Source organism: Pseudomonas sp. NFACC56-3 (assembly GCF_900100025.1).
Lineage (GTDB): Bacteria > Pseudomonadota > Gammaproteobacteria > Pseudomonadales > Pseudomonadaceae > Aquipseudomonas > Aquipseudomonas fluorescens_AA.
This window is the reverse complement of sequence record NZ_FMTK01000002.1, coordinates 285,094-341,338: the sequence shown is the minus strand read 5'-3', so window position 1 is coordinate 341,338 and position 56,245 is coordinate 285,094. Positions and strand designations below refer to the sequence as shown.

Annotated in this window: 55 protein-coding genes (2 of these 55 running past the window's edge); 41 read left to right on the top strand and 14 right to left on the bottom strand. The window is 62.6% G+C overall.

Going from position 1 to position 56,245, the window contains the following annotated elements:
* Positions 1-406, top strand: partial view of an alpha/beta fold hydrolase gene (locus BLO80_RS04580; protein ID WP_092327043.1) — the 3' portion only. 401 nt of this gene lie to the left of the window's left edge; only the last 406 of its 807 coding nucleotides appear in the window; the start codon falls outside the window, past its left edge; the stop codon is at positions 404-406.
* A gap of 169 nt (positions 407-575) precedes the next feature.
* On the opposite strand, the gene dsbG is transcribed toward BLO80_RS04580, so the two are convergent.
* Genes dsbG through dsbD form a run of 3 tightly spaced genes read right to left on the bottom strand, consistent with a single transcriptional unit; the run spans position 576 to position 3,915 of the window.
* Entirely contained in the window at positions 576-1,343 is a 768-nt protein-coding gene (dsbG, locus tag BLO80_RS04575) for a thiol:disulfide interchange protein DsbG (protein WP_092327041.1), read from the bottom strand.
* Entirely contained in the window at positions 1,319-2,188 is an 870-nt protein-coding gene (locus BLO80_RS04570; protein WP_092327040.1) for a TlpA family protein disulfide reductase, read from the bottom strand. The genes dsbG and BLO80_RS04570 overlap by 25 nt, the downstream gene beginning before the upstream one ends.
* A complete protein-coding gene (gene dsbD, locus BLO80_RS04565) occupies positions 2,188-3,915 on the bottom strand; it encodes a protein-disulfide reductase DsbD (protein WP_092327039.1) in 1,728 nt (575 codons plus the stop codon). The genes BLO80_RS04570 and dsbD overlap by 1 nt, the downstream gene beginning before the upstream one ends.
* Before the next feature lie 174 nt (positions 3,916-4,089).
* Between dsbD and BLO80_RS04560 the strand changes: the two genes are divergently transcribed.
* The 5 genes from BLO80_RS04560 to BLO80_RS04540 all read left to right on the top strand — a co-directional run bounded on the left by BLO80_RS04560 (position 4,090) and on the right by BLO80_RS04540 (position 8,724).
* Positions 4,090-4,770 (top strand): response regulator, encoded by a 681-nt coding sequence (locus BLO80_RS04560; protein WP_092327037.1) that lies wholly within the window; start codon positions 4,090-4,092, stop codon positions 4,768-4,770.
* On the top strand, positions 4,767-6,092 hold the full coding sequence (locus tag BLO80_RS04555) for an ATP-binding protein (protein WP_092327036.1): 1,326 nt from the start codon (positions 4,767-4,769) through the stop codon (positions 6,090-6,092). The genes BLO80_RS04560 and BLO80_RS04555 overlap by 4 nt, the downstream gene beginning before the upstream one ends.
* Positions 6,093-6,381: 289 nt before the next feature.
* A complete protein-coding gene (locus BLO80_RS04550) occupies positions 6,382-6,903 on the top strand; it encodes a GNAT family N-acetyltransferase (protein WP_092327034.1) in 522 nt (173 codons plus the stop codon).
* A 96-nt stretch (positions 6,904-6,999) separates the two neighbouring features.
* On the top strand, positions 7,000-8,412 hold the full coding sequence (locus BLO80_RS04545; RefSeq protein ID WP_092327193.1) for an aspartate aminotransferase family protein: 1,413 nt from the start codon (positions 7,000-7,002) through the stop codon (positions 8,410-8,412).
* Between the two features lie 84 nt (positions 8,413-8,496).
* Positions 8,497-8,724 carry an MbtH family protein gene (locus BLO80_RS04540; protein WP_072407945.1) on the top strand — a complete coding sequence of 76 codons (228 nt, stop codon included), beginning with the start codon at positions 8,497-8,499 and terminating at the stop codon, positions 8,722-8,724.
* 191 nt (positions 8,725-8,915) lie between these two features.
* On the opposite strand, the gene BLO80_RS04535 is transcribed toward BLO80_RS04540, so the two are convergent.
* The gene (locus BLO80_RS04535) at positions 8,916-9,812 is read right to left on the bottom strand and encodes a LysR family transcriptional regulator (protein ID WP_092327033.1); all 897 of its coding nucleotides are present in this window, start codon (positions 9,810-9,812) and stop codon (positions 8,916-8,918) included.
* Between the two features lie 103 nt (positions 9,813-9,915).
* Here BLO80_RS04535 and BLO80_RS04530 point away from each other — a divergent pair, with 103 nt between their 5' ends.
* On the top strand, positions 9,916-10,761 hold the full coding sequence (locus BLO80_RS04530; protein WP_092327031.1) for a type 1 glutamine amidotransferase domain-containing protein: 846 nt from the start codon (positions 9,916-9,918) through the stop codon (positions 10,759-10,761).
* 118 nt (positions 10,762-10,879) lie between these two features.
* Here BLO80_RS04530 and BLO80_RS04525 read toward each other — a convergent pair whose 3' ends face one another.
* Complete coding sequence (locus BLO80_RS04525) at positions 10,880-11,698, bottom strand: posphoenolpyruvate synthetase regulatory kinase/phosphorylase PpsR (RefSeq protein ID WP_072407939.1); 819 nt, start codon at positions 11,696-11,698, stop codon at positions 10,880-10,882.
* Positions 11,699-11,882: 184 nt separating this feature from the next.
* Here BLO80_RS04525 and ppsA point away from each other — a divergent pair, with 184 nt between their 5' ends.
* The 8 genes from ppsA to BLO80_RS04485 all read left to right on the top strand — a co-directional run bounded on the left by ppsA (position 11,883) and on the right by BLO80_RS04485 (position 20,102).
* The gene (gene ppsA / locus BLO80_RS04520) at positions 11,883-14,258 is read left to right on the top strand and encodes a phosphoenolpyruvate synthase (protein ID WP_092327030.1); all 2,376 of its coding nucleotides are present in this window, start codon (positions 11,883-11,885) and stop codon (positions 14,256-14,258) included.
* A 254-nt stretch (positions 14,259-14,512) separates the two neighbouring features.
* A complete protein-coding gene (locus BLO80_RS04515; protein WP_092327028.1) occupies positions 14,513-15,502 on the top strand; it encodes an alpha/beta fold hydrolase in 990 nt (329 codons plus the stop codon).
* Positions 15,503-15,628: 126 nt separating this feature from the next.
* Complete coding sequence (gene rraA, locus BLO80_RS04510; RefSeq protein ID WP_092166765.1) at positions 15,629-16,120, top strand: ribonuclease E activity regulator RraA; 492 nt, start codon at positions 15,629-15,631, stop codon at positions 16,118-16,120.
* 25 nt (positions 16,121-16,145) lie between these two features.
* On the top strand, positions 16,146-17,141 hold the full coding sequence (locus BLO80_RS04505; RefSeq protein WP_092327027.1) for a zinc transporter ZntB: 996 nt from the start codon (positions 16,146-16,148) through the stop codon (positions 17,139-17,141).
* A gap of 64 nt (positions 17,142-17,205) precedes the next feature.
* Entirely contained in the window at positions 17,206-17,451 is a 246-nt protein-coding gene (locus BLO80_RS04500; protein ID WP_014337331.1) for a hypothetical protein, read from the top strand.
* A gap of 2 nt (positions 17,452-17,453) precedes the next feature.
* Positions 17,454-18,278: a mechanosensitive ion channel family protein gene (locus BLO80_RS04495; protein WP_003199523.1), complete on the top strand. Its 825-nt coding sequence runs from the start codon at positions 17,454-17,456 to the stop codon at positions 18,276-18,278.
* Positions 18,279-18,369: 91 nt separating this feature from the next.
* Positions 18,370-18,960, top strand: coding sequence for an RNA polymerase sigma factor SigX (sigX, locus tag BLO80_RS04490; protein WP_003183614.1), 591 nt, complete (start codon positions 18,370-18,372; stop codon positions 18,958-18,960).
* A 107-nt stretch (positions 18,961-19,067) separates the two neighbouring features.
* The gene (locus BLO80_RS04485; RefSeq protein WP_092166763.1) at positions 19,068-20,102 is read left to right on the top strand and encodes an OmpA family protein; all 1,035 of its coding nucleotides are present in this window, start codon (positions 19,068-19,070) and stop codon (positions 20,100-20,102) included.
* A 216-nt stretch (positions 20,103-20,318) separates the two neighbouring features.
* Here the strand turns inward: BLO80_RS04485 and cobA are convergent, their stop codons facing one another.
* The 8 genes from cobA to BLO80_RS04440 all read right to left on the bottom strand — a co-directional run bounded on the left by cobA (position 20,319) and on the right by BLO80_RS04440 (position 32,139).
* Positions 20,319-21,074: a uroporphyrinogen-III C-methyltransferase gene (gene cobA / locus BLO80_RS04480; protein WP_092327025.1), complete on the bottom strand. Its 756-nt coding sequence runs from the start codon at positions 21,072-21,074 to the stop codon at positions 20,319-20,321.
* A gap of 10 nt (positions 21,075-21,084) precedes the next feature.
* A complete protein-coding gene (locus BLO80_RS04475) occupies positions 21,085-23,802 on the bottom strand; it encodes a nitrate reductase (RefSeq protein ID WP_092327024.1) in 2,718 nt (905 codons plus the stop codon).
* Positions 23,802-24,119: a nitrite reductase small subunit NirD gene (gene nirD / locus BLO80_RS04470; protein ID WP_018605256.1), complete on the bottom strand. Its 318-nt coding sequence runs from the start codon at positions 24,117-24,119 to the stop codon at positions 23,802-23,804. Before nirD ends, BLO80_RS04475 begins: the two co-directional genes overlap by 1 nt.
* The gene (gene nirB, locus BLO80_RS04465) at positions 24,116-26,569 is read right to left on the bottom strand and encodes a nitrite reductase large subunit NirB (protein WP_092327022.1); all 2,454 of its coding nucleotides are present in this window, start codon (positions 26,567-26,569) and stop codon (positions 24,116-24,118) included. Before nirB ends, nirD begins: the two co-directional genes overlap by 4 nt.
* A gap of 426 nt (positions 26,570-26,995) precedes the next feature.
* Positions 26,996-28,666 carry a bifunctional protein-serine/threonine kinase/phosphatase gene (locus tag BLO80_RS04460; protein WP_092327021.1) on the bottom strand — a complete coding sequence of 557 codons (1,671 nt, stop codon included), beginning with the start codon at positions 28,664-28,666 and terminating at the stop codon, positions 26,996-26,998.
* A 9-nt stretch (positions 28,667-28,675) separates the two neighbouring features.
* Positions 28,676-29,887 carry a nitrate/nitrite transporter gene (locus tag BLO80_RS04455; protein ID WP_092327020.1) on the bottom strand — a complete coding sequence of 404 codons (1,212 nt, stop codon included), beginning with the start codon at positions 29,885-29,887 and terminating at the stop codon, positions 28,676-28,678.
* Between the two features lie 450 nt (positions 29,888-30,337).
* A complete protein-coding gene (locus tag BLO80_RS04445; protein WP_060738484.1) occupies positions 30,338-30,913 on the bottom strand; it encodes an ANTAR domain-containing response regulator in 576 nt (191 codons plus the stop codon).
* A gap of 14 nt (positions 30,914-30,927) precedes the next feature.
* The gene (locus BLO80_RS04440) at positions 30,928-32,139 is read right to left on the bottom strand and encodes a CmpA/NrtA family ABC transporter substrate-binding protein (protein WP_092327018.1); all 1,212 of its coding nucleotides are present in this window, start codon (positions 32,137-32,139) and stop codon (positions 30,928-30,930) included.
* 244 nt (positions 32,140-32,383) lie between these two features.
* On the opposite strand from BLO80_RS04440, the gene BLO80_RS04435 reads away from it, so the two are divergent.
* The 26 genes from BLO80_RS04435 (at position 32,384) to BLO80_RS04310 (ending at position 55,657) form a co-directional block, all read left to right on the top strand.
* Positions 32,384-33,121 (top strand): helix-turn-helix domain-containing protein, encoded by a 738-nt coding sequence (locus BLO80_RS04435; RefSeq protein ID WP_092327016.1) that lies wholly within the window; start codon positions 32,384-32,386, stop codon positions 33,119-33,121.
* Between the two features lie 4 nt (positions 33,122-33,125).
* A complete protein-coding gene (sctC, locus tag BLO80_RS04430) occupies positions 33,126-34,781 on the top strand; it encodes a type III secretion system outer membrane ring subunit SctC (RefSeq protein WP_060738481.1) in 1,656 nt (551 codons plus the stop codon).
* Entirely contained in the window at positions 34,778-35,884 is a 1,107-nt protein-coding gene (sctW, locus tag BLO80_RS04425; protein ID WP_092327015.1) for a type III secretion system gatekeeper subunit SctW, read from the top strand. The genes sctC and sctW overlap by 4 nt, the downstream gene beginning before the upstream one ends.
* 23 nt (positions 35,885-35,907) lie before the next feature.
* A complete protein-coding gene (locus BLO80_RS04420; RefSeq protein WP_092327013.1) occupies positions 35,908-37,959 on the top strand; it encodes an EscV/YscV/HrcV family type III secretion system export apparatus protein in 2,052 nt (683 codons plus the stop codon).
* 66 nt (positions 37,960-38,025) lie between these two features.
* A complete protein-coding gene (gene sctN, locus BLO80_RS04415) occupies positions 38,026-39,312 on the top strand; it encodes a type III secretion system ATPase SctN (protein WP_092327012.1) in 1,287 nt (428 codons plus the stop codon).
* Positions 39,296-39,751 (top strand): type III secretion protein, encoded by a 456-nt coding sequence (locus BLO80_RS04410; RefSeq protein WP_092327010.1) that lies wholly within the window; start codon positions 39,296-39,298, stop codon positions 39,749-39,751. Before sctN ends, BLO80_RS04410 begins: the two co-directional genes overlap by 17 nt.
* A complete protein-coding gene (locus BLO80_RS04405) occupies positions 39,748-40,617 on the top strand; it encodes a SpaN/EivJ family type III secretion system needle length determinant (RefSeq protein WP_092327008.1) in 870 nt (289 codons plus the stop codon). Before BLO80_RS04410 ends, BLO80_RS04405 begins: the two co-directional genes overlap by 4 nt.
* Positions 40,614-41,534, top strand: coding sequence for a FliM/FliN family flagellar motor switch protein (locus BLO80_RS04400; protein WP_092327007.1), 921 nt, complete (start codon positions 40,614-40,616; stop codon positions 41,532-41,534). Before BLO80_RS04405 ends, BLO80_RS04400 begins: the two co-directional genes overlap by 4 nt.
* Positions 41,527-42,186, top strand: a complete 660-nt coding sequence (locus BLO80_RS04395; RefSeq protein WP_092327005.1) for an EscR/YscR/HrcR family type III secretion system export apparatus protein — start codon at positions 41,527-41,529, stop codon at positions 42,184-42,186. Before BLO80_RS04400 ends, BLO80_RS04395 begins: the two co-directional genes overlap by 8 nt.
* Before the next feature lie 8 nt (positions 42,187-42,194).
* Positions 42,195-42,449: an EscS/YscS/HrcS family type III secretion system export apparatus protein gene (locus tag BLO80_RS04390; protein WP_014337351.1), complete on the top strand. Its 255-nt coding sequence runs from the start codon at positions 42,195-42,197 to the stop codon at positions 42,447-42,449.
* A 3-nt stretch (positions 42,450-42,452) separates the two neighbouring features.
* Entirely contained in the window at positions 42,453-43,256 is an 804-nt protein-coding gene (gene sctT, locus BLO80_RS04385) for a type III secretion system export apparatus subunit SctT (protein ID WP_092327004.1), read from the top strand.
* A complete protein-coding gene (locus BLO80_RS04380) occupies positions 43,231-44,265 on the top strand; it encodes an EscU/YscU/HrcU family type III secretion system export apparatus switch protein (RefSeq protein ID WP_092327002.1) in 1,035 nt (344 codons plus the stop codon). Before sctT ends, BLO80_RS04380 begins: the two co-directional genes overlap by 26 nt.
* Positions 44,266-44,518: 253 nt before the next feature.
* On the top strand, positions 44,519-45,001 hold the full coding sequence (gene sicA / locus BLO80_RS04375; RefSeq protein ID WP_092327001.1) for a type III secretion system translocator chaperone SicA: 483 nt from the start codon (positions 44,519-44,521) through the stop codon (positions 44,999-45,001).
* A 2-nt stretch (positions 45,002-45,003) separates the two neighbouring features.
* Positions 45,004-46,773 carry a type III secretion system translocon subunit SseC family protein gene (gene sctE / locus BLO80_RS04370; RefSeq protein WP_092326999.1) on the top strand — a complete coding sequence of 590 codons (1,770 nt, stop codon included), beginning with the start codon at positions 45,004-45,006 and terminating at the stop codon, positions 46,771-46,773.
* A gap of 24 nt (positions 46,774-46,797) precedes the next feature.
* The gene (locus tag BLO80_RS04365; protein WP_092326997.1) at positions 46,798-47,895 is read left to right on the top strand and encodes an IpaC/SipC family type III secretion system effector; all 1,098 of its coding nucleotides are present in this window, start codon (positions 46,798-46,800) and stop codon (positions 47,893-47,895) included.
* Between the two features lie 13 nt (positions 47,896-47,908).
* Positions 47,909-49,015 carry an IpaD/SipD/SspD family type III secretion system needle tip protein gene (locus BLO80_RS04360; protein WP_092326996.1) on the top strand — a complete coding sequence of 369 codons (1,107 nt, stop codon included), beginning with the start codon at positions 47,909-47,911 and terminating at the stop codon, positions 49,013-49,015.
* Positions 49,016-49,095: 80 nt separating this feature from the next.
* On the top strand, positions 49,096-49,353 hold the full coding sequence (locus BLO80_RS04355) for an acyl carrier protein (RefSeq protein ID WP_092326994.1): 258 nt from the start codon (positions 49,096-49,098) through the stop codon (positions 49,351-49,353).
* Between the two features lie 263 nt (positions 49,354-49,616).
* Entirely contained in the window at positions 49,617-50,876 is a 1,260-nt protein-coding gene (locus BLO80_RS04350; RefSeq protein WP_092326993.1) for a winged helix-turn-helix domain-containing protein, read from the top strand.
* Positions 50,873-51,337 carry a transglycosylase SLT domain-containing protein gene (locus tag BLO80_RS04345; RefSeq protein WP_175459446.1) on the top strand — a complete coding sequence of 155 codons (465 nt, stop codon included), beginning with the start codon at positions 50,873-50,875 and terminating at the stop codon, positions 51,335-51,337. The genes BLO80_RS04350 and BLO80_RS04345 overlap by 4 nt, the downstream gene beginning before the upstream one ends.
* Positions 51,338-51,465: 128 nt before the next feature.
* Positions 51,466-52,644: a PrgH/EprH family type III secretion apparatus protein gene (locus BLO80_RS04340; RefSeq protein ID WP_092326991.1), complete on the top strand. Its 1,179-nt coding sequence runs from the start codon at positions 51,466-51,468 to the stop codon at positions 52,642-52,644.
* Between the two features lie 21 nt (positions 52,645-52,665).
* The gene (gene sctF / locus BLO80_RS04335) at positions 52,666-52,911 is read left to right on the top strand and encodes a type III secretion system needle filament subunit SctF (protein ID WP_371914564.1); all 246 of its coding nucleotides are present in this window, start codon (positions 52,666-52,668) and stop codon (positions 52,909-52,911) included.
* A gap of 59 nt (positions 52,912-52,970) precedes the next feature.
* Entirely contained in the window at positions 52,971-53,279 is a 309-nt protein-coding gene (gene sctI, locus BLO80_RS04330; RefSeq protein WP_060738462.1) for a type III secretion system inner rod subunit SctI, read from the top strand.
* Positions 53,276-53,998, top strand: a complete 723-nt coding sequence (locus tag BLO80_RS04325) for an EscJ/YscJ/HrcJ family type III secretion inner membrane ring protein (RefSeq protein WP_092326988.1) — start codon at positions 53,276-53,278, stop codon at positions 53,996-53,998. Before sctI ends, BLO80_RS04325 begins: the two co-directional genes overlap by 4 nt.
* Positions 53,985-54,551, top strand: coding sequence for a secretion system protein (locus tag BLO80_RS04320; RefSeq protein ID WP_092326986.1), 567 nt, complete (start codon positions 53,985-53,987; stop codon positions 54,549-54,551). The genes BLO80_RS04325 and BLO80_RS04320 overlap by 14 nt, the downstream gene beginning before the upstream one ends.
* Positions 54,523-55,230 (top strand): oxygen-regulated invasion protein OrgB, encoded by a 708-nt coding sequence (locus BLO80_RS04315; RefSeq protein ID WP_092326985.1) that lies wholly within the window; start codon positions 54,523-54,525, stop codon positions 55,228-55,230. Before BLO80_RS04320 ends, BLO80_RS04315 begins: the two co-directional genes overlap by 29 nt.
* Entirely contained in the window at positions 55,220-55,657 is a 438-nt protein-coding gene (locus BLO80_RS04310) for a hypothetical protein (RefSeq protein WP_256574110.1), read from the top strand. Before BLO80_RS04315 ends, BLO80_RS04310 begins: the two co-directional genes overlap by 11 nt.
* Positions 55,658-55,788: 131 nt before the next feature.
* Here the strand turns inward: BLO80_RS04310 and BLO80_RS04305 are convergent, their stop codons facing one another.
* A protein-coding gene (locus BLO80_RS04305) for a hypothetical protein (protein ID WP_256574109.1) crosses the window boundary here: on the bottom strand, positions 55,789-56,245 show its 3' end. It continues 1,058 nt past the right edge of the window; the window shows 457 of its 1,515 coding nt (coding positions 1,059-1,515); its start codon lies beyond the right edge, outside the window; the stop codon is at positions 55,789-55,791.

Genomic DNA, 56,245 nt, shown 5'->3' with positions numbered 1-56,245 from the left:
GCTGTTCGACAAGATCGAAGCCAGCGGCAGCGTTCCCGAGCCGTTGCTGGACATCGTCGTGCCGATCTTCTTCCGGCCGGGTATCGATCCGCAGTCGGCGCTGTACCAGCAGTTTCGCGCCACATTGGCCGCGCTGCCGACCGATCGCCTGCGCGCCAGCATCGTACCGCTGGGGCGGATCATTTTCGGTCGGGACGACATGCGGGGGCGTTTGCATGAGCTCAACGCTCAGCGCACCCTGGTGATGTGCGGCGACCAGGACAAACCAAGGCCACCGTCCGAGGCACTGGAAATGGCCGAACTGATTGGCTGCCTGCATGTGCTGGTCCCGGACGCGGGGCACATTTCCAATCTTGAGAATCCGCAGTTCGTGACCGAGGCGTTGCTGAAGGCCTTGCGCGGCTGATCCACCGCATCGCGAGCAGGCTCGCTCCCACTGGGATTTTGTAATCGATGCAAATCCACTGTGGGAGCGAGCCTGCTCGCGATTGCAATGTGCCTGTCACCTCAATGCTGACTGAGCTGCCGTCATCGCGAGCAAGCTCGCTCCCACAGGTGGCTGCAGTGGTTGTCGGTCACTTCGGCCCGAGAATCTTCACCAGCTTGTCCGGTGACGGCGCGCCTTGCTGCTGTTGCAGGTCGCCTTTTTCATCCAGATAGAAAATAGCCGGGGTGGCGGACAGTTCCAGTTCGTCCATCAACTGCTGGTTGGCGTCCAGTTTGGCCTGGATGGCGGGCGGTATGTCCTTGAGCGGCTTGAGCGGGCTGCCCTTGCCGGCCTTTTCATGCTCGGCCAGGGCTTTTTCCGGGTCCTTGGCGGCCAGCAAGGCGGCGGATTTACCCGGGCTGTCTTCGCGGATGATGCCCACCATGATGTGGCGCAACTGCACCTTGCCGGCCTTGACCCAAGGCCGGGCCTGTTCCCAGAACATGTTGCAGTACGGGCAGTTCGGGTCGCTGAACAGGTACACCGTGCGCGGTGCGTCCTTGTTGCCGTCGGCGATCCAGTTGCTCGCTTCCATCTTCGTCCAGATGGCCTTGGCCATCGGTGCATAGACCAGTTTTTGCAGCGGCTCGGCGCTCAGGTCCTTGCCCTCGGCGTCGTACAGGTTGCCCAGCAGGACGTGCTGCCCATCCGGGGTCAGGTACAGCGCCATGCCGCGGTTCTGGTATTGCGCCGCGTAACCGCGCAACCCGTCCGGGGCCTCGAAAGTGCCGACGATTTTCGCGCCCTTGGCTTCGATCTTCTTGATGGCCGCAGGCAACTCTTCGGCCTGCAGCAGCGGAGCCTGCGACAGTGCGGCGGCGACGGCCAGGGTCAGCAGGTGGCGGAGGCGGGGCATGGCGGTTTCCTTGTGGCGGAGTGGGGCGTCGTGGACGAATCCGGCGTTTCGAAGTTTTCCAGGGCGCGGGCCAGGCTCGCTTCCGACAATTCGCCCAGGTGGCTACCCAGCAGGCGGCCGTCGGCACTGTAGAATAGGGTGGTCGGCAGGGCCATGGAACCCACGGCCTGGCCGAGGCGGCCACTGCCATCGAATAACACGTTGGTCAGGCTCAAGCCCTGGGTGGCCAGGTAGGTGCTGACGCTTTGCATGCTTTCGGCCTGGTTGACGAACAGGAAGGTCAGGTCCGGACGCTGTTGCTGGGCTTCTTCGAGCACCGGCATTTCACGTCGGCAGGGTGGGCACCAGGTGGCCCAGAGGTTGATCACCAGCGGGCCGCCCTGGTAGTCGGTGAGCTTCACGGTCTGGCCGTCGGCGGTGCGCAGGGTGATGTCCGGCAGCCGAGTGCCTTGTTCATAAATCGTCAACGACAGGGTCGCCACCAGCCAGAACAGCAAGCCGCTGCCGACGCCGAAGCCCAATGGGCGGCGCAGGGCCGGGCGGCGCCGGGCCCACAGCAAGGCGCCCATCAGCAGCGCCACGATCCCCGGCCAGGCGAGGAAACCGCCGTCCCGCAGGTCGACGATCTGCCACGGGTCGTCCCGGTAATGTTGCCAATAGGCAACGACGAAGCCGATCCGTGCGGCCAAAAGCCCCAGCAGAAACAGCACGAACAGCACCGACTCAGGGTTCTCGCCACCGCGCCTGGCCACCCGCCAGCCGACGAAGGTCGCCAGGGCCAAGGCGCTGATCAGCAACAGATGGTTAAGGGCGATGGCGAAGGTGCCCAGAGTGAACGTCAGCATCAGCGTGCGTCCCGGGTGAGGTTCCAGCGCTCCAGGAACGCCTTGGCGTCGACTTCCCCGGTGATCCGCTGGCCGCGGCGCTCTTCACCGTCGGCGCCGATCCACAGCAGGCTCGGCGGCCCCGGTACCTGGTAACGGCTCAGCAACGCGCGGCTGGCGGGGCTGTCGGCGGTGACGTCGAGGCGCAGCAGGCGCACGCCTTGCAGGGCGTCCAGCACCTCGGCGCGGCCGAAGACCTGTTTCTCCATGATCTTGCAGGACACGCACCAGTCGGCGTAATAGTCCAGCAGCACCCACTGGCCCTGGGCCTTGGCGGCGTCCAGTTCCCGTTGCAGGGCGATAGGCTCGCTGACGGTGGTGAATGTATCGTGGGCGCTGACGGTCGCGCTACCCTCGCTGCCGGCGTAGACCTTCAGGGGGTGGAAGAAATCATCGCCATCGCCCGCCGCGCCAATCACCAGCAGGCTACCCCACAGGCCGAACAGCAGCGAGGCGCTGCCGCAGAGGTAGGCCATGCGGCCGAAGCCTTCGGTCTGGCGCCAGGCGCTGTAGGCGGCGATCAACAGCAGCACGCCCCACAGTCCGATCCACAGCGAGCCGTCGATGATCGGGCGAATCATCAGCAGCGCGGTGCCCAGGAACAGGAAGCCGAACACGCCCTTGAGCAGGTTCATCCAGGCGCCGGGCTTGGGCAGGAAGCGGTTGCCCACGGTCACCAGGAGCAACAGTGGCAGGCCCATGCCGATGCCCATGGTGAACAGGATCAACCCGCCGTGCAGCGCATTGCCGCTCTGGGCGATGTACAGCAGGGCGCCGGCCAGCGGGGCGGTCATGCACGGGCCCACCAACAGGCCGGACAGGGCGCCGAGCACGCCGGCACCCACCAGGCTGCCACCGCGTCTCTGGCGCCCGGCGTTTTCCAGGCGATCACGCAGCGCCGCCGGCAATTGCAACTCGAAGAAGCCGAACATCGGCAGCGCCAGCAACACGAATACGGCCGCGAAGCTGCCCAGCAGCCACGGTTGTTGCAGCAGTGCCTGGAGGTTGGCCCCCAGCAGGGCGGCGAGCACGCCCATGGCCGCATACACCAGGGCCATGCTGATCACGTAGCTGCCGGCCAAGGCCAGGCCGCGTCTCGGCCCGGCGCCGCTGCCCACCACCAGCCCGGCCAGGATCGGCAGCATCGGCAGCGAACAAGGGGTGAACGCCAGCAGCAGGCCCAGGCCGAAGAACACCAGCAGGCTCCAGCCCAAGGCCCGTTGCTGCAGGCCGCTGGCCAGGGCCTGGTCCGGCGCCTCGCCGGTCACCGCCGCCGGTGCGCTGCCGCCCAGGTCAATCACCTGGGTCTGGGGGGGGTAGCACAGGCCGGCATCGGCACAGCCCTGGAAACCCACCTTGATCTTGCCCGTGGCACCGGCGGGGATCTTCAGTTCCAGCGCCTGGCGATAGACTTGCTGGTCGCCGAAAAACTCGTCGCTGTGGGCCTCGCCCTCTGGCAACCTGGGTTTCTGCGCCTCGGCCAGGCCATCGAACTTGAGCCGCTGCTTATACAGGTAGTACCCATCGGTAATCTGCCAGAACAGCTGCGTTTCACCGGAATCCAGGCGTTCGGAGGTCAACACGAATGCCTTTTCCACCGGCAGGAAATCGGGTTTGGTCTCGAAGGGATTGGCGGCCTGGGCCAGGCCCGAGATCAGCAGCAGCCACAGCAAAAACAATCGACGCATGGATAAAGCCTTAGAACGAAGCGAGTGGAAAACACAATGGCGACTGGCGATTAACCGTCGATTAACCCGGCGGCGACCGGCAGGCCGCAATGATCGCCACGTTTGCCGTACTCGTCGCATAATGTCGGCTTAATCGGCCAGCGGCCTAATGTACCTTTTTCCACGGGGCTTACCATGCGCGTACTGGTCTGCGAAGACGATGAGTTGATTGCCAGCGGGATCGTCGCCGGCCTCACGGCGCAGGGCCTGACGGTCGAGCACGTGGCCACCGCATCGGCGGCGCGGGCGATGGTCGGCGTGGCGGAGTTCGATGTCATGGTGCTGGACCTGGGATTGCCCGATGAGGACGGTCTCAAGCTGCTCCGGCAATTGCGCCAGCAGGGGCTGGAGACGCCGGTGCTGATCCTCACCGCCCGTGACTCGGTGACCGACCGGGTCGATGGCTTGCAGGCCGGGGCTGACGACTATCTGCTCAAACCCTTCGACCTGCGCGAGCTTGCGGCGCGCCTGCACACATTGCTGCGGCGCGTGGCGGGGCGCAGCGTCAACCTGATCGAGCACGGTCGCCTGACCTACGACCCCACCAGCCGGGAAACCACCCTGGACGGCCAGCCGGTGGATCTGTCCCGGCGCGAGCAATCGCTGTTGCAGGCGCTCTTGCACAGTCGCGGCCGGGTGCTGTCCACCGAGCAACTCAAGGACAGCGTCTACGGATTCAACGACGAGCTGGAAAGCAATGCCCTCAACGTCCATATCCACCACCTGCGGCGCAAGCTGGGTAACGGCATTGTCGAGACCGTGCGCGGCCTGGGCTATCGCCTGGGGCCGGCCGACGGCGGAGAACCCTCCAAGTGATGAGCCTGCGACTGCGCCTGAGCCTGACCCTCGGCGCGGCCTTCGCCCTGATCTGGGCCCTGGCCGCGGCGTGGATGCTCAGTGACCTGCGCAATCAGATGATGTTCTCCCTCGACCAGCGCCTGGTGGCGTCGGCGCGGATGGTTGCCGGGTTGCTGGAACAGATGCCGCCGTTGCCCAGCAAGGGCGAGGGCACCCACTTGAGCTCCGAGCAATTGAGCATTCCCGGCGGCATGGCCTGTCAGGTCAGTTCCTTGCGTGGCGAGATTCTGGCCCGCAGCCACGGCACCCCGGAACAGGCCCTGGAAGCCGAGAAAATGGGCTTCCACGACCAGATGATTGACGGTGCGCCCTGGCGCAGCTTCACCCTGGCCCGAGGGGACTTGCGCATCACCACCGCCGACCGCCAGATCGAGCGCGAAGCCCTGAACATGTCGATACTGCTGGCCGCCTCGGTGCCGGTGGGCGTGGCGTTGCTCGGTTGCCTGTGCCTGTTGTGGCTGGGCATCGGCCAGGGCCTGGCGCCGCTCAATCGCATGCGCGATGCGCTGATGCGGCGCAATGCCGATTCCCTGGAGCCCTTGCAGATCCACCCGCTGCCCAGCGAGTTGCGACCATTGCTGGAGACCCAGAACCAGCTGTTCCTGCGCATCGGCAAGACCATCGAGCGCGAGCGACGGCTGACCGGCGACGCCGCCCACGAGCTGCGCAGCCCGCTGACCGCCATCAAGACGCACCTGCAAGTGGCGCGCATGACCGAGGGCGCCGCCCGCGACCAATCCCTGGCCCGGGCCGAGGAGGGCGCCGACCGCATGCATCGCACACTCGAACAGTTGCTGCTGCTGGCTCGGGTCGAAGGCAGCCTGTCGTTCGACGACGGCGTGCACTGCAACGCCGAGCAGGTCGCGCGACTGGCGATCCAGGACGCGGCCAGCAGTGAGTCCCGGCGAATCAAATTGCACTTGGCCCCAGGGCTGTCCGACGCGCCGGTGCAGATGCCGGCGGTGCTCTCCATCGCCGCCTTGCGCAACCTGCTGGACAACGCCCTGCGCCATACCCCGGACGATACCGATGTGGAACTGAGCCTGGAGATGATCGGCCAGCGCGTGCGTTTCCAGGTCCGCGACCATGGCCCCGGCATCGCCGCCGACGACATCCAGCACTTGACCCAACGCTTCTGGCGCAACGGCCAGAGCACCGGTTGCGGGCTGGGACTGGCGATCGTCCAGGCCATCGTCCAGCGTTGCGGTTGCGGCCTGCATTTCGACAGCCGCCCGGATGGGCTACGGGTCGAGTTGACCATGCCGGTGCAGCACCCCTGATCCAAAGAGGGGCCGTGGCGAGGGAGCTTGCTCCCGCTGGGCTGCGCAGCAGCCCCAAACCAGCGGGCGCGGTGAGCCTGGTGGTTCCGGGCGACGGATTTGGGCCCGCTTCGCGGTCCAGCGGGAGCAAGCTCCCTCGCCACAATGATTCAGGCTACGACCCAAGGGCACTGGGCATCCTTCGGCGTGGGTTTTGTACATCTGCTGTAACGACCTGCCATTGGCGCCCCGGCCTTATCCGGGTCTATGTTTTTTTCAGCTCGACTCAAGGACTGAGGAAAACCGCGCCATGGACACCTTCATCGAAATCTGCACGGCCACGCCCAGTGATGCCGGCATCATCAGCCGGATCGCCGAACGCTCCATCCGGGTCGGGTGTGCCGCCGAACACCGCAACGACCCCACTGTCGTCGCCGCCTGGGTACGCAACAACACCCTCGCGCATATCCGCCCCTGGCTGGTCGACCCACGCTTGCGCCTGACCCTGGCACGTTTGCAGGGCCGGCCGGCGGGTGTCGCCATGGCCTCGGCCAGTGGCCGGATCGCCTTCTGCTACGTACAGCCGGAGTCCTTCCGCCGCGGTGTCGGCCAGGCGCTGGTGCGGGACATCGAGGCCTGGCTGCGCGGGCGCGGGGTGGCCCGGGTGCGCCTCAACAGCACCCGTAGCAGCCAGGCGTTCTATCGACACCTGGGGTTCGAGCAAAGCGCTGACGCCTTCGCCATCGGCGGGGTCAAGGCCATTGCGATGCACAAGCCATTGATCGCGCCACAGGAGAAAGTGCTGCCTGCGAGTAAATCCCCCCGTGGCTGATGCGTTTCCACTACAGGAAACCTGCATGTGCGCCCCGACCGGATGCGCACCTGCCCGGTGTGTCGTTTGGGTCACTACGTACTGCGGGGTCGAGAGATGTCAGTCGCCAACAGCCTTATCGAAGCACAGCCGGCCCGGGTCAGCCCCGTGCCGGCCGAGACGCTCTACCAGTTCAATGAGTCGCCGCTGCTGGCTCGCCAGAGTCGGCAGGAGTCCAATGCCCGCAGCTATCCACGGCGCATCCCCCTGGCGCTCAAGCGCGCCAAGGGGTTGTATGTCGAGGACGTCGAGGGGCGCACCTTCATCGATTGCCTGGCCGGCGCCGGCACGCTGGCGCTGGGGCATAACCACCCGGTGGTGATCGAGGCGATCCAGCAGGTGTTGGCCGACGAGCTGCCGTTGCACACCCTGGACCTGACCACGCCGGTCAAGGACCGCTTCGTCCAGGACCTGTTCGGCCTGTTGCCGGTAGAGCTGGCCGCCGAGGCGAAGATCCAGTTCTGCGGGCCCACCGGTACCGATGCGGTGGAAGCCGCCCTCAAGCTGGTGCGTACCGCGACCGGACGCAGCACGGTGCTGTCGTTCCAGGGCGGTTATCACGGCATGAGTCAGGGGGCATTGAGCCTGATGGGCAGCCTGGGGCCGAAGAAACCCTTGGGCGCCTTGCTCAGCAGCGGCGTGCAGTTCATGCCATACCCCTACGATTACCGCTGCCCGTTCGGGCTGGGCGGTGTCGAGGGCGTGAAGGCCAACCTGCATTACCTGGAAAACCTACTGAACGACCCGGAGGCCGGCGTGCAATTGCCGGCGGCGGTCATCGTCGAAGTGGTGCAGGGCGAGGGCGGAGTCATTCCCGCCGACCTGGACTGGCTGCGCGGCTTGCGGCGGATCACCGAGCAGGCAGGGGTGGCGTTGATCGTCGACGAAATCCAGAGCGGTTTCGGCCGTACCGGCAAGATGTTTGCCTTCGAACATGCCGGGATCATCCCGGACGTGGTGGTGTTGTCCAAGGCCATTGGCGGCAGCCTGCCGCTGGCGGTGGTGGTTTACCGCGACTGGCTCGACACCTGGTTGCCGGGCGCTCACGCCGGGACCTTCCGCGGCAATCAGATGGCCATGGCCGCCGGCTCCGCGGTCATGCGCTACCTGCGTGAGCACGACCTGCCGGCCCACGCCGCCGCCATGGGCGAACGCCTGGGCGAGCACCTGCACATCCTGCAGCGGGACTTCCCGCAACTGGGCGATATCCGCGGTCGCGGGCTGATGCTCGGTGTCGAGTTGGTGGACCCGGCGGGCAAGCCGGACGCCCTGGGCCATCCGCCAGTGCATGCCCAGCTGGCGCCACGGTTGCAACGCGAATGCCTCAAGCGCGGGCTGATCCTGGAGCTGGGCGGTCGCCAGGGCGGCGTGGTGCGGTTCCTGCCACCGTTGATCATCACCCGGGCCGAAATCGATCGGGTCGCCGAGATTTTCGGGCGAGCCCTGCATGCGGCGGTCAAAGACAACTAATTTTCACCCGGCCCCGTACGTTCCTTTCATATCCTGGCTGCGCATGTGACGCAGCGAACCTCGAGCAAAGATGGAGAGACACCCATGACTTCAGTATTCGACCGCGAGGACATCGTCTTTCAGGTCGTGGTCAACCACGAAGAGCAATATTCGATCTGGCCAGACTACAAGGCCATCCCCGAGGGTTGGCGTACCGTCGGTAAAAGCGGCTTCAAGAAGGAGTGCCTGGCCTACATCGAAGAAGTCTGGACCGACATGCGCCCGCTGAGCCTGCGCAAGAAAATGGACGAGCAGGCGGCTGCGGCCCACTGAATGTAGAGCCTGTGGCAGCAAGCAAGCTTTCCACAGGAAGGCTGCGGGAGAAGACAAATCCTGCAGTCACATCAGAACCCCTGTGGGAGCGAGCTTGCTCGCGATAGCGGTGGATCGGCAACATTGATGCCCGCTGACACTCCGCAATCGCGAGCAAGCTCGCACCCACAGAGGCCGACCGGCGTTACCAGCTATTGCTCGATCAAAAAATCAATCAACGCCCGTGCCGCCGCCGGCAATTGCCGATGGGGTGGGTAGATGATTGAAAAGGGTCGGCTGCGCCCGCCAAAGTCCTCCAGCAAAGCCACCAGTTCCCCGCGCTCGATTCGCTCCCGGACAATGAATTCATAGGTCTGGCAGATCCCCATCCCGGCCTGTGCCAGGGACACGATGCCCAATACATCATCGGACACTTGCACAGTGCCCGTCGGCAGCCATTCCCGTTCTTCATGATTGTCGCGAAATAGCCAGGGTGCGATGCGTCCGCTGCTGGGCATTACGAAAGGCAGGCAGGCGTGGGCAGCCAGTTCATCGACGTGCCGGGGCGTTCCGTTGCGCTCCAGGTAATGCGGCGCGGCCACCAGGCAAAGGCGGGCGTCTTCGAGCTTGCGCCCGACCAGGCCGCTGTCCGGCAGCGGCCCAAGGCGGATCGCCAGGTCATACCCCTCGGCCACCAGATCGACATTGCGGTTGGTGATACTCAGCTCGACCCGCACTTGCGGGTAAGTCTCGGCGAAACGCGACAGCAGCGATGGCAGGCGGTAATGACCGTAGGTGGTCGGCACGCTCAAGCGCACGCGACCGGTCAAGACACCGTCCTGGCCCTGGATTCGCCGCTCGGCGTCGTCAATCAGGGCAAAGGCCGAGCGCGACTGTTCCAGGTACAACGTGCCGGCATCGGTCAGGTTCAGCCGCCGGGTCGTGCGTCGTAACAGTTGCACCCCGAGCCGGGCTTCGAGGCGGGAGATGGCGCGGCTCAGGACCGAAGGCGTGGTGCCCAGCGCCACGGCACCGGCGCTGAGCGTGCCTTTTTCCACGACCGTGACGAAGGCTTCCACGTCGGCCAGGTAATCGAATCGACGGGCCATTGTTGCCTCCAGAGGCCAAGTGATGTTCCGGTACACCAGTTTATCGCCGGTGAGCGCATCAATACAGTGAGCGCATCTTTTATCGAAGCATCCTGGAGTCATCATGAAAAAGCTCACGACCTTGGCAACGTCTGTTGTTCTGGCGGGTATTGGCGTCGCGGCCCATGCCGATAACGTGCTGGTGGTCCTGTCGGATTCCGATCATCTGGATCTGAACAAGGGCAAGGTCTTCTCCACCGGGTTTTACCTCAACGAATTGCTGCAACCGGTGAAGCTGTTGCTGGATGCCGGTCACCACGTGACGTTCGCCACCCCGCAGGGCAAGGCGCCGACGCTGGACCGGTCCTCGGTGGACAAGATGTACTTCAACAATGACCCGGCGGAGCTGGAGCGCTACCAGGCGTTGCTGGCTCAACTGAACATCACTTCGGCCAAGGACTCACCGGTGATCAGCCTGGCCCGTGTCGAGCAGATCGGTCTGGAACAGTTCGATGCCTTGTACATTCCCGGCGGGCATGCGCCCATGCAGGATTTGCTCACGAGCGCACCGCTGGGGCGGGTATTGACGCACTTCCATGACCAGGGCAAGACCACCGCGCTGGTCTGCCACGGGCCGATCGCCTTGCTGTCGACCCTGCCTGATGCCAAGGGCTTCGTTGGCCAGTTGGCTAGCAAAGGCCAGGCCTCGGCCAAGGCCGGCTGGATCTATGCCGGGTACAGGATGACGGTGATCAGCAATCAGGAAGAAGAGCTGGCCAAGGGGCTGCTGGGCGGTGGGAGCATGAAATTCTACCCACAGACCGCGTTGCAGCAGGCTGGCGGGCAGTACAGCAGCAACACCACGCCGTGGACGTCCCATGTGGTGACGGATCGGGAACTGATTACCGGCCAGAACCCGGCCTCGGCGCTGGCGGTGGGGCAGGCGTTGGTTGAGCGGTTGAAACCCTAGGCCGGAAGACTTCCTATCCCTTGCTCGCGATGACGGAGTGTCAGCCAACATTGATCTTGCTGACCCGCCGCAATCGCGAGCAAGCTCGCTCCCACAGGTTTTCCGGCACACCGTCTGGTTATTTGAACCGCCGCTCCACCCCTTTCTCCACCAGGATCTTCGCCGAAATCTCTTCCACGGAAAAATGCGTGGAGTTGATATGGGGAATGTTCTCCCGCCGGAACAGGTTTTCCACCTCGCGCACTTCGAACTCGCACTGGGCGTAGCTTGAATAGCGACTGTTGGGCTTGCGCTCGTTGCGGATCGCCGTGAGGCGGTCCGGGTCGATGGTCAGGCCGAACAGCTTGTGCTGGTGGGCGCGCAGGGCGCTGGGCAATTGCAGGCGCTCCATGTCGTCTTCGGTCAGCGGATAGTTGGCCGCGCGGATGCCGAATTGCATCGCCATGTACAGGCACGTCGGTGTCTTACCACAACGCGACACGCCCACTAGGATCAGGTCGGCCTTGTCGTAATAATGCGTGCGGGCGCCGTCATCGTTGTCCAGCGCGAAGTTGACCGCCTCGATCCGCTCCATGTAGTTGGAGTTGTGGCCAATGGAATGGGACTTGCCGACCGAGTAGGAGGAATGCTCGCTCAGTTCCTGTTCCAGGGGCGCCAGGAAGGTGGAAAAAATGTCGATCATGAAACCATTGGACGTTGCGAGAATCTCACGGATGTCCTGATTGACGATGGTATCGAAGATGATCGGGCGAAAACCGTCGGTTTCGGCGGCTTTATTGATTTGCTGTACCATGGCCCGCGCCTTGTCGACGCTGTCTATGTACGGACGTGTCATCTTGGCGAAGGTAATGTTTTCGAACTGTGCCAACAGGCTTTGGCCTAGCGTTTCGGCCGTGATGCCGGTGCCGTCGGAGATAAAGAAAGCAGATCGTTTCATTTGCGCCTTGGGCCTTAAGCTAGTGAGCTAGTGACGATTCTTGGATATGATAGGCGCGATTTGCCGGCCACCAGTGGCCTGCATTCTCACTTATTTTCCAGGTCCAGGCCATATCGCCGGCAGGCGCTCCCCTGGAGCCGCCGGTGCCTTGAGCTTTTCCAACACAGTCAGTGGAGAGATCACCTTGGTAGAGTACGTAGTTTCCCTCGATAAGCTCGGCGTCCATGATGTGGAGCATGTGGGGGGCAAGAACGCATCCCTGGGCGAGATGATCAGCAACCTCGCCGGTGCCGGTGTATCGGTGCCAGGTGGCTTCGCCACGACCGCCCAGGCTTATCGTGATTTCCTGGAGCTGAGCGGCCTGAACAAGCAGATCCACGATGCGCTCGATGCCCTGGACGTCGATGACGTCAATGCCCTGGCCAAGACCGGTGCCCAGATCCGTCAATGGATCATGGAAGCCGAGTTCCCCGAGAAACTGAACGCCGAGATCCGCACCGCTTTCGCCAAGCTGTCCGAAGGCAATCCCGATATCGCCGTCGCCGTGCGTTCCTCGGCCACCGCCGAAGACCTGCCGGATGCCTCCTTCGCCGGCCAGCAGGAAACCTTCCTGAACATCCGTGGCGTGGAAAACGTCATTCGTGCCGCCAAGGAAGTCTTCGCCTCCCTTTTCAACGACCGTGCCATTTCCTACCGCGTGCACCAGGGCTTCGACCACAAGCTGGTCGCCCTGTCCGCCGGTGTGCAGCGCATGGTCCGCTCCGAAACCGGCACCGCCGGCGTGATGTTCACCCTCGACACCGAGTCTGGCTTCCGTGACGTGGTGTTCATCACCGGCGCCTACGGCCTGGGTGAAACCGTCGTGCAGGGCGCGGTGAACCCGGATGAGTTCTACGTTCACAAGGGCACGCTGCAAGCCGGTCGTCCGGCCATCCTGCGCCGCAACCTGGGCAGCAAGGCTATCAAGATGATCTACGGCGACGAAGCCAAGGCCGGTCGCTCGGTGAAGACCGTCGAGGTGGACAAGGCCGAGCGCGCGCGTTTCTGCCTGACCGACGCCGAAGTCAGCGAGCTGGCCAAGCAGGCAATGATCATCGAGCAGCACTACAAGTGCCCGATGGACATCGAGTGGGCCAAGGACGGTGACGACGGCAAGCTGTATATCGTGCAGGCCCGTCCGGAAACCGTGAAAAGCCGCACCCAGGCCAACGTCATGGAGCGCTACCTGCTCAAGGAAACCGGCACCGTGCTGGTGGAAGGCCGGGCCATTGGCCAGCGCATTGGCGCGGGCAAGGTGCGGATCATCAAGGACGTCTCGGAGATGGACAAGGTCCAGGCCGGCGACGTACTGGTCTCCGACATGACCGACCCGGACTGGGAACCGGTGATGAAGCGCGCCAGCGCCATCGTCACCAACCGCGGCGGGCGTACCTGCCACGCGGCGATCATCGCCCGTGAACTGGGGATCCCGGCAGTGGTCGGTTGCGGCAACGCCACCCAACTGCTCAAGGACGGCCAGGGCGTGACCGTTTCCTGCGCCGAAGGCGACACCGGCTACATCTTCGAGGGCGAACTGGGCTTCGACATCAAGAAGAACTCCGTGGACGCCATGCCGGAGCTGCCGTTCAAGATCATGATGAACGTCGGCAACCCGGACCGTGCCTTCGACTTCGCACAGTTGCCGAACGCCGGTGTGGGCCTGGCCCGCCTGGAGTTCATCATCAACCGCATGATCGGCGTGCACCCCAAGGCACTGCTGAACTACGACGGCCTGCCCCAGGACATCAAGGACAGCGTCGACAAGCGCATTGCCGGCTACGACGATCCGGTCGGTTTCTACGTCGAGAAGCTGGTGGAAGGCATCAGCACCCTGGCGGCGGCGTTCTGGCCGAAAAAGGTCATCGTGCGCCTGTCGGACTTCAAGTCCAACGAATACGCCAACCTGATCGGCGGCAAGCTCTACGAGCCGGAAGAAGAGAACCCGATGCTGGGCTTCCGCGGTGCGTCGCGCTACATCAGCGAATCGTTCCGCGACTGCTTCGAACTCGAATGCCGCGCCCTCAAGCGCGTGCGCAACGAGATGGGCCTGACCAACGTCGAGATCATGGTGCCGTTCGTGCGGACCCTGGGCGAAGCGAGCCAGGTCGTCGACCTGCTGGCCGAAAACGGCCTGGCCCGTGGCGACAATGGCCTGCGCGTGATCATGATGTGCGAACTGCCGTCCAACGCCATCCTGGCTGAAGAGTTCCTCGAGTTCTTCGACGGTTTCTCCATCGGTTCCAACGACCTGACCCAGCTGACCCTGGGCCTGGACCGTGATTCCGGGATCATCGCCCACCTGTTCGACGAGCGGAACCCGGCGGTCAAGAAGCTGCTGGCCAATGCCATCGCCGCCTGCAACAAGGCTGGCAAGTACATCGGCATCTGCGGCCAGGGGCCTTCGGACCACCCGGACCTGGCCAAGTGGCTGATGGAGCAGGGCATCGAAAGCGTTTCGTTGAACCCCGACTCCGTGCTGGAAACCTGGTTCTTCCTGGCCGAGGGTCAGGCGGCGGTCTGATCGAGTGAAGGGGCGGTCAACGGTAATACTGTTTACTTAAGGTTGATGAAGTTCATTGTGGCGAGGGAGCTTGCTCCCGCTTGAGTGCGAAGCGCTCACAAAAAGGGACTGCTGCGCAGTCCAGCGGGAGCAAGCTCCCTCGCCACGGTTTCACTTATCCTCTTCAATGAGCAGCGTTACAGTTACGCGACCCCTTTTTGATTGAAGTAGGGCGGGCTCCTGACAGATGCCGCCCTTTTTTGTGCAAGAGCATTATGCAAAGCAGCAGCAACCTTTTTCCTGTCGCTCTGATCAGCGCCGAGCGGCGCGGTGATCTGAGCGAAGATGTCTATCGCTTGAAACCCGGCAACAGCCCGGATGCCAGTGTCGAACTGGCCATCACCCGGCTGGGTATGGCCGACGCGGGTGAAACCCGTGGTGTCCCGGTGATCCTGTTGCACGGCAGTTTCTCCAACCGGCGCTTCTGGTATTCACCCAAGGGCCTGGGCCTGGGGGCGTACCTTGCACGCCTGGGATTCGACGTGTGGATTCCCGAGATGCGCGGCCATGGCCTCTCTCAGCGCAACCAGGGCTATCGTCACAATCGGGTGGCCGACTACGCCCGCTACGACTTGCCGGCCATTGGCGCCTTCGTGCGTGAGCAGAGCGGGCAGGTGCCCCACTGGATCGGCCACTCCCTGGGGGGCATCACCCTGGCGGCAGCCTTGGGCGGCCACTACCTGGGCGAGCCTGCCGTGGCGTCGGCGGCATTTTTCGGCACCCAGGTCAGCCGGACCTACTGGCCACTGAAGATCCCTCCGGTGGAATGGAGTGGCCGCTTCATTCTCAAGCGCTTTGCCCAATTGTCCGGCTCAAGGCTCAAGCGCGGCCCCGAGGACGAGCCCATCGGCCTGGCCCTGGAAAGCATGCGTTGGTACGGTTTGTTCGGACGTTTCGGCGATGCCGAGAAGAACTGGTGGGCCGGCTTGGCCGATGTCCAGTTGCCTGTGCTGGCGGTGAGTGCCGCGGGTGATCATCAGGACCCGACCTGGGCTTGCCGTAAACTTTTCGATCAGATCGGCTCGGTGCACAAGCAGTTTGTCTGCCTGGGCCGGGGACAGGGTTTCACAGACGATTTCGGTCATGTGGAGATGCTGGTCAGCAAGGCCGCTCACCTTGAGGTCTGGCCGTTGGTGGCGCGTTGGCTCGAGGATCAACAGGCCCCCCTGCTGGCAAGACAGCCCCAGTTGGCCGAGGCGGTTTGAGGCGAAGGCTCTGACGGGGGCATTTCGCTCCGGTCGGCTTGCGGCTAAGATATGACGCTTCAAGCAGTTCCAGTCACAAACGGTTGCTCATTCAGTCTGACGTTCCAGCCTTTCAGGAGTTGTTCGATGAACCATTACCTCACGCCCGACCTGTGCGACGCCTACCCGGAACTGGTGCAGGTGTTGGAACCGATGTTCAGCAATTTCGGTGGCCGCGATTCCTTCGGCGGCGAAATCGTGACCATCAAGTGCTTCGAGGACAACTCGCGGGTCAAGGAGCAGGTTGAACTCAAGGGCAACGGCAAGGTGCTGGTGGTCGACGGCGGCGGTTCCCTGCGCCGGGCACTGCTGGGGGACATGCTGGCGGAAAAAGCCGCGAAAAATGGCTGGGAAGGGCTGGTGATCTACGGTTGCATCCGCGACGTCGACGTCATCGCCCAGACCGACCTCGGCGTCCAGGCCCTGGCCAGCCATCCGATGAAGACCGACAAGCGCGGCATCGGCGATCTCAATGTGGCGGTGACCTTTGCCGGTGTGACGTTCCGCCCGGGCGAGTATGTCTATGCCGACAACAACGGCGTGATCGTTTCGCCAAGCCCGCTGAAAATGCCTGAATGAAGCGCCACAGCCATAAGGGATGAGGATGTTCGAGGAAGAAAACGCGCAATGGGGGCTGGTGCATGCCCTGGTGCTGGACGGTAAAGGCGGCGCGCGTTCCATAGCCCGGACCGAACTCGACGATTTGCAGTTGCAGGCCCACGAAAGCCTGTGGCTGCACTGGGATCGCAGTCATCCGCAAACCCACACCTGGTTGCGCAAGTCCAGCGGCCTGAGCGAATTCAACTGCGACCTGCTGCTCGAAGAGAACACCCGGCCGCGCTTGTTGCCGTTGCCCAATGCCGAACTGCTGCTGTTTCTGCGGGGGATCAACCTCAACCCGGGTGCCGAGCCGGAAGACATGGTGTCGGTACGGATCTTCGCGTCCGCCCAACGGGTGATCTCCCTGCGCCTGCGTCCGTTGCGCGCCACCGATGAACTGTTGGCGCAACTGGCCGAGGGCAAGGGGCCGAAAACGGCCTCTGAACTCATCCTTTATATGGCGCAATACCTCACCAACAAGGTGCAGGACCTGGTCACATGCCTGTCCGAAATCGTCGACGGGGAGGAAGAAAAGCTTGATACCGACGAACGGTATACCCCGGAGCACGACGCCATTTTGCACATCCGTCGAAGGGCCGCCGGACTCAAGCGATTCCTGGCGCCACAGCGGGACATCTTCGGCCAGATGACGCGGCTCAAGCTGCCCTGGTTTTTCGATGACGACGGCGACTATTGGAACGAATTGAACAACAGCCTGACCCGTTACCTCGAGGAGCTGGAGTTGACTCGAGAGCGCGTGGGGCTTGTGCTGGAGGCCGAAGACCGGCGCCTTTCGGTGCGCATGAACCGCACCATGTACCGCTTCGGCATCATCACCGGAATTTTCCTGCCGATGAGTTTTCTCACCGGCCTGTTGGGCATCAACGTCGGCGGTATTCCGTTTTCCGAAAGCCCCTACGGTTTCATGTTCGCGTGCCTGCTGATGATCTGCGTGGCACTGGGACAGTGGTGGTTGTTCCGTCGTTTGCGCTGGGTATGACAGAGGTTTCATGTGACCCGACGAAATTTGATCGCGTCTTCCACAGACATCACGAGAGGTGCGTATGCACGATCCGTTTGAACAGTCTTTGCGCGACATGCTCAAGGCTTCGCCTTCCAGCCGGGACGACGATGCATGCCTGGGACGTGTACTGAAAACCGCCAACCGCCAGGTCGGCGCGGGCGATCTGTTCAGCCTGCTGGGCCGCTGGTTGCCCGCGCTGATGATCGCCCTGAATAACGGATCGGCCCATGTCTCGCCGGTTTCCCGCCGTAAACCTGTTACTCGCACCGCTGATAAGGCTGATTGAATATGGAACTTGATCTCTGGACTCAGAGCCTCGTCACGGCAATGACTGCATTGTGGACCAAGGTGGCCAACTTCATCCCGAACCTCTTCGGGGCGCTGGTGGTGTTGTTGCTGGGTTTTGTCGTGGCCAAGCTGCTGGATACGCTGCTGTCCAAATTGCTCGCCAAGCTGGGCCTCGATCGCCTGATGGGCGGCACCGGCCTGACCAAGTTGCTGTCCCGTGGCGGCATCCAGGTGCCGATCTCGACCCTGGTCGGCAAGATCGTCTATTGGTTCGTATTGCTGATTTTTTTGGTTTCCGCAGCAGAATCCCTTGGCCTTGAGCGAGTTTCAGCTACGCTCGATATGCTTGCATTGTATTTGCCGAAGGTTTTTGGTGCCGCGTTGGTGTTGCTGGTGGGTGTCCTGCTGGCACAATTGGCCAATGGGCTGGTACGCGGTGCGGCCGAAGGCGTCGGGCTGGACTATGCCGCTGGCGTGGGGCGTATCGCCCAGGGCCTGGTGATTATCATCAGTATTTCGGTGGCGATCAGCCAGTTGGAGGTCAAGACCGACCTGCTCAACCACGTGATCGTGATCGTATTGATTACCGTTGGTCTGGCGGTTGCGCTGGCAATGGGATTGGGAAGCCGGGAAATCGCCGGTCAGATTCTTGCGGGAATCTATGTGCGTGAATTGTATGAGGTTGGGCAACAAGTGCGTGTTGGCGAGGTCGAAGGCCAGATCGAGGAGATCGGCACGGTGAAAACCACATTGCTGACCGAGGAGGGCGAGTTGGTGTCGCTTTCCAATCGGATCCTGCTGGAACAGCATGTGAGTAGCCGCTAACCCGGCAAACCCTGCTAATGTATGCCGCCGCGAAATGCCTGCTAACACAGGCTGCGGCGCACATTGACCTAGACTGTCGGCCCGACTTGTTTTGAACAAACCCCAATCGCTATCCACGCGCTACGACCCCCGTGATCTCTCCGATGAGGAGTTGGTCGCGCGCGCGCATACGGAGCTGTTCCACGTAACACGCGCCTATGAAGAGTTGATGCGTCGCTACCAGAGAACTTTATTTAACGTTTGTGCGCGGTATCTCGGGAACGATCGTGATGCTGACGATGTCTGTCAGGAGGTGATGTTGAAGGTGCTGTATGGCCTGAAGAACTTCGAGGGGAAATCGAAGTTCAAGACCTGGCTCTACAGCATCACGTACAACGAATGCATCACGCAGTATCGCAAGGAACGGCGAAAGCGTCGCTTGATGGACGCGTTGAGCCTGGACCCTCTCGAGGAAGCGTCGGAAGATAAGGCGCCCAAGCCCGAGGAAAAGGGTGGGCTCGATCGCTGGCTGGTCTATGTAAACCCGATCGATCGGGAAATTCTGGTGCTACGATTTGTCGCAGAGCTGGAATTCCAGGAGATCGCAGACATAATGCACATGGGTTTGAGCGCGACAAAAATGCGTTACAAGCGCGCTCTTGACAAATTGCGTGAGAAATTTGCGGGCATTGCTGAAACTTAGTTCGGCGCAAATATCTCTTACGCGTAGGCAAGTTCTGATAGACTTGCCGCCGAGTTGTCCCCCGGTTTGCGGGACTGCTTCACAATCACCAGATGGGGATTTAACGGATGAAACTGAAAAACACCTTGGGCTTTGCCATTGGTTCTTTGATTGCTGCCACTTCGTTCGGCGCTCTGGCACAAGGCCAAGGCGCAGTTGAAATCGAAGGCTTCGCCAAGAAAGAACAATTCGACAGCGCTCGTAACTTCAAGAACAACGGCAACCTGTTCGGCGGTTCGGTTGGTTACTTTCTGACCGACGACGTTGAACTGCGTCTGGCCTACGACGAAGTGCACAACGCACGTACCGACGACGGCACTAACGTCAAGGGCGCCAACACCGCTCTGGACGCCCTGTACCACTTCAACAACCCAGGCGACATGCTGCGTCCTTATGTTTCGGCCGGTTTCTCCGACCAGAGCATCGACCAGAATGGCAGCAACGGTCGTAACCGTTCTACCTTCGCCAACGTTGGTGGCGGCGCCAAGCTGTATTTCACCGAGAATTTCTACGCCCGTGCCGGCGTTGAAGCTCAGTACAACATCGACCAGGGCGACACCGAGTGGGCGCCAAGCGTCGGTATCGGTGTGAACTTCGGTGGCGGCTCCAAGCCTGCTGCTGCTCCAGTTCCAGCTCCGGCTGAAGTCTGCTCCGACAGCGACAACGACGGCGTGTGCGACAACGTCGACAAGTGCCCTGACACCCCAGCCAACGTAACCGTTGACGCTGATGGCTGCCCAGCAGTTGCCGAAGTCGTTCGTGTTGAGCTGGACGTCAAGTTCGACTTCGACAAGTCGGTCGTCAAGCCTAACAGCTACGGCGACATCAAGAACCTGGCTGACTTCATGAAGCAGTACCCATCCACCACCACTACTGTTGAAGGTCACACTGACTCCGTCGGTCCTGACGCTTACAACCAGAAACTGTCTGAGCGTCGTGCAAACGCCGTCAAGCAAGTTCTGACCAACCAGTACGGTGTTGAATCGTCCCGCGTTCAGTCTGTTGGCTACGGCGAAACCCGCCCAGTTGCTGACAACGCCACTGAAGCTGGTCGTGCAGTTAACCGTCGCGTAGAAGCGCAGGTTGAAGCTCAAGCTAAGTAATTAGCCCACAGCTTTGGAAAAGCCCGGCCTAGGCCGGGCTTTTCTTTGCCTGCGATTTATGGAAATGAGGGGGGCGTTGCCGCAAAACAGTTGGTTAACCACAAAACCTGTGGGAGCGAGCTTGCTCGCGATAGCGGTGTGTCAGCCAGTATTGATGTTGCTGACCCGACGCTATCGCGAGCAAGCTCGTTCCCACATTAGGTTGGGTGTTGTTGGTTACAGCGCCGAAGCCTGAACCCACGCAGGCTGTGACGCGGCCAGTTCGGCAGCACCGGCCACCGCGCCAATCACCAGGATCGCCGGGCTCTTGAGCTGGAACGCACTGGCATCGGCTTCCATCGAGGCCAGATCGCTGCGGCAATCACGCTGGTGGGGCAGGGAGGCGTTTTCGATCATGGCCACGGGCGTGTTCGCCGCCAGGCCACCGGCCAGCAACTGCTCGCGGATCTCGCTCAGTTTCGCCACGCCCATGTACACCACCAGCGTCGTGCCGCTTTGGGCCAGGGCCTGCCAGTTCAGGCGGCTGCCGTCCTGGGTGTGGGCCGTCACCAACGTCACACCACGGGCAATCCCGCGCAAGGTCAGTGGAATATCGCACTGGGTCGCCCCCGCGAGGCCGGCGGTGATGCCGTTGACCAGCTCCACCTCGACGCCATGCTCGCGCAACCACTGCGCCTCTTCGCCGCCGCGGCCGAAGATGCACGGGTCGCCGCCCTTGAGGCGCACCACGCATTTGCCCTGGCGGGCATAACGCAGCATCAGCCGATGAATGAAGGCCTGGGGGGTGGAACGGCAGCCGCCGCGCTTGCCCACGGCAATGATGCGCGCAGCGGGGCAGTGTTCCAGCACCGCGGCATTGACCAGGTCGTCGATCAACACCACGTCGGCCTCGCCCAAGGCGCGCACGGCTTTGAGGGTCAGCAATTCAGGGTCACCGGGACCTGCACCCACCAGCCAGACTTTTGCGTTCATAGTGTTTTCCTCACGAGATAGCCGCCAGCGGTTGCGCAGCGGCAACCAGCAGGCGTTTGATTTCCGGTACGCAAGAACCGCATTGCGTGCCACAGCCCAATTCCTGTTTAAGCCCCTGCAAGTCCAGGCCACGCTCAATGCCTGCGCAGATCGCACGCTGGCTGACGTTCATGCAGTTGCACAGCGTTTTGCTGCCACCCATTGCGGCGCCAACATTACCCGGCGGCGCGCTCAAAGGCGCCAGCAGCCAGCGCCGCAGTTGTTCATCGGCACGGCCTTCCAGCCACAGGTTCTGCAGCCAGTGCCGAGCCAGGGTTTCGCCAGCCAGGCGAATGGCGGTGATGCGGCCGTTTTCGATGCGCACCCGTTTGCCGATGGCGCGACGTGGGTCGTCATAGGCCAGCACCGGCCCGTCGATCAGGCTCAATTGCTCGTCGATGGCCTGGAGCAGTTGCGGTTCGGGCGCGACGGCGCTGGCGGCGCGAATCAGCAAGGCGGGACGCTCACGGCCGGTCAAGCTCAGGCTGACGTAGGAAAATGCCTCGCACAGGGGGCGCAACGCCTCCAGATGCTGTTGAACATCGCCTTCGATCAAGGCGAAAAGTTGCCAAGGCAGGTTCACCGGCTCCAGGCGCACGCCGCTGTGCTTGAGTTCCGGTTGTTTCGACAAGGGGTCGAAAGCCGGTTGAGTCAGGGTATTCACGCCGCCCTTGAGGAATCGATCACCCCAGTGCATGGGCAGGAACGCCTGGCCGGGGCGCACGCTGTCGTCGCTGTCCACCGCCACGACCACGCTGCCGCGACGGCTCTTGAGGCTGACCAGGTCGCCCGCTTGCAGGCGATGCCGCTGCAGTTCATCGGGATGCAGGCTGAGTACGGCTTCGTTCACATGCCCAAACAGCTGCGCGGCGGTACCGGTACGGCTCATGCCGTGCCACTGGTCACGCAAGCGGCCCGTGTTGAGGGTCAATGGGTAGCGGGCGTCACGCAGTTCCTGGGCGGCGCGATAGGGATCGGCCACGAAGCGCGCTCGGCCACTGTCGGTCGGGAAAATCCCGTCCACGTACAGGCGCGTCGTCCCGACCGTGGCGCCATCCGGGAAGGGCCATTGCTGAGGGCCGAGTCGGTCGATCAGGGCATGGCTGATGCCGGACAAGTCCAGGTCGCGGCCACGGGTCAGCTGCTTGTATTCATCGAACAGTTGGGCCGGGGTATCGAAGGCGAACAGGCTGGGTTGGCCTGGGCGCAGACGTTTCTCCAGGCGTTGTGCGAAATCCACTGTGATTGCCCAGTCCGGCCGTGCTTCACCCGGTGCGCCGATGGCCCGACGGACGTGGGAAATACGCCGTTCGGAGTTGGTCACCGAGCCTTCTTTCTCGCCCCAACTGGCTGCCGGCAGCAGCAGGTCGGCAAAGGCGGCGGTTTCGGTGGTCCGGAAGGCTTCCTGCAACACCACGAACGGACAGGCTTGCAGGGCCTCGCGTACCGCTGTCTGGTCCGGCATCGACTGGGCCGGGTTGGTGCAGGCGATCCACAAGGCCTTGATCTTGCCGCTGCGCACCTGCTCGAACAGCTCGATGGCGCTCAAGCCGGTGGTGGCGGGCAATTGCTCGACCCCCCAGTAACGGGCGACGTCGGCGCGATGCTCCGGGTTGGCCGCTTCGCGGTGGCCCGGCAACAGGTTCGACAGGCTGCCGGTTTCCCGTCCACCCATGGCATTGGGTTGGCCGGTCAGCGAGAAGGGGCCCGCCCCCGGCCGGCCGATTTGCCCGGTGGCCAGGTGCAGGTTGATCAGTGCGCTGTTTTTCGCGCTGCCGGCGGTGGACTGATTCAGGCCCATGCACCACAACGACAGGAAGCTTGGCGAGGTGCCGACCCATTTGGCGCACTGGTTCAGTTGTTCGACGCTGATGCCGCATAGCTGGGCGACCATCGCCGGGGTGTAGTCGCGTACCAGGTTCTTCAGGTCCGCCAAACCTTCGGTGTGGGCCTTGATGAAGTCGCGGTCGACCCAGTCTTCCCACAGCAGCAGGTGCAAAATCCCATGGAACAAGGCGACATCGGTGCCCGGCAGGATCGCCAGGTGCAGGTCCGCCAGATCGCAGGTGTCGGTGCGCCGGGGATCGATGACGATGATTTTCATCTGCGGCCGACGGGATTTTGCCTCTTCGAGGCGGCGAAAGAGGATGGGATGGGCGTAGGCCATGTTACTGCCGACGATCATCACACAGTCGCTCAGCTCCAGGTCTTCATAGCTGCAGGGCGGGGCGTCGGCGCCGAGGCTGCGCTTGTAGCCCACCACGGCGGAGGACATGCACAGCCGGGAATTGCTGTCGATGTTGTTGGTGCCCACCAATGCCCGGGCGAGTTTGTTGAAGGCGTAGTAATCCTCGGTCAGCAACTGGCCGGAGATGTAGAACGCCACGCTGTCGGGGCCGTGCTCGGCGACGGTCTCGGCGAAGACACTGGCGGCGTGATCCAGGGCGCTGTCCCAATCGGTGCGGGCCCGGGCCAGGCCTTTGCCCAGGCGCAGTTCCGGGTATAGGGCGCGGGCGGCGAGGTCGCCGGTCAGGTGCAGGGTGGAACCCTTGCTGCACAGTTTGCCGAAGTTGGCCGGGTGGGCGGGATCGCCGCTGACGCCGAGGATGCGCTCGTCGTCATGCTCGATCAGCACGCCGCAACCGACCCCGCAATAACAGCAGGTCGAGGCCGTGATCTGGCGGTTCATCAGCTTGCGTCCCGTAGGGCCAACTGCACTCGGCCGTTTTCGACCCGGGCCGAATGATGATGGGCGCAGCCCACGTCGGGGGCTTGGGCCTGGCCGCTTTCCAAGTCGATCTGCCAGTTGTGCAGCGGGCAGGCCACGCGCTTGCCGTAGACCAAGCCTTGGGACAACGGCCCGCCCTTGTGGGGGCACCGGTCATCGAGGGCGAACACTTCATCGTCGCTGGTGCGGAAAATCGCGATATCGCCTTTGGGGCCATTGATGATGCGCGAACCGAGGATATTGATCTCTTCCAGTGCGCAGATATCCAACCAGTTCATGCCGGCACCTCCAGGTTTTTCACGGTGATGACTTCGAACTCTTTCTTCAACTGAGGCTGTTCCAGGCGTTGCTTCCAAGGGTCCTGCTCCAGCGACAGGGAAAACTTCAGGCGTTCGTGGAGGGCCTTGCGCCGCTCGGGGTCTTCCAGCACGGCCTTCTTGATGTGCTCCATGCCAACCCGCTGCATGTAATGCACAGTGCGTTCGAGGTAGAAGGCTTCCTCGCGGTACAGCTGCAGGAAGGCGCCGTTGTATTCGCGCACTTCTTCGGCGGTCTTGAGCTTGACGAAAAACTCGGCGACTTCGGTCTTGATCCCGCCGTTGCCACCGATGTACATCTCCCAGCCGGAATCGACGCCGATGATGCCGACGTCCTTGATGCCGGCTTCCGAACAGTTGCGTGGGCAGCCGGAAACGGCCAGCTTCACTTTGTGGGGCGACCACATGTTGAACAGGTCGTGCTCCAACTCGATGCCCAGTTGGGTCGAGTTCTGCGTGCCGAAGCGGCAGAACTCGCTGCCCACGCAAGTCTTCACGGTGCGGATGGATTTGCCGTAGGCGTGGCCGGACGGCATGTCGAGGTCTTTCCAGACGCCGGGCAGGTCCTGCTTCTTGATCCCCAGCAAATCGATGCGCTGCCCACCGGTGACCTTGACCATGGGCACGTTGTACTTGTCGGCCACGTCGGCGATGCGCCGCAGCTCGGAGGGGTTGGTCACGCCGCCCCACATCCGCGGAACCACGGAGTAAGTGCCGTCTTTCTGGATGTTGGCGTGGGCGCGTTCGTTGATCAGGCGCGACTGCGGGTCGTCCTGGGCTTCGCCGGGCCAGGTGGAGATCAGGTAGTAGTTCAGCGCCGGGCGGCAGGTGGCGCAGCCGTTCGGGGTGCGCCAGTTCAGGTAGCTCATGGCCCCGGCGATGGTCAGCAGGTGCTGGTCGCGGATCGCCTGGCGGATCTGGCCGTGGTTGAGGTCGCTGCAACCGCAGATGGCTTTTTCGCTTTTCGGCTTGACGTCCGCCGCGCCGCCGACGGTGTTGATCAGGATTTGCTCCACCAGGCCGGCGCAGGAGCCGCAGGAGCTGGCGGCCTTGGTGTGTTTTTTCACGTCATCGACGCTGAACAGCCCGTGTTCCTGGATCGCCTTGACGATGGTGCCCTTGCACACGCCGTTGCAGCCGCAGACTTCGGCATTGTCGGCCATGCTCATGGCCTTGTCCTGGCCTTGGTGTCCGACGTCGCCCAAAGCGTTCTCGCCGAACATCAGGTGATCGCGGATTTCGCCGATGGCGTGGTTTTCACGGATCTGCCGGAAGTACCAGCCGCCATCCGCCGTATCGCCGTACAGGCAGGCACCGACCAGCACGTCATCCTTGATCACCAGCTTTTTGTAGACGCCGCCGATGGGATCGGAAAGGGTGATGGTCTCGGTGCCTTCGCCACCCATGAAGTCCCCGGCGGAGAACAGGTCGATGCCGGTGACTTTCAACTTGGTCGACGTGACCGAGCCCTTGTAAGTGGCGAAGCCCAGTTGGGCGAGGTGGTTGGCGCAGACCTTGGCCTGTTCGAACAACGGTGCGACCAAGCCGTAGGCGGTGCCGCGATGGTTGGCGCATTCACCGATGGCGTAGATGCGCGGGTCGTAGGTTTGCATCGTGTCGTTGACCAGGATCCCACGGTTGCACGGGATGCCGGACTTTTCCGCCAGTCCGGTGTTGGGGCGGATGCCGGCGGCCATTACCACCAGGTCGGCGGGGATGATGTCGCCGTTCTTGAACTGCACCGAGCCGACCCGGCCGTTGCCGGCGTCGTGCAGGGCCTGGGTTTGCTCGCTGAGGCGGAATTTCAGGCCGCGGTTTTCCAGGGCGGTTTGCAGCAGTTGGCCGCTGGTCTTGTCCAGTTGCCGTTCCAGCAGCCATTCGCCCAGGTGCACCACGGTCACGTCCATGCCCCGCAACTTCAGGCCATTGGCGGCTTCCAGGCCGAGCAGGCCGCCGCCGATGACCACGGCGTGCTTGTGGGTCTTGGCGGTGTCGATCATCGCCTGGGTGTCGGCGATGTCGCGATAGCCGATCACGCCGTCCAAGGTGTTGCCGGGGATTGGCAGGATGAAGGGCGTGGAGCCGGTGGCGATGAGCAGGCGATCGTATTCGGCTTCGCTGCCGTCTTCGGCGATGACCCGGCGCTTGACCCGGTCGATCTCCACCACTTTACGGTTGAGCAGCAGCTTGATGTCGTTGTCCAGGTACCAGCTCAGGTCGTTGAGCACGATCTCTTCGAACGTCTGCTCACCGGCCAGCACCGGCGAGAGCAGGATGCGGTTGTAGTTGGTGTGGGGCTCGGCGCCGAACACCGTGATGTCGTACAGCTCGTTGCTCAGTTTGAGCAGTTCCTCGAGGGTTCGAACCCCGGCCATGCCGTTGCCGATCATTACCAGTTTGAGTTTTTTCATCAGGGTTCTCCGCAAGCCAGGCCCGTTTCGTCACGGCGATCGGACTGGCTCGGCAATTTTTACGAAAACAAAAAAAGGCGTCCCGCTAGCAAGCTAGCGAGGACGCCTTTGTCCTGGTCCCGTTCTCTCGGGAAGCACCGCCTCCATCGTTGGAGGCGTTGCTTTATGTATGGTGAGAGAGGTTATGCAGTGGTTGTGCCAAGTGGCTGGAAGGCGCGGATTTGTTGAAGGGCGGGCGGGAGAGTCGAGTTGAAGAGGGATTTATTGCACCGAATCAAAGCGGGTTGCCCGGTAATGGAGCGTGGAGGCGGTGGATATGTAGTGACAGGCAAGACGCTATCGCGAGCAAGCTCGCTCCCACATTGGATCTGCGGTGGACACACAACCTGTGGGAGCGAGCTTGCTCGCGATAGGCGCGACCGGGTCTCAGCTGTGAAACACCAAAAACAGCAACACAACATTCACCACCAACGACACCAGCGCCAACGTCCGCCAGACCTTCAGCGGCTCACGCTCCAGCAACGGCCTGGGCCTTACGCTCAAGCTACGGCGCTCGCCCTGTTCCAGCAGCAACAGCCACTCCTCGGCGGTTTCAAAGCGTTGTTCCGGGGCTGCGGCGACGGCGCGTTCCAGGCTTTGCCCGAGCCATTCGGGCAGGTCCGGCCGATAGCGGCTGGCACTGACCGGCACACCGAAGCGCGGGCGCTGGAAGGCTTCGATTTCGCCGTAGGGATAATGCCCGGTCAGCAGGAAATACAAGGTCACGCCAACGGCATACAAATCCTGTTGGGCCGTGGGCGCGGTGCCGCCGAAGGCCTCCGGGGCGATGTAGCTGGGGGTGCCGGGCAGCACGTTGGCCTGGTCTTCGGACAGGCCCGGGCAATACGCCAACCCAAAGTCCAGCAAGCGCAATTCCCCGTCGTCGCCCAGGTGCAGGTTTTCCGGCTTGATGTCGCGGTGGTAGATCTGCCTTCGATGCAACAGGCCCACGGCCCGCACCAGCCGTTGCGCCAGGTCCAGCCATTGCGCCAGGGGCAGCGCCCCGGCCTGGTTGAACAGTTCGGCCAGGGTCGCCCCCGGATACTCTCGCATCACGTAGTACAAATGTTGCCGCTGGGGAGCGCCATGGACCTCGGGAAACTGCCGCCCGGCGACCCGCTTGAGAAACCATTCTTCCGAGAGCAAGGCCTGTCCGGCCCGGCTGTCGTCCCGTAGCTGCACGGGCAGGGTTTTCAGCAGCCAGGGTTGGCCTTGGCCGTCGTGTACCCGGTAGAGCAACGATTGCTGGCTGTGGCCGAGCAGGCTTTCGATCTGCCAGCCCTCGAAGACCTGGCCCGGTTTCAGCGCCGGCGGCAGGGGCCATTGCTGCAACTGGATCAGGGCATCGCCGATGCTGGCTTCGCCCACCGCATCGACCCGCACCAACAAGGCGCTGGCGTTGTCCTGGCTGCCGGCCAGGTGCGCGGCGTTGACCAGCGTCTGCGCGGCCAGGTCCAGGTCCGGCTGGTCGCGCAGGATGCCGGCGATGGCCGTGTCCCCCAGGACCGCCCAGACACCATCGCTGAGCAATACGAAGGTTTCGTCGGTGCGCAGTTCACCGTCGAGAAAGTCGAGGATCAGGTGTTGATCCAGGCCCAGGGCGCGCTTGAGCACATGTTGCATGCCCGGCTGTTCCCAGACGTGGTCTTCGCTGACCCGTTGCAGGTGATCGGCGTGCCAGCGGTAGACCCGGCAATCGCCGACGTGAGCGAGGGTAAAGCGCCGGCCCCGCAGGACCAGGGCACTGACGGTGGTGAGCAGCGGTTGCCCGCCACCGTTGGCTTGCAGCCAGCGATTCTGTGCCAGCAGCAGCCGGTCCAGTGCCTGGGCCACGCCCCAGGTTTGCGGCGTGGAATAGTAGTCCAGGGCCAGGGCCTGCAAAGTCGAACGGGCGGCCAGCCCGCCATCGGCGCATTGGCTCACGCCGTCGGCGATGGCGAACAGGTAACCCTTGCTGGCGGCCAGGGCCGGCGCCGGGGTGACCAGGCGCAGGGCGTCCTGGTTTTCTTCCCGCGGGCCGATGGCGCTGGCTTCGGCGAAGCTCAATCGCAGGCTCATGGTTGCAGGTTATACCCGAGCCGCGGTGACGGCGGCCGAACCCCAAGTGGTTCTCCAGCGACGCTTGACGCCGTGCAGGCCGAACCAGGCCAGGACACCGAGGCTGGCGAACATCCACAGGGCCAGTTGATAACTGCCGGTGCTTTGCTTGATCGCGCCCATGCCGGCCGCCAGGACGAAGCCGCCGATGCCGCCGGCCATGCCGATCAGCCCGGTCATCACGCCGATTTCGCGGCGGAAGCGTTGGGGCACCAGTTGGAACACTGCACCGTTGCCCGCACCCAAACCGAGCATGGTGCAAACGAACAGGGCCAGGGCCGCATAGGAGCTTGGCAGGTTGAAGCCCACCGCCGCGATGCAGACCGCCGCCACGGTGTACATGCCCAGCAAGGTGCGGATGCCGCCGAAACGGTCCGCCAGGGCGCCGCCCAAGGGACGCATCAGGCTGCCACCGAAGACGCAGGCGGCGGTGTAATAACCGGCGGTGACCGGGCTCAGGCCGTATTGGTCGTTGAAGTAGCCGGGCAGGGCGCTGGCCAGGCCGATGAAACCACCGAAGGTCACGCTGTAGAAGAACATGAACCACCAGCTGTCACGATCGCCCAGGGCCTTGAGGTAGTCGGCCATGGATTTGGCTTTCGGCCGCTCGGGGGCGTTCTTGGCCAGCCAGGCGAAGAGGACCAGGGTCAGCACCAGGGGGATCAGCGCGAAGCCGAACACGTTGGTCCAGCCGAAGGCCACCGCCATCACCGGAGCGATTAACGCCGCGAGCACGGTGCCCGAGTTACCGGCGCCAGCGATGCCCATGGCCTTGCCCTGGTGCTGTGGCGGATACCACTGGGAGGCCAGCGGCAGGGCCACGGCGAACGACGCGCCGGCCACGCCCAGGAACAAGCCCAGCAACAAGGCTTGCTCGTAGCTGTGGATGCCCAGTTTCCAGGCGCAGAACAGCGCACCGATCACAATCACCTGGCCGACCATGCCGGCGGTCTTCGGTGAAATCCGGTCGGCCAGCAGGCCCATGAACAGGCGCAGCACGGCGCCGGCCAGGATCGGCGTCGCCACCATCAGGCCGCGTTGTTGGGTGGTCAGGTGCAGGTCGGCGGAGATTTGCACCGCCAGTGGACCGAGCAGGTACCAGACCATGAAGCTCAGGTCGAAATAAAGGAAGGCCGCGAACAGTGTCGGGGTGTGGCCGGATTTCCAGAAGCTTGAATTCATCGCGCACCTCAGCTGTAAAAGTCTCGAGAAATGAGTCAGTGCTTAGGGCAGTGCGCCGTCTGTGGTCGCACCACCGGCTCCGAAGAGCCAAAACAAAAAAACGCCGCAACCCGGATCGCCAGAGAGGCAAGGAGGGTGTGCGACGTCTTTGTCGTAGGTGGGGCAACCGCCGTTGGTTACCTGTGGGATTGCTTAAGCGAGATCTGTGCCAACCCGCAAGATTGGAGGAGGTCTATCGCGATCAGGCTCGCTCCCACAATGGTTTTTCAGAGGCCATGAAACCTGTGGGAGCGGGCTTGCTCGCGAAGACGGTGGGTCAGTTGACATTAATGCTGGATGGTAAACCGCTTTCGCGAGCAAGCCCGCTCCCACAATGGAACTTCAGTGGCTACAGAACCTTGTGGGAGCGAGCTTGCTCGCGATGGCGCCAGGCCAGGCGCTACAAGGCTTTCAGCCGAGCAACTCGTTCATGGCTATGATCTGCTCCGCCACCTGGATCAGCTTCTGCTGGCGGCTCATGGCCTGGCGGCGCATCAAGGTGTAGGCCTGTTCTTCGTTGCAGTCTTTCATCTTCATCAACATGCCCTTGGCCAGTTCGATGCGCTTGCGTTCGGCCAGTTGCTGGTCCCGGGCCAGGAGCTGGGCGCGCAGGGCCTGGTCGCTTTCGAAGCGGGCCATGGCCACGTCGAGGATCGGTTGCAGGCGCGCGGCGTGGATGCCTTCGACGATGTAGGCACTGACGCCCGACTTGATCGCCTGGCGCATCACATTGGGGTCGTGCTCGTCGGTAAACATGACGATCGGTCGTGGTTGGTCGCGACTGACCAGTACCACTTGCTCCATCACATCGCGTCCGGGTGACTCGGTATCGATCAGAATCACATCCGGACGCACCGTTTCGACGCGCGCCGGCAGGTCGATGGTCAGGCCGGATTCGTCAATCACTTCGAAGCCGGCTTCAATCAGGGCGGCCTTGAGGCGGCCGACTTTTTTCGCGGTGTCGTTGATCAGCAGGATACGCAGCATGGTCGTGGCTCCTGTCAGCGGCTGGCGAGAAGGGGAGCCGCATCGCTCAAGGCGTGCAGTTTGAAGCTGCGTGCGTACCCGGCCGGGTCCGAGCCGTCCCAGATGATGCCGTCGATCAGTTGGCTGCTGCGCATGTCCTGGCCCGGGGGCGCGATGTCCAGCGCCGCACAGGCTTCACGGTACAACTTGAGCTGCTGGACGTCCCGGGCCACGGCCAGGTAATCCGGGTCTTCGCGCAGCAGGCCCCAGCGACGGAACTGGGTCATGAACCACATGCCGTCGGACAGGTATGGCAGGTTCACCTCGCCATCGCCGTGGAAGCGCATGGCGTGGGGATCCTGCCAGCTGTTGCCCAAACCGTCGGCATAGATCCCCAGCAGGCGCGGCTCGATGCAGTCCAGCGGGGCATCGAGGTATTCGGGTGCACTCAACAGTTGCGCGGTGCTGCGACGGTTTTCGCTGCTTTGTTCGATGAAGCGGCTGGCTTCGAGGATCGCCATCACCAAGGCCCGGGCGGTATTGGGGTATTGCTCGACGAACGCCCGGGTGCAGCCCAGGACTTTTTCCGGGTGGTCGGGCCAGATGGTCTGGGTGGTCGCCAGGGTAAAACCGAGGTTCTGCTTCACCGCGCTGGCACACCACGGTTCGCCGACACAAAAGCCGTCGATGCGCCCGGCTTGCAGGTGCGCAATCATTTGCGGCGGCGGCACCACCACGCTGTCGACGTCCGACAAGGGGTGGATGCCCTGGGCGGCGAGCCAGTAATAGAGCCACATGGCGTGGGTGCCGGTGGGGAAGGTCTGGGCGAAGGTCAGTTTCGGGCGAGTTTGGTGCACGTGCCGTTCCAGTGCCTCAGGACTGGTCACGCCCTGGGCCTGCAAGCCGTGGGAAAGGTTGATGCTCTGGCCGTTCTGGTTCAGCCCCATCAGCACCGCCATGTCGGTCGGTGCGACCCCGCCGATGCCCAGGTGCACAGCGTAGACCAGGCCATACAGGCTGTGGGCGGCATCGATTTCACCGCTGACCAGTTTGTCCCGCAGGTTGGCCCAGGATGCCTGGCGCTGGAGGTTCAGGGTCAGGCCGTAGGGTTGAGCGAAGCCTTGGGTGGCGGCGACCACCACCGGGGCGCAGTCGCTCAACGCCATGAAACCGAGATTGACCGCGCTCTTTTCCGGGGCATCGCTGCCATTGACCCAGGCCAGGGGGGTGGCTGGAACTTCATTCATCGCGCTTCACCTTTACACATAAAAAAAGCGCCGTCTCCGAGCCAAATGCCAGAGCCGGGCCGCAGATGCCGCGTTGTCCCTTTAATCAGTCTGGCACTCATTTGGCCACCGGCATGGGCGCCGATGAACAGTAATGGTGCAAGGCATATGCCAGCCCGGCCCTCATCACCTTTCCATCAAGATTCCTGGCGTCGGGTCTTTCATCCTGTCGTTCCTTCCAACGCCACGTCGCAAAGGAGACGGTATGCAGGACAAATCAATTCGCGCCACGGCCTTGCCAGGTCTGGGCGAACGCGTGCTGCACCTGCGCGTGGCCCAGGCCCCGGTTCAGTTGAACGCTGCGCGGTTGGGCCGCAGCCACTGCCTGCCCGTCGGTTGGGAGGGTTTGGTGGTGCAGAGCGATTCGCTGCGGTTCAGTGGCGGCAAGCTGCAGGTCACGCCGGTGTGCGAAGCGACGCTGGTCAAGCTGCAGGCGTTCCTGGATATGAGCGATGCCCTGATGGATGTCGGGCAACGGCTGGACGTGTTGCCATGGGCCTTGTTGCCGGTGACCGGCGAAACCGTCCGCTCGCCCCAACGGCTCGAACGCTGGTACATCGGGCAAGCGATGGACGGCACCGAGGCCTATCACGCTGTCGCTCGCCTGTTGCGTCATCACGAGAGCTACGGGCTCGTGCGGTTTTTGCTGGAGCAAGGCACCCGCAGTGAAAAACTGACCACCCTGGCGCAGCGTTATGGCGTGTCGGTCTCGCATTTTCGCCGGCTCTGCCACCAGGCCCTGGGCAGCGCGGCCAAGCCGGCCTTGCGCGGTTGGCGCACGGCCCAGGCGTTGTTGAACATGAGCCTCGGGGACGGCTCGCTGACCGAGGTCGCGCTGGAGTTCGGCTTCGCCTCTTCGTCACATTTCTCCAAGGAGATTCGCGAGCTGGTGGGTTTTACCCCCAGCAGCCTGGCCGATATCACCTACCTGCCAGGCAAGTGAATCGATGATCCCTCGTTCGTTATCCCGGGTCCTGTTATTCCTCTGCTTGAACGGCGCGTGGCTGCTGGCACCCGTTGCCGCAGCGGCCAATGTCTATACCTTCGAGGCCCGGGAACAGAGCGCGCGCACGTTTTTCAGCGAGTTGTCCGGGTCCTTGGGCAAGCCGGTCATCGTCAGCAAGGCCGCAGCGGCCAAGCGCATTGGCGGGACGTTCGATCTGCGCACGCCACAACGGACGTTCGAGCGTGTCAGCGCGCAGATGGGGTTGATCTGGTACAGCGATGGCCAGGCGATCTATCTGTATGACGCCTCGGAAATCAAGAGCGCGATGATGTCGCTGCAGACCTTGACCGTCGCCAAGCTCCAGGCATTCCTCGGGCGTTCGGGCTTGCACGATGGACGTTATCCGTTGCGCCACGACGGGCTGCGGACGTTCCATGTGTCGGGTCCGCCGATGTATGTCGACCTGGTGGTGCAGGCGGCCGGGTTGATGGACAACCAGCGCTCGGAACTGCTATTGGGCAAGCAGCAGATCGGCGTCATCCATGTGCGCAACACCTTCGTCAGCGACCGCCAATATGAGCTGCGCGACGACAAGGTGACCATCCCCGGGCTGGCCACCGTGATCGAAGCGTTGTTGCGTGGCGAGCAGCAACAGGTCGAGCCGTCGGTGGCGCAAACCCCCGAACCGCGACCGCGGGGGACGATGCCGGTGTTTCCTCTCGAAGGCCTGGCGAACACCTCTTCGGACCAGGACCCGACGGCCCCACGCATCATTGCCCGCGAGGTGGCCGCCGGCAACATTCGGGTGGTGGCCTACCCGGATACCAACAGCCTGCTGGTCAAGGGGCTGCCGGAGCAGGTGCGTTTCATCGAGAACCTGGTCAATGCCCTCGACACGCCGAAACGCCACGTCGAGTTGTCGCTGTGGATCATCGACCTGCACAAGGATGAGCTCAACCAGTTGGGCATCAACTGGCAGGGCGCGGTGAAGTCCGGCGGGCAGTTCAGCGCCTCGCTCAACGCCGGCTCGGCCACCACCCTCGACGGCGCCTCGTTCGTGACCCAGGTCATGGCGCTGGAACGCACCCACCGGGCGAACGTGGTCTCGCGACCGGTGATCCTGACGCAGGAAAACGTGCCGGCGATCTTCGACAACAACCGCACGTTCTACGCCCCGCTGGTGGGGGAGCGCAGCGTCGATCTGCAGCACATCACCTACGGCACCCTGGTCAACGTGCTGCCGCGTTTCGCCCAGGCCGACGAGATCGAGATGTCGCTCAATATCGAGGACGGCAACGAAGTCGAGAACCCCGGCCGGGGTGAGCAGCCCAGTGCGTTGCCGACGGTCGGGCGCACCCGCATCAGTACCGTGGCGCGGGTGCCCCAGGGCAAGAGCCTGCTGGTGGGCGGCTTCACCCGTGATGATCACGGCGAGCAGATCGGCCGCGTGCCGGTGCTGGGGTCGATTCCGTGGATCGGCCGTTTGTTCAGCTATCGCCAGGGCCGCTCGGCCAACACGGTGCGGGTGTTTCTGATCCAGCCCAAGGAGATTCGCGACGCCCTTGAATCCGCCACGGTGGAGTTGGGCATGCCATTGCTGACGCCAGAGCAGCACGAGCGCGTGCGGCGAATGTACTTCCGGATGTCCGAACAATGATCCTGCCGCCGGTTTCCATGGGCGGCCGGGCCGCCCAGGCCCGGTTGAATGCCGAGAAGGCCGCCGAGCATCCACAACCGCAAGTCGACGCCGAGGCGACGCTGGACGACAGCGCAACGGCGGCCGTGGCGCAGCGCATCGTGCAGATCAGCGACGAGTTGTCGGCGGCGCTGACGCAGTTCCGTGCCCGCCGGTTGTTCGAACTCAAGTCCGAGACCCTGACCGACACCTTCGAGCGCGTGCTGGAGGACGACACCGTGCCCAAGGCCCGGCAGGTGCTGAGCCTGGCGCGGCTGGCGGACAAGCCCGTGGCCTGGTTGCTGCAGATGGCGCGCCGCCTGTTCCCCGATGACAGCGACCTGGCGCTGGTGCTGCGGGCGTTGTTGCGCCGCCGCAACCTGGAAACTCACACCCGCCAGCGCCTCGAAACGCTCTTGCAGACGGTGGTTGCCCAAGGCTCCCCCAAGCGCATGAACGCCGGGATCAACGCCGCGCTCAAGGCCAGGATGTTCGGCAAGAGCATGGCGGTCAGGGCCGGCCTGTTGCGCGAGACCTACCGGGATTTCCTCGAGTCCGACGAAGGCCCGCTCGGTTGCTACCAGGACTGGATCGCCCTGTATGGCCCGGCACAGCGCATGAACGTGCTGGCCTTCATCGAAGCCGCGTTGCTCACCGACATCAGCGCCCAGGACCCCAGTTGCTCGCGCCTTGAGTTCGGCCAACTGTTGACCCGGGTGACCGACCTGAAGCGCTTGCGTTCGGCCGATGGGCTGTTTATCGGCGCCGTGCTCGGCGATGCACTGATCTGTCGGCACAACCCCCATGAGGCCGAATGGCTGGTGTTCCTGCTCGGCGTGTTGACCTACCCCGACGACCTCGACCAACTGCTGCTCGGGGCGTTGGGCGAGCAGGTGCTGCTCAGTGCCCATCGCGAGCGTTCGACGTTGCTGCAAACCCTGCGGCGGCTCAGCCTGCAATTGCCGCCGCCACTGTTTGCCGATGAAGAGGCGCCACAGCGCCTGGCCATTCAGTTCACCCGTCTGGCCGACGTCGCCTATGCCCACGAATGCATCGAGCAGCGCCAGTGCGGCGGTCAGCCATGATCTTGTCGCGGAGCCAGGCCTGAATGCTCAATATGTTCCTGCGAAGTGTCGGCGCGCGTCCGGAGCTGCTGATCCTGACCTTGATGGTGATGATCATCGCCATGCTGATCATCCCCCTGCCGACGGTGCTGGTGGATTTTCTCATCGGCCTGAACATCGTCATCTCATTGTTGGTGTTCATGGGCTCGTTCTACATCGAACGCATCCTCAGCTATTCGACGTTCCCGGCGCTGCTGCTGTTGACGACCTTGTTTCGCCTGGCCCTGTCGATCAGCACCAGCCGGCTGATTCTCAGCCAGGCCGACGCCGGCGAGATCATCGCCTCCTTCGGTGACTTCGTGATCGGCGAAAGCCTGGTGGTGGGCTTCGTGATTTTTTCCATCGTCACCATTGTCCAGTTCATCGTGATTACCAAAGGCTCGGAGCGGGTGGCCGAAGTGGCGGCGCGCTTCTCCCTGGATGGTATGCCCGGCAAGCAAATGAGCATCGACGGCGACCTCAAGGCCGGCGCCATCGATGCGGCCCAGGCCCGCGAAAAACGCAGCGTGCTGGAACGTGAAAGCCAGCTGTACGGTTCTTTCGACGGGGCGATGAAATTCATCAAGGGCGATGCCATCGCCGGCATCATCATTATCTTCGTCAACTTCATCGGCGGCATGGCCATCGGCGTCGGGCAACTGGGCATGGACCTGTCCACGGCCCTGTCGACCTACACCCTGTTGACCATCGGCGATGGCCTGGTCGCCCAGATTCCCGCGCTGCTGATCGCCATCGGCGCCGGTTTCATCGTCACCCGCGTCAACGGCGATGACAGCAACCTGGGGCGCAACATGCTCACCCAGATGCTCGGCAACCCATTCGTCCTGGGTGTCACCGCGTTGCTGGCGGTGGGCGTGGGCCTGTTGCCCGGTTTTCCACTGCTGACATTTCTCTCGATCGCCGTGGTACTGGGGCTGGTGGTGTTCGTGCGCCATCGCCGCGCCTCGCGCCCGGCGGGATCGGGAGAAAGCCGCAGCGAACCTGCCGAGGCCGGCGCGGGGCCGGGGGAGTCGGGATTGATCGATGACGTCGACAACGTTGCGACCGAAACCATCGCCCTGATGCTGCTGGTGCCCCCGGCGCGCCTGCAGGCGTTGGAGAAGGAGCGCTGGGCGGCGCGCTTTCGCAGCCAGTTTTTCGTCGATTACGGCTTGCGCATTCCCGAGCCACGGCTGCGGGCCAGCGAGGCGTTGCCGGTCCATCAAGTGGCGGTGCTGATCAATGAAGTACGGGCCGAGCAGTTCGATATTCATTTCGATCACTGGCGCCTGCTGGATTATTCCCCCGAGCTGGAACCGCTGGGCTTTGCCCTGGTGCGCGGCACCGACAGCAATCGCCTGGGCGGCGTCTGGGTTACGGCCACAGACCGGGAGCGGGTGCAGCAGTTGGGTTATCACCTGCGGCCTGCCGACGAAGAGTGTTATCGCTGCCTGGTCACGCTGCTGGCGCGCAACATCCAGGAGTTTTTCGGCGTGCAGGAAACCAAGCAGTTGCTCGACGAAATGGAAGCGCGTTACCCCGACCTGCTCAAGGAAGTCTATCGCCACGTCACGGTGCAGAAGATCGCCGAGGTGCTGCAACGCTTGATCGGCGAGCGCATCTCCGTGCGCAACATGAAGCTCATCCTCGAATCCCTCGCCCATTGGGCCTCCCGGGAAAAGGATGTGCTGGCGCTGGTGGAGCACGTTCGCGGCGCGATGGCTCGCTACATCAGCAACAAGTTCGCCCAGGGCAACGACCTGCGGGTCTTGCTGTTGTCGGCGGAGTTCGAAGACGTGATCCGCCGGGGCATCCGGCAAACCTCGGGCGGCAATTTCCTCAACCTGGAGCCGGCCGACTCGGAAGAGCTGATGGACCGTCTCAGTGTCGGCCTGGACAGCGTGCACATCGCCCACAAGGACATGGTGCTGCTGTGTTCGGTCGACGTGCGGCGCTACATCAAGAAACTGATCGAGGGACGCTTCCGGGAGCTGGACGTCATGTCGTTCGGCGAGGTTTCCGAGAATGTCTCGGTCAATGTCATCAAGACGCTTTGAGGAGATCTGCCCCATGTCGCACGCCTTTTTGCAGGCTGTTGAAACCCTGGATGAGCAGCCGTGACGATGCATGTCCACCTGGAAAGACGGGCGGCCCACCCCTTGCGTTTGAGCGGTCCATTGATCGAAGCGGCGCTGAGTGAGGTGGTGGTCGGCGAAATCTGTGAAGTGCGCCGGCATTGGCGTTCGCCCCAGGTCGCAGCCAGGGCGCAGGTCATCGGCTTCAAGCCCGACGCGGTGCTGCTCAGTTTGCTGGGCGAGGCGAAAGGCTTGTCCCGGGAATCGATGATCGTGCCCACCGGCTCGACTCTGCAGTTGACGTGCAGTGACGCCTTGCTCGGCAGCGTGGTCGATCCCCAGGGCGTTATCGTCGAGCGCCTGGCGCCGTCGACAGCGGTTGCCCAGCGCGATTGCGTGGTGGATGCCGACCCTCCGTCGTACCAGCAACGGCGCCCGGTGGTGGAGCCGCTGCGCACCGGTATTCGCGTCATCGACGGCTTGCTGACCTGCGGCGTCGGCCAGCGTATCGGTATTTTTGCCGCCGCTGGTTCCGGCAAGACCACCTTGATCAACATGCTGATCGAACACTCGGACGCGGAGGTTTTTGTCATTGGCCTGATTGGCGAACGTGGGCGTGAAGTCACCGAGTTCATCGAGCATTTGCGCCAGTCGCCCAAGCATGCCCGTTGCGTGGTGGTGTTCGCCACGTCGGATTTTTCCTCGGTGGATCGCTGCAACTCGGCGCTGCAGGCCACCACCATCGCCGAGTATTTTCGCGACCAGGGCCGGCGCGTGGTGCTGTTGCTGGACTCGTTGACCCGCTACGCCCGTGCGCGCCGCGATCTGGCCTTGGCCGCCGGTGAAGCACCGGCGCGGCGAGGTTATCCGGCCTCGGTGTTCGATGCCTTGCCGCGCCTGCTGGAACGTCCGGGCGTGACCGCGCCGGGCAGCATCACGGCCTGGTACACGGTGCTGCTGGAAAGCGACGACGAGCCGGATCCGATCGCCGAGGAGATTCGCTCCATTCTCGACGGCCACGTCTACCTGAGCCGGGCCTTGGCTGCCAAGGGGCATTACCCGGCCATCGATGTCTTGCGCAGCGTCAGTCGGGTGGCGACGCAGGTCACCACGCCAGAGGTCCGGCAATTGGCGGCCGCGACTCGCGACACCCTGGCACGCCTTGAACAGCTGCAGGTGTTTCTCGACATGGGCGAATACAGCCCGGGTGCGGACGCGGCCAATGACCACGCGCTGCAACGTCGCGAAGCCCTCGGCCAATGGTTGCGCCAGCCGACGGATCAATCCAGTGAGCCAGATGAAACCCTGCGGAGCCTGCATGAAATCATTGCTTGATCAACGACGCCTGCTGGCCTTCAGTCAGTTCCGTCGACAACGCGGCGAGCAGGCCGTGTTGCGTGTCCAGCGTCAATTGCCGCCGCTGCGCCAGGAACAGTCCGCTTTCGAGGAACAAGAGGCGGCGCTGCAACGCTTGTTGAGCAGCCATCAAGCCAATGATTGTGTGCTGGATCACGGCCAGTTGTTGGCGCTGTTGCGCACCCAGGCGGTCATCCGCCGACGCATCGATCTGCTGCGTGTCGAGCGTGATCGCGTGGATCAGCAGTACCGGCAGATCGAGCAGCAGTTGCAGGCGCAGCGCGAGCAACTGCGTGGGCTGCAACGCAAACAGGACAAGTATGCGCGCGGCGTCCAACAGCTGTTGCGTGGGCAGCGGCTCGAGGCGGTACGCCGCGAAGAACGGGAGCTGGAAGAGATGATCGGAGTGCGGCGATGAACGAGGTCTTTGCAGTGCCCAGGGGGCCGGTCCAGGCCCTGGAACCCGTCGACGAAGGTCCGCTGGATGAGCTGCTGGACCAGCTCGTCCCGGTGCAAGAGGATCAACTACCACAAGGTGCGCTGGAGCTGATGGCGGCGCTGATCCTGCCGCGGCGCCCCCTGATGGAAGCTGCCCTGACGCTGGCTGGGCAGGCGATGAAAGTGGGACAGGAGATGCTGGCGGTTGAGCGCGATCAAGCCCGGCCGTTTGGCCGGGATACGGAGGGGGCCGAGCCCGCTGGCAGGCGATGGGTTGCCCGGGAAAACCTGGCCTTTCCACCGACAGGCGCGCCGCCCGGCAAGTTGACCCCACAAGGGTTGACGCAACATCTGGAGCGGGTGGCCTCTGGCGTCGATAAAACTGCGGTGCCGGCATCACTTGAGCCGCTGGCGGTGGAGTCGTTCACGGCACCCCGTCTCGACGAACAGCCGTTGCCCCAGGCGCCGATGAGCGCTCAAGGCCCGCGCCAGACGCCGGCCGTTGCCCCACCGGCCCTCCCTTCACCGGCGCTACCGCCGGCGCCGCCAATGCTTGAGGTCATGGTCGAGGCGCTGCCGGACACGGGCCGGGGCGTGCTGCAAGTACCGTTCAATAAAGGCGCTGCCAGCGGACAGATAACGATTACCCGGGTGCCCGAAGAACCCACTCGGAACCTGACGCTCAACCCCAGCAATACCCTGGTGTTCGAGCAACTCAAGGCACCTTTCGAGCTGGCCCGGGAACCGGCCTGGCGGCTGGCCGACAGTGGCGGCGAGCAGTCGCGTCAGGGCTCGCATCAGGCGCCGGATGAGGAGCAGGACGAGCAGGCCGGGGGGCCGGCATGAGCGCGTTGCCGCTACGACGGGTCGAGCCGTTGGCCCATGCCCAGGCCCAGGCGATTCAACGTTGGCGACGCGCCGGTCGGGACACGGGATTAGGTCAGGTGCCAGGGCATGACGGCTATTTGCGTTTTTGCGCCCAGGGTGACGGCGGTCACTGGCAAGGGTTGGTCGCGGCCCATGACTGGCTGTATCGCGCGCTTCCACAGTTGCAATCCTGGCTGAAGGTAGAAACGTCGTTGATGAATATCGTCGAGTTGTTTCGGGTGCTGCCACGTCCCTTGCCGCTGGAGGTGGATGAGCTGCAGTACCGGGCGTTGTCGGACATCGAATGCGTCGCCCCGGCGCGATTGCCCAGCCGCGAGCTGCCCTGGCTCGAAACCCCGCGGGGGCGCCTGTGGTTGTTGCAACTGCCGCCGACAGCCGTTGCCAGCGAGGGCTTGGGTGTCGATTCATGGCTGGACGATTTGCCGTTGCGCCTGGAGTTGATGCTCGGCATCAGCCACCTGAGCCGTGCCAGCCGGATGCGCCTGGGAGAGGGCGATGTCGTGCGCATCGTCCAGCGTTCTCAGCGCTGTTGTCTGGCCGACTACAGCCTTGGCATTTTCACCTTTACCCAGGAGGGTCTACACATGCAACCGAGCGTGACCGATGCCAACGCGGATAACCCGTCAGAAACCGCGACGATCGACCTGGGAGCGCTCCCGGTGCGCCTGGAGTTCCTGCTCCCCAGTCATGAAACCGACCTGGCCACCTTGTCGCGCATCATCGACGGGCAACTGATCCCGTTGACCGAGGACGCGGCGCGGCACATCGAGGTGCGGGCCAACGGCAAGCCGGTGGCCCGTGGGGAGCTGGTGCAGTTGGACGGTCAGTTGGGTGTCGAATTGCTCCAGGTCTATCGGGCCAGCGCCGATGAATGATGTCTCGCTGATCGCGCTGTTGGCGTTCGCGTCGCTGCTGCCGTTCCTGGTGGCGGCGGGCACGTGCTACCTCAAGTTCTCCATTGTGTTCATCATCGTGCGCAACGCGTTGGGCTTGCAGCAGGTGCCATCGAACATGGCGCTCAATGCGATTGCCCTGATGCTGGCGATTTTCGTCATGACACCGGTCATGAAGCAGGGCCATGACTACTACAAGCGCGAGGCGGTGGCCTTTACCGATATCGAGTCGGTGGTTAACTTCGCCGAGAACGGCCTGGGCAGTTACAAGGATTACCTGCGTACGTACACCGACCCGGAGCTGGCGCAGTTTTTCGAGCGGGCCCAGGCGCTCCAGGATGAAACCGACACGGGCCTGCCTGCCGATGAAGAACTTGTGCCCTCGCTGTTTGCGCTACTGCCGGCCTATGCCCTGAGTGAAATCAAGAGTGCCTTCAAGATTGGCTTCTACCTGTACTTGCCCTTCGTGATCGTCGACCTGGTGATCTCCAGCATCCTGCTAGCGCTGGGCATGATGATGATGAGCCCGGTGATCATTTCCGTGCCGATCAAACTGGTGCTGTTTGTCGCGCTGGACGGTTGGGCGCTGCTGTCGACCGGGCTGGTCAAGCAGTACCTGACCTTGCTGGCCTAGGTGCACCGATGAACGATCTGGTCTATGCCGGCAACAAAACCCTGTACCTGATCCTGCTGATGGTGGCCTGGCCGATCATCGTCGCCACCGTGGTCGGCCTGGTGGTCGGGTTGATCCAAACCGTGACCCAGTTGCAGGAGCAGACATTGCCGTTCGGTTTCAAGTTGTTGGCGGTGGCGGCATGCCTGTTCCTGCTGTCGGGCTGGTACGGCGAAACCCTGCTGGATTTCAGCCGCGAAGTCATCCGCCTGGCGTTGAGCTAGCCGATGTCGGTGGCGTTGTTTTTCGACCTGTATGCCTGGTTCGCCGTAGCGGTCCTGGGTGTGGCGCGCCTGGCACCGATTTTTTTCATGTTGCCGTTTCTCAACAGCGGCGTGCTCACCGGTGTGGCGCGTCAGGCGGTGATTGTGCTGGTGGCGCTGGGGTTTTGGCGCTACATCGGTGTGCCCGCACCTACCCTCGACAGCCTGGCGTTCCTCGGCCTGGTGCTGCGCGAGGCGAGTATCGGCGTGCTGTTGGGGATGCTGTTGGGCTGGCCGTTCTGGGTGTTGCACGCCATGGGCAACCTGATCGACAACCAGCGCGGGGCCATGCTCAGCAGCACCATGGATCCGGCCAACGGTGTCGACACCTCGGAGCTGGCGAATTTTCTCCAGTTGTTTGCGGCGGCGGTGTATCTCGCCGGTGGCGGGATGCTGTTGATGCTCGAAACCGTTGGCCACAGTTATCGCCTGTGTGCGCCGGCGGGTGGCTGCCAATTGCATTTGCCGGCGGTGCTGGGGTTGCTGGATGCGTTGGTGAGCAAGACGCTGGTCATCAGTGCGCCGGTGGTGGCGACCTTGCTGGTCAGCGAGGCGCTGCTGGGTTTGCTGTCGCGCTATGCGCCGCAGATGAACGCTTTCTCCGTGTCGCTGACGGTCAAGAGCCTGGTGGCGTTGGTGGTGCTGATGCTGTACTTCGGCGTGCATCTGCCGGACGAAGTCTTGCGCATGGGCACGATGGCCGACGGGGTGGCGCAGGCGCTGGGCGGTGGGGAGGAGGGTGATGTCATCCAGCGCCTCGAAGACTGAAAAACCCACCGCCAAGCGCTTGCGCGATGCCGCGCGCAAAGGGCAGACGTTCAAGGCCAAGGACCTGGTCATCACCTGCCTGACCCTGTGTGGCATCACCTACATGGTGTTCAACAGCTCGTTGATCGAGATCATGGAGGTCTACCGGCGTATCATCGCCAGCGATTTTGACACGCAGCTGCAAGCCTACTCGGCGATGCTGGTGCTGGTCGGTCTCAAGGCGTTGCTGCCGTTGTTGCTGGTGTGCGTGTTGACCAGTGCCTTGCCGGCCTTGTTGCAAAGCGGTTTTGCCTTGGCCAGTGAGGCGTTGAAGTTGAATCTGGGGGCGTTGAACCCGGTCAACGGTTTCAAAAAACTGTTCAGCCTGCGCACGGTCAAGGACACGCTCAAGGCGCTGTTGTACCTGGGCAGTTTCGCCATGGCGCTGTGGATCGTCTGGATCACCCAGCGGCAATTGCTCTTTGCCCAACTGTTCGTCCAGGCACCGGCGCTGTTCGCGATCTGGGGGCGTTTGTTGCTGGTATTGGTGCTGGCCTTTCTCGCCTGTGTCCTGCTGATCGTCGTGCTCGATGCCCTCAGCGAGTACTGGTTGTTCATGAAAGACCAGATGATGGACAAGGATTCGGTCAAGCGTGAACACAAGGAGCAAGACGGTAACCCACAGATCAAGGGACGCCGCCGCGATCTGCACATGGAACTGTTGTCGGAGCAGGTCAAGTCCGATGTGCGCAGCTCGCGGATGATCATCGCCAACCCGACCCACATTGCCATCGGCGTGTATTTCCGTCCGGAAATCACGCTGTTGCCGTTCATTTCCCTGATGGAAACCAACCAACGTGCCCTGGCGGTCCGGGCGTACGCCAAGGAGGTCGGGGTGCCGGTGATCAACGACGTCGCCTTGGCCCGACGGATCTTCAAGACCCACCAGCGCTACAGCTTTCTGCAGGTGCAGGAAGTCGAGGAGGTGCTGCGCCTGTTGATCTGGCTGGAGCAGGTCGAACAGGCCTGAGGCCGATTCGAGAATACCCACGCCCCGTGACGAGGGAGCTTGCTCCCGCTGGGGCGCGAAGCGGCCCTAAAACCCGACGATGCGGTGTATCAGGCTGACAGGTGTGGTCTTGCGGGGTCTGTTGCGCAGCCCAGCGCGAGCTTGCTTCCTCGCCACAAAGGTATGGATGAGCGCAATTTGGCAGCGTGACCCATCGGTGTTTTGGCTCAATGCACCGGTCAGCGACGCTGACGTTTTTTCAGGAGTATGGCTGATGAGTCGTGACAACAAACAAGACGAGCAGGTGGCCCTGGATGTCGTCGACGCGGTGCTCGGTGGCGCGGCGTTGAAAGACGTGCAAGGCCTCAGTGACGAGCACATGGACAGTCTCTATGCCTTCGCCTTCCAGTTCTACGAACAGGGGCGGCTGGACGATGCCGAGAAGTTCTTTCACTTCCTGTGCATCTACGACTTCTACAACAGCCATTACTGGATGGGACTGGCGGCGGTGCACCAGCTCAAGCAAAACCACCAAAAGGCAATCGACCTGTATGCCATCGCCTTTGCCCAAGGCAGCAACGACTACCGGCCGATGCTGTACAGCGGCCAATGTCATCTGGCCCTGGGCAAGGTCGGCAAGGCCCGGTTGTGTTTCGAGTACGTGCTTGAGCAAGCCCCGCAAGACGACCTGCGCGAGCAGGCCAAGGTGTATCTCGACACCTTGGCCCACATGGAACAGCACTGTTCGGAGGACTGAACATGAGTGAAATAAGGGCTACTTTCAACCCGGCGCTTCACGGCGCGATGAGCCGCAGCGACGCCTTTGAGAAATACGCCGCGGCGGCCGGCAAGGCCGCTCGGACCGCGGATTTCCAAGAGGCCGGCCAGAAAGCGCTGGCGGACCTGATGTCAGTGAAATACGAAGGTGACGCCGGCACATCCGCCGCCTCCACAGGCCGGCCCCTGTTACATGCGCCGCCACCGCGCGCCGATGGCAACAAACAGGAAACCAACGGCGACCTGTTCACCCTGTTGATGGCGATGATCAGCGAGTTGATCGGCGAGGTCGACGTCAAAAAGCTGAAAAATCGGCTGGCCATGCTGCAGAGCATGGCCGGCGCCAGGCAGCAGGCCCATGAAAACCTGTCGGCTGAATACACCGCTGCCGTCGAGGCCATGACGGCGGCCGAGGGCAACGTCGGGAGCAGCCAGGAACACCTCGATCAATTGCAGGATCGGGTCCTGCATTTCCAGGCGTTGCTTCAAGAAAGCGAGGCGCGACTGGCGCAGCTGGACCCGGAGTCCCCCGAATATGCTCAGGAGCTGGCCCGGCGCGACCAGATCCGCGGCGACTTGACCAGCCAGATCCAGACCCTGCAGACCGCCACCGATGCGCATCTGAAACTGATCGAGGTCGCCAACGCCTGCGCAAAAACGGTGAGCGTGGTGTTTGGCAAAGTGCTGATGTTCAGCGCCACGAGTTCGACCCCCAAGCAAACCGACGAAAAGGCCCTCAGCAGCAGTGCGCTGGCGCTATTGAACCGCTTGAAAATCATCGAGTTGCTCGGCGAGTCGGCGCAAAACAAAGAGGAGCTCAGCCAGGAGCTGTTCCAGGAACTGCAAGCCAGGCTCCAGGCGCACATGCAGCGCGAGTCGGAAAAATACCTGGAAGAAGTCCGCAAGGCCGAGGCCCTGCAAAAGACCATGGGCTGCATCGGCAAGATCGTCGGGGCGATCTTGACCGTGGCGACCATCGCCGCCGGTGTCTTGACCGCCAACCCGGTGCTCATCGCCGTGGGCGTGGTCGGCGCGGCCGTGATGATTGCCGACTCGGTGATCCAGGACAAAACCGGCGTGTCGTTCATGGCCGAAGCGATGAAGCCGCTGACCCTCGTCATGCAGGAAGCCATCAAGCTGTTCACCGAGATCTATACCAAGATGCTGATGGAGCTGGGTGTCGATGAAGACAAGGCCAAGGAAATCGCGCAGATCGCCGGCATGATCCAGGGCGTCGTTTCGACGCTGGCCGCCGTCGCGCTGGTGGCCGTGGTCGGGGTGCAGGTAATCGGGCCGATGGTCAGTGCCGTCGCCTCGAAGCTGGCGTCGGTGGCCGCCCAGGCCGCGCCTGCCGCGATGCAAGCGATGAAGCAAGTGGCAACCTCGGTCGGCAACACGCTGACCCAGATGCTCACCCAATTGCGCGGCTTCATCACCAACGGTGCCGATCCGGTGTCGCTGGCCCGTTACGCCGCCAACCTGGAAATCGCCCAGGCCGTCACCGAGTTCGGCCATGTCGCGGTGCAGGGCGGGCTGCAGATCAAAAGCGGCCAGCATCAGGCCCAGGCTGCCGTGCACCTGGCCGATGTGCGGGTACGCATGGCAATCAGCGAGGAAATCAGCGCCTACCTGACCCAGGTGGTCAGCAACTATGGCCAGGCGATGCAGGAACGAACCCGCCAGATCGAGCAGTTGTTTGCCGATATGCAACGCAGCCATTCCGTCAGCCTGCAAATGGTCAGGCATGTTTGAAACCACGGACAACAGGTACCTACGATGAGCACTATTTACGTTCCAACCACCATCGCATCCCCTGTCATTGACCACGACCGGATCAATGACGCAGGGCTGAGCGAGTTGATCGCCCAAGAGCAATTTTCAAAACGCAAATCCCTCGAGGATTCGCCTATCCTCGACCAGATTGCTGCAAAGCAAATCCTCCAGAACGGTCACTTCGCAGGCCCTTCGGCTGCGGAACTGGAAAGCCGGATCAACGCCTATCAGCCCGCTGAATCGGACCGGGAGGACTTCGCTGAAGCCCTGACGATGGTCAGCGATGACGTGCGCACCGACCTGGCATTTGACCCGGGCGCCTGGGAGAAACACGCCAACGTCCTGGTGGCCGCGATCATCGCCTTGAACGTCGCTCGGGTCGCCAATGCGCAACTGCGCGGCCACTTCAGCGTCATGGCGTCTGAGGCGGCGAAATCCCAGGGCGCGGCCATTGTCGAGTCGGGCCGGGCGGCGCTGAACAGCGCCATCACCGGCGCGGTGGTGTCTGGCGCCATCGCCGGGTTCGCCCTGGTCAAGACCTTCCAGGGCCAGGCGTTGAAGCATGCCGACATCGACGTGAACCGTCGTAACGCCCTGGATGCCGGCAACCTGGAACGCGACCTCACGTTGGAGCGCGGTCGCAATGAGTGGAACCCGCAGACCACCTACCAGATCAAGACCTTCGATGATTTCGCTCGGCCGAAAACGGTCGACTTCAAACCCAAGGGTTCGACACTGACGGATAAGGAGCGGGCCTGGTTCGACGGGGAGATCCTCAAGGCCCAGAAGGTCGGCCAGACCTCCGACTGGCTGAGCCAGATGGGCAGCAAGGGAATCGAAAGGAAACTGGAAATCGGCCGCGCCCTCAGCACCCTGTCGATGAGCTTCAGCCAGGTGGTCACGAATATGGTGCGTCTGACCGAGCTCGCGGCGAAGGAGAAAGAAGTGCTGATGCAAAGTGCGCAAAGCAGCCAGAAGAGCCTGGCTGATGAAGTCAGCCAGAGGGATGGGGCCGACGCGGCGTTGCTGCAAAAAATGATGGACACGGTGATGCAGCTTTTCCAATCCCGTAGCGATGGCATTCGTGCCGTGACGGCGTGAAGGAGAGAGGCCTATGGAAATCACTCAATCTATTCGTTCGCCTATCGTCCTGCTGCCGAACGTGGAGGCCGTCACCGATGCAGCCCCGCCTCCAGACGTACCGGCTGAGATTCAAACGGTCAGTTCCCTGACGAATCTGCTCGATCGGTCCATGAACGCGATGAACCGCAGCCTTGGTCATCTGCTCAAGTGCTCGTCCATCATCGCCAAGCCAGAGCAAGGCGATGCCGCCGAGTCCACAACGCAGCACCTCGTCGCGGAGTTCGTCGAACTGATCCACGCCAAGCGTGATCGAGCGCAAATGTGGGCCGTACAGGTGCGCCAGTGCGTTGCCGTGATGATCCACAGCCAGGGCACCGGGCTTTTGGACAAAAGCCAGCGCCAGCAACTCAATGACGAACAAGGCAAAATCCTCCGGGCCCTCCAGGAACACCTGGAGCAGGACAAGCCCCTCGAGATCGCCGAGGCCTTGGATGCGACGATAAACTCATCGAACGATTTCTTCGACAAACTCCTTGAGCTGATCGACCTGATCAAGAACGGCTACCTCGCCGGCTACGAGCACATCATCTCGGCTTATTCGGATTTCTTCTCCGACTTCAACACCGAAATCACCGCGATGATGAAGGATTGGGTCGAAGGGGTTAACGACGGCAAAGAGGTCGAGTTAAGTGCGGGCCCGTTGCGCGAGGCACTGGAAAAACTGATTGCGAAATATTCCCTGCCCAACCCGGCTGCCATGCTTTTTCCGGCACCCCCCGATACCGGGGCGAGCAAGGGAGACGCGGAAAAATGGCTCAAGGCGCTGGGCCTGCCTGACAGTTGCCTTCAGCAGAATCCCAAGCCGAACGGTCCCTGGTGCGTGGTCATCGATATCGGGCCCTTGAATGTGATGCACGAGGGGCTGAAGGATTATGGCGACAAGGTAAAGCTCGATACGGCCGCATTCAACGCCTGGCAAACCGGCTTCAACGCCCAGGAGGAACTTCTGAAAAACAGATTGCAGTCCTTCACGCAGAAGTATTCGAACGCCAACGCCTACCATGACAATTTCAATAAGACCTTGTCGGCGCATTTGAATCAGTATGCGGATATGTTGAGGGCGATGTTGAACTTCTAGGATCGAGTAACGGTTGCAATATTTAATCTGGCATGGCGTGTACTGTTCCGCGCCTGCCAGATTTTTTTCAGGAAAGAAAAATGTCAGAAAATCCAAGCGAAATTATTCAGGCCGTCATCAAATCGTTGGCGCTTGGTATTCCCCGTGGGAATCGGGTTATTGGCGATGCTTCGCGGTTGGTCGAGGACCTGTTTATCGATTCCATGAGTCTGGTCGAGCTTGTCCTGGAGCTGAATAACGCTTTCGGTATCGAGCTGTCCGAAGATGAGGTGGAGGCGTGGAGGACAGTGCAGGATGTAGTCGATTCGGTGCAGAGGCATATAGAGAATAGCCCTTGATGGGTACCTATCCAGGGAGCAAAACGTTTTTAATATTCATTGCCGTGTTTGTACGCCCTTTCCGGTGTGGTTAAGTTTTATATCTTGATTTTATCAAGTGCCGTCTTACGGTTCTCGTCGCGGTTTCCTACATTAATAACGTTCAGTGGCCTACGGAATCCTCCTACGCATCTTCCTATAGTCAAGCAGCTCGTCATCTCGAGCCTGTCACACCCACAGGCTCGATCGCGCTTCAGTAACTTTCTATAGAGAAGTTTCAAAGTATGGACAGTACAACTGATCAACCGCTGGTCAAGTCATTCGTTTTTGACCACTGGCTATTGCAAAGCGATGGAACGCTGATGCGAGATGGACAAGGCGTTCATGTTCCCCCCAAAGAGCTGCACGTGCTGCGCCTGTTGTTGATGTCGGCGGGCACGGTGGTCAGCAAGGATTTTTTGCTGGACCGGGTCTGGCCCCGGATGGATGCAGCGGAGGAGTCGTTGACCCGTTGTATCTACGCATTGCGCAAGTTGTTCAAGGAGAACAAGGGCTACATTGCGACGGTTTACGGCCAGGGTTATCGGTTCACCGGTTCCGTGGTCGAGCTCGATGTACCGGATGAGGCGAGGGCGGTGGCGCCTTCGCTGGCGGTTTTGCCGTTTCGCAATCTGGATGAGATCGCGGCGCTGGATCTGCAGGATCTGATGATCCGCCAACTGACCACGGCGTTCGGTGAGGCATTGCATGTCATTCCCTCGGGGCTGATCGCGGCCTGCGGGACTTTGGACGACGTGCGGTCGATGGCCGGGCGGTTGTCGGCGGATTATTGCTTGAACGGTCGTTTTATCGGTGCGGGCGGGTTGCAGCACTGGTCGCTCGAGTTGATTCGTGGACGCGACCAGGCCTTGCTGCACGGTGAGACGCTGGATGCCTGGGATCCGGGAGAGGCACTGGGTGCGTTGACATGCCTGGTTGCCCAGCGCGTACCAGGGCTGCGTCCTGTCGGTGAGCGCTGCGGGTCCTATCCGGTGGCGGTGGCGTATCTCAATGGATTGTGCAGCGTGCAACAGCACACGGTGCAAAGCCTGCGCGATGCCCAGGTGCTGTTCAGGCAGTGTTTGAAACTCGACGCCGGGTACGCGCCGCCCTGGTGTGGTCTGGCGGATGTGTGGCTGGGGCAGGCGATGATGGGCCTGGGTGACCCGGAGCGCGCGATCGAAGAGGCGCATTCGGCGGTTTCCAGTGCGTTGGCGCTGGACCCCGGCAGCATCTCGGCGTTGACACGCCTGGCGTTGCTCACCAGTTTGCGCGGTTGCGAGCAGGCGGCCCAAGTGTTGTTCCGGCGTTGCCTGTTGTCGGCCGATCAGGCGGACGTGTTGTATTTTCATGCCTGGCATCACTGGTTCTGGCAACGCAACGAGCAGGCGCTGCAAATGCTTGACCAGTGTCTGGCGCATGATCCGGGGTGTGTCCGGGCGCAGATCTTGCGGGTGCGCATTCATGAACAGCCGGTGTGGCTCCGCGAGAGACGCCTGGCATGACGCGGCGCAGCAAACCGTGGTTATGCCTGCCGGTGTGTCTCGGCCTGGGGTTTGGCATGGCCCAGGCGCACGCCTGGTGCTGGAGCAAGGCGGGACAATTGCACGCCATCGAACCCGAACTGCTTCAAGCGATTGCCGAGGTCGAGTCGGGCCTGCGCTCGGATGCCATCCACCACAACCGCGATGGCACCCGCGATATCGGGCTGATGCAGATCAACAGCATCCATCTCTCACGGCTCAATGCCCAGGGCATTACCGAACAACGCCTGCTGGACGATCCTTGCCTGTCGGTGGAGGTCGGGGCGTCGGTGCTGGCCGGATTCATCACCCGTTATGGCTATAACTGGACGGCGGTCGGTGCCTACAACGCTGGCAATTCTCCCCATCGCCAGGCCGCGCGGCTGCGCTATGCGCGCAAGGTCTGGCAGCGCTATCAAGTGTTTACCCAGGCCCGACGATGACCGCGCCATGACCAGGCCGGCGCAGGATTCTGATCCTTTGCCGCACGCTATCGGCAGAATCCGATCAGGAAGCCGGCGGCCGGCCTTTCTACCATGTCCGCTCATTTGACTGCCCTGGAGCCTGGACGGTGACAGTCCTGACAGCCCCCACGCCACAGCCCTGTGTCCTGCGGATACTCAATGGTCCCTTGCAGGGCTGCGAGTTCCCCCTGGGCGAAGGCACGACCCTGTTCATCGTCGGGGCGATGGATGGGCTCGCAGACGGTTCACATTCAGCCAGCGTGCCGGTGGATGCCGTCTTCGTGCCCCTGGAGGACGGCGGGTGCAATTTCGAGGTGCTGGCCGATCAGGTCACGCCGGACGGTTTGCCATTGCGGCTGCTCGGCGATCCTGTGCAAGTCCGGCAGTGTGCCTTCCAGGCCAGGGTGCGGATCGGCGGCCTGCACATCGCCTTGCGTCCTGAAGACCAGCCTTGGGCGCCGGAGTTGCTCGATTCGCCACTCGACGCCCGGGCTGATGTTGGCGCGCTGCCGGGTGGGCGCCGACGGTGGCTGCACGGGATTGGCGGCGCTCTGGCGCTGACGGTAGCGGTCGTCGCGATCAGCCTCTGGTCGATGCCGACGCCTGCGCCTGAAGCCGATGTGCGTGCGCTGATGGCGGGCGCCAGTGCGCAGGTCCAGGTGCTGCGCGGGCGTGATCAGGGCGTTTATGTCTTTGTGGCGTCCGAGCGCGATGCCGGCTGGAGCCGTCAGGTGCTGACGCGCCACGCCACCTTGAGCGGGCACGTGCGGGTAATGGACCAGGAGCGGCGCCGGCTGGAGCAGGTGCTGGTGGACCATGATCCGCAACTGGCCTGGCACTTCCTCGATCTCAGGGACCCGTCGGTGCCGCGGCTGCTGCTCAGCGCGCAACGCAATCTGCTCACGCCGGACCAGCAGGCCAGGCTGCTCGAGGCCTTGCTCGCGGCGGCGCCGTATGCCCGCGACGTCGTGCTGCAAGTGCAGGATGACGCGTTGCTCGCCGATCTGGCCCAGGGTGGTTTGCAACGTCTTTCGCTGGCCTTCAGGCGAGTCGAGCATGGGAACAGTGTCACGTTTGCCGTCGCGGGCGATCTGCAGGATGCGGAACTGGCTGCCGCCCGCCAGTACGTCGACGATTTTTACCGGCAGTGGGGTGGCCGCTACGTGCATTTCACTGTCGAGCTCCGGGACGACGGGCTCAAGGGCAAGTCGTTCCAAACCGGCCCGCAGGGCTACGTCAAGACGAGCGCTTCGTCCTGGCATTTCTCCAACATGCAGAGTGAATAACGAATGCCTGGTATCCCGATCATGTTTCCCTTATTCCCCGATGACTTTCTCGGCGAGCAAGCCGTTGCCTTCGAGCTTGGCGCCCAAGGCCTGAAGGAAGCCTTGGATCAAGCACTGGTGGACCTCAAGGCGGATGCCTCGGACCCCGGAAAACTGGCGGCCTACCAGACCGCGTTTTCCTCCTACACCGTGTTCCGCAACGCCCAGACCAACACGATCAAGGGCTTCAAGGATATCGACATGGCGATCATCCAGGCGGCTCGCTGACCCGTTCTCTTTCAGTTGGCCATCGCTCATGACGATGGCCTTTTTCATGAGTGCATCGTATGTCCATCCAAGCTGTTTCCCCGTCGGTCAGTGCGCGCTCGGCCTTGATTGAGTTGCGCGGCCCGCAGGAAGGTCCGGTCGTGTCACTGGAATCGCGAATGATCGAATTGTTTGCCGGTTCCGCCGTCAACAGCGAGCAAGAGGTCTCGGCGATCAATCAGTTGATGCAACGGCCGGACGTCACTCACCCCGAAGTGCTGGCCCACCTGCAGGAGTTGACCGGGCAATACAACGTGGAGATCAATCTGCTCAACGTGCTGGTACGCAAAGGGGTGAGCACGGCAGAAACCTTGTTGCGTGCGTCATGAAGCCTGGCCTGTGGGGACTGCTGTTGTGCCTGGCGCTGGCGGGTTGCCGCCAGCCGAACCTGTTGGAAGGGCTGGATCAGCAGCAGGCCAATGAAGTGCTTTCGGTGCTGCAGCGCAACAATATCGCCGCGGTGAAAGTCGACGCCGGCAAGAGCGGCTATGCGGTGAAAATCGATCAGGTGGATTTGCCCGCCGCCGTCGATCTGCTCAACCTGTATTCATTGCCTTCACGGCCACGCCTGCAAGTGGCCGAAATGTTTCCCGCCGATTCCCTGGTGGCCTCGCCCCGCGCGGAAAAGGCCCGGCTGTATTCGGCGTTGGAGCAGCGCATCGAACAGTCGCTGGGTGTGCTCGAAGGTGTGGTGTCAGCACGGGTCCACGTCAGTTACGACCTCGATGCGGGCGAAGGTGGGCGCAAGCCGTCGCCTATCCACCTTTCAGCGGTGGTGTTGCATGAGCGCGACGTCGAACCGCAGTTGCTGATCACCGACATCAAGCGCTTTCTCAAGAACAGCTTTGCCGCGGTGGCGTACGAGAACGTTTCGGTGGTGCTGTCCAAACGCTCCGCAACCCAGCATGTGGCGCCGTCGGTGGCCACGACACGGCGGCATTCGCCGTGGCCGTGGTGGTTGGCGGCAATCAGTGCGGTGCTGGTGGCCGGCGGTGGCGCTTGGTTGTATCGCCAGTCAAATGCAAGGCCGCGTGATGTCGGACCTTGAGTGTCTGGAACACATCCTCGCCGAGCCTCTGGCCTACCTCCACCCCCAGCGCCTGGTCGTGCCGGCGGGATTCGAGGGCGACGAGGCCCGCGATCTGCTCAACCGGATCGTGCTCGAGGGGCTGGGACTGCAAGGGCCGTGGCCTTCGCTGCCGTTGACCGGCGTGGCGAAGCAATGGGTTCGTCATTGGCGACAATTGCCCTACATCGCCTCGCTGATGGGCGCCTGTCGCTTGCGCGCCGAGCTGGCGCGGGGCGCGGCGTTGCTGGGGCTGCCAGGCTCGGTTCGCCGGTTCGCCAGTTTCAACTTGGGGGTTCGGGAACGCCTGAAGATCGAATGTCCGCCGGCTTCGCTGGAGCAGGTACAAGCGGCCGGCCTCAACGCATTATGGGGCTGGCACGGGGACGTCCCGTCCCCGCTGCTCGAACGCCTGGACTTGCAGTTCTGCGAGGCGGTGGTTCACCTGCACCGGCAATGGCCTGTCACGAAACCTGATCCAACCCTGTTCTTTTTGGCGGTGCAGCATGCTCGACTCCATCCGAACCCTGACTGACGTGCCCGTTGGCGAAGACGTGCACCTGGCTCGCGAAGACATCGCCGCCGCCCGCCGCCGTCATGCCTTGCAGCTCGAGGCCCAGCGCCGGGCACGGGCCTGTGTCGAACAGGCCCACCGCGAGGCCGAGGCGGTGCAGGCCCAGGCGTTCCAGCAAGGCTACGCCGAAGGCATCCTGCGGGCGAGCGGGCATCTGGCCGATGCGTTGTTGAAGACGCAAACCCTGGGACAGCAATTGCGCAACGCCCTGGCCCAGGCCAGCCGGGAGCTGCTTGCGCAAGCCTTGAGCCGCCCCGAGTGGCTGGATGAAATGCTGGCTCGGTGGCTGGCCGGGCAACCGGGCGACTCGGGTGCGGTCCTGCATCTGTTGTTGCCACTGCATTGTCGTGGGCGCGGCCATGCGTTGCGCGAAAGCGTAAGCAGGCAATGGGTCGGCGAGCTGATTCTGGAATATCACCCGCAAGATCGTTATGTGCTGCGGCTTGGCGATCAACTATTGGAATTCGATGTCGAGGCGACCCGGGAACGGCTGGAGCCCCGGTTGTTGGCAAGCCTGGCCAACCTGCCCGAGACCGTGCGCTCCCTGGATCAGGCATCGAGACAGGCGCTTGCAGACTGGTGTGCAGGCTTCATCGAATCCGCGTCCACCGGTGTTGCCGAGGTTAGCCATGAAGATTGAACCCATGACGGTTTCCAGCCTGTTGGATCGCGACGGGAATTCATCGGTCCAGACGCTGGAGTCGCGGTTGCTGGCTGCCGGCGAACAGGCACCGGACAGCAAGCGTCCGGATCCTGAATTCGAGCACCTTTATCAATTGCTGTTGGCCATGGAAGGGCAGGGCGAGAAGGCGATCCATGAGTTTTTACGCACGTTACGCGGGCCGGATGGCACGACGGCGGCATACCCCACGGCCCAGGCGTTGCTGGCGATCACGCTGCAGGTTTTGGTTCGATTGAAGGATGAGGGGCTGGAAAAGTCGCCGCTCTATAAAGAAATCAGCGGTGCCAATGGCCTGGCGTTCGCGATGGATCTGTTCACCAAAAGCTTTATGCGCGATGTGTTCCAGCCGATGGGGGATGAGGCGTGGGAGAAGACTGAGTGGTGATGCAGGGCCGTGCCCTGCCGGCCAACGGAACACGACACGAACCGGAAGCGAGCATGGTTTTTTGTGGCGAGGGGCTTGCTCCCTCGCCACGGTCAGCCTGTATGCCAGGCCAGGCCGATGCGCTTTGGGCCTCAGGGATTTTTTGGAACAGCGGTGCGTGCGTTGACGTAGGTCGTGCCGGGACGGACAACGAACACCACCATCGCGACCACGGTATTGACCATATGGTCGACCATTTCCTTTGGAATGGGCAGTTCCGAAAAGAATCGGGATGCGGCGATGACGGTGGCCGTGATGATCTGGCCTATGGAGGTGCGTATCGCATTGGTGGACAGGAATTGATCGGCCACCTGCTCGGCGGTGGGTATTCGTCCCGACATCGGCTTGACACGAAAACCTTCTTCGGAAGGGTTTTCCTGCAGGGCGTGCATCACTTGGCCCAGGATCACTTGGCCGAGGACATCGGCAGCGCCGTTGTAGCCCCCCCGCGCTACATCGTCTTTCAGTATCGGGGCCAGGGATTCGACAATTTGCGCGGCGCGGGCCTCAATCGGCAGATTTGCATCGAAAGGGATATTGGCCTGTTGT

Coding starts and splice junctions, on each gene's coding strand:
- BLO80_RS04365 (WP_092326997.1), top strand. CDS start 46,798: ATGAGCACTATTTACGTTCCAACCACCATCGCATCCCCTGTCATTGAC.
- BLO80_RS04550 (WP_092327034.1), top strand. CDS start 6,382: ATGGACACCTTCATCGAAATCTGCACGGCCACGCCCAGTGATGCCGGC.
- BLO80_RS04445 (WP_060738484.1), bottom strand. CDS start 30,913: ATGCTGCGTATCCTGCTGATCAACGACACCGCGAAAAAAGTCGGCCGC.
- BLO80_RS04455 (WP_092327020.1), bottom strand. CDS start 29,887: ATGAATTCAAGCTTCTGGAAATCCGGCCACACCCCGACACTGTTCGCG.
- BLO80_RS04345 (WP_175459446.1), top strand. CDS start 50,873: ATGACGCGGCGCAGCAAACCGTGGTTATGCCTGCCGGTGTGTCTCGGC.
- BLO80_RS04560 (WP_092327037.1), top strand. CDS start 4,090: ATGCGCGTACTGGTCTGCGAAGACGATGAGTTGATTGCCAGCGGGATC.
- sctI (WP_060738462.1), top strand. CDS start 52,971: ATGTCCATCCAAGCTGTTTCCCCGTCGGTCAGTGCGCGCTCGGCCTTG.
- BLO80_RS04570 (WP_092327040.1), bottom strand. CDS start 2,188: ATGCTGACGTTCACTCTGGGCACCTTCGCCATCGCCCTTAACCATCTG.
- BLO80_RS04410 (WP_092327010.1), top strand. CDS start 39,296: ATGAAATCATTGCTTGATCAACGACGCCTGCTGGCCTTCAGTCAGTTC.
- BLO80_RS04360 (WP_092326996.1), top strand. CDS start 47,909: ATGGAAATCACTCAATCTATTCGTTCGCCTATCGTCCTGCTGCCGAAC.
- BLO80_RS04320 (WP_092326986.1), top strand. CDS start 53,985: ATGTCGGACCTTGAGTGTCTGGAACACATCCTCGCCGAGCCTCTGGCC.
- BLO80_RS04400 (WP_092327007.1), top strand. CDS start 40,614: ATGAGCGCGTTGCCGCTACGACGGGTCGAGCCGTTGGCCCATGCCCAG.
- BLO80_RS04460 (WP_092327021.1), bottom strand. CDS start 28,666: ATGAGCCTGCGATTGAGCTTCGCCGAAGCCAGCGCCATCGGCCCGCGG.
- BLO80_RS04485 (WP_092166763.1), top strand. CDS start 19,068: ATGAAACTGAAAAACACCTTGGGCTTTGCCATTGGTTCTTTGATTGCT.
- sicA (WP_092327001.1), top strand. CDS start 44,519: ATGAGTCGTGACAACAAACAAGACGAGCAGGTGGCCCTGGATGTCGTC.
- rraA (WP_092166765.1), top strand. CDS start 15,629: ATGAACCATTACCTCACGCCCGACCTGTGCGACGCCTACCCGGAACTG.
- BLO80_RS04395 (WP_092327005.1), top strand. CDS start 41,527: ATGAATGATGTCTCGCTGATCGCGCTGTTGGCGTTCGCGTCGCTGCTG.
- nirD (WP_018605256.1), bottom strand. CDS start 24,119: ATGAACTGGTTGGATATCTGCGCACTGGAAGAGATCAATATCCTCGGT.
- BLO80_RS04310 (WP_256574110.1), top strand. CDS start 55,220: ATGAAGATTGAACCCATGACGGTTTCCAGCCTGTTGGATCGCGACGGG.
- sctN (WP_092327012.1), top strand. CDS start 38,026: ATGCATGTCCACCTGGAAAGACGGGCGGCCCACCCCTTGCGTTTGAGC.
- BLO80_RS04525 (WP_072407939.1), bottom strand. CDS start 11,698: ATGAAACGATCTGCTTTCTTTATCTCCGACGGCACCGGCATCACGGCC.
- BLO80_RS04530 (WP_092327031.1), top strand. CDS start 9,916: ATGAAAAAGCTCACGACCTTGGCAACGTCTGTTGTTCTGGCGGGTATT.
- BLO80_RS04350 (WP_092326993.1), top strand. CDS start 49,617: ATGGACAGTACAACTGATCAACCGCTGGTCAAGTCATTCGTTTTTGAC.
- BLO80_RS04500 (WP_014337331.1), top strand. CDS start 17,206: ATGCACGATCCGTTTGAACAGTCTTTGCGCGACATGCTCAAGGCTTCG.
- BLO80_RS04540 (WP_072407945.1), top strand. CDS start 8,497: ATGACTTCAGTATTCGACCGCGAGGACATCGTCTTTCAGGTCGTGGTC.
- BLO80_RS04325 (WP_092326988.1), top strand. CDS start 53,276: ATGAAGCCTGGCCTGTGGGGACTGCTGTTGTGCCTGGCGCTGGCGGGT.
- BLO80_RS04380 (WP_092327002.1), top strand. CDS start 43,231: ATGTCATCCAGCGCCTCGAAGACTGAAAAACCCACCGCCAAGCGCTTG.
- BLO80_RS04505 (WP_092327027.1), top strand. CDS start 16,146: ATGTTCGAGGAAGAAAACGCGCAATGGGGGCTGGTGCATGCCCTGGTG.
- BLO80_RS04545 (WP_092327193.1), top strand. CDS start 7,000: ATGTCAGTCGCCAACAGCCTTATCGAAGCACAGCCGGCCCGGGTCAGC.
- BLO80_RS04390 (WP_014337351.1), top strand. CDS start 42,195: ATGAACGATCTGGTCTATGCCGGCAACAAAACCCTGTACCTGATCCTG.
- sctF (WP_371914564.1), top strand. CDS start 52,666: ATGTTTCCCTTATTCCCCGATGACTTTCTCGGCGAGCAAGCCGTTGCC.
- BLO80_RS04515 (WP_092327028.1), top strand. CDS start 14,513: ATGCAAAGCAGCAGCAACCTTTTTCCTGTCGCTCTGATCAGCGCCGAG.
- BLO80_RS04440 (WP_092327018.1), bottom strand. CDS start 32,139: ATGAATGAAGTTCCAGCCACCCCCCTGGCCTGGGTCAATGGCAGCGAT.
- BLO80_RS04435 (WP_092327016.1), top strand. CDS start 32,384: ATGCAGGACAAATCAATTCGCGCCACGGCCTTGCCAGGTCTGGGCGAA.
- BLO80_RS04535 (WP_092327033.1), bottom strand. CDS start 9,812: ATGGCCCGTCGATTCGATTACCTGGCCGACGTGGAAGCCTTCGTCACG.
- BLO80_RS04495 (WP_003199523.1), top strand. CDS start 17,454: ATGGAACTTGATCTCTGGACTCAGAGCCTCGTCACGGCAATGACTGCA.
- dsbD (WP_092327039.1), bottom strand. CDS start 3,915: ATGCGTCGATTGTTTTTGCTGTGGCTGCTGCTGATCTCGGGCCTGGCC.
- BLO80_RS04315 (WP_092326985.1), top strand. CDS start 54,523: ATGCTCGACTCCATCCGAACCCTGACTGACGTGCCCGTTGGCGAAGAC.
- sctC (WP_060738481.1), top strand. CDS start 33,126: ATGATCCCTCGTTCGTTATCCCGGGTCCTGTTATTCCTCTGCTTGAAC.
- BLO80_RS04405 (WP_092327008.1), top strand. CDS start 39,748: ATGAACGAGGTCTTTGCAGTGCCCAGGGGGCCGGTCCAGGCCCTGGAA.
- nirB (WP_092327022.1), bottom strand. CDS start 26,569: ATGAAAAAACTCAAACTGGTAATGATCGGCAACGGCATGGCCGGGGTT.
- BLO80_RS04355 (WP_092326994.1), top strand. CDS start 49,096: ATGTCAGAAAATCCAAGCGAAATTATTCAGGCCGTCATCAAATCGTTG.
- sctW (WP_092327015.1), top strand. CDS start 34,778: ATGATCCTGCCGCCGGTTTCCATGGGCGGCCGGGCCGCCCAGGCCCGG.
- sctE (WP_092326999.1), top strand. CDS start 45,004: ATGAGTGAAATAAGGGCTACTTTCAACCCGGCGCTTCACGGCGCGATG.
- BLO80_RS04475 (WP_092327024.1), bottom strand. CDS start 23,802: ATGAACCGCCAGATCACGGCCTCGACCTGCTGTTATTGCGGGGTCGGT.
- cobA (WP_092327025.1), bottom strand. CDS start 21,074: ATGAACGCAAAAGTCTGGCTGGTGGGTGCAGGTCCCGGTGACCCTGAA.
- sctT (WP_092327004.1), top strand. CDS start 42,453: ATGTCGGTGGCGTTGTTTTTCGACCTGTATGCCTGGTTCGCCGTAGCG.
- BLO80_RS04420 (WP_092327013.1), top strand. CDS start 35,908: ATGCTCAATATGTTCCTGCGAAGTGTCGGCGCGCGTCCGGAGCTGCTG.
- dsbG (WP_092327041.1), bottom strand. CDS start 1,343: ATGCCCCGCCTCCGCCACCTGCTGACCCTGGCCGTCGCCGCCGCACTG.